43 protein-coding genes (1 of these 43 cut by a window edge) are annotated in these 57,671 nt (G+C 66.3%); 16 read left to right on the plus strand and 27 right to left on the minus strand.

The genetic code is table 11. The features are described from left to right. The first annotated feature begins 303 nt into the window (after positions 1 to 303). Complete coding sequence (locus ACYP5B_RS42920) at positions 304 to 1,029, plus strand: response regulator (protein WP_400092915.1); 726 nt, start codon at positions 304 to 306, stop codon at positions 1,027 to 1,029. Between the two features lie 315 nt (positions 1,030 to 1,344). Further along, the gene (locus tag ACYP5B_RS42925) at positions 1,345 to 2,205 is read left to right on the plus strand and encodes a transglutaminase-like domain-containing protein (RefSeq protein WP_318234450.1); all 861 of its coding nucleotides are present in this window, start codon (positions 1,345 to 1,347) and stop codon (positions 2,203 to 2,205) included. A gap of 15 nt (positions 2,206 to 2,220) precedes the next feature. On the opposite strand, the gene ACYP5B_RS42930 is transcribed toward ACYP5B_RS42925, so the two are convergent. The 19 genes from ACYP5B_RS42930 to ACYP5B_RS43020 all read right to left on the minus strand — a co-directional run bounded on the left by ACYP5B_RS42930 (position 2,221) and on the right by ACYP5B_RS43020 (position 29,107). After that, positions 2,221 to 3,162 carry a LysR substrate-binding domain-containing protein gene (locus tag ACYP5B_RS42930; RefSeq protein ID WP_459573650.1) on the minus strand — a complete coding sequence of 314 codons (942 nt, stop codon included), beginning with the start codon at positions 3,160 to 3,162 and terminating at the stop codon, positions 2,221 to 2,223. Positions 3,163 to 3,282: 120 nt separating this feature from the next. Beyond that, positions 3,283 to 5,748, minus strand: a complete 2,466-nt coding sequence (locus ACYP5B_RS42935) for a polysaccharide biosynthesis tyrosine autokinase (RefSeq protein ID WP_459573651.1) — start codon at positions 5,746 to 5,748, stop codon at positions 3,283 to 3,285. A 39-nt stretch (positions 5,749 to 5,787) separates the two neighbouring features. After that, entirely contained in the window at positions 5,788 to 6,573 is a 786-nt protein-coding gene (locus ACYP5B_RS42940; protein WP_400092920.1) for a Crp/Fnr family transcriptional regulator, read from the minus strand. 58 nt (positions 6,574 to 6,631) lie between these two features. Next, the gene (locus ACYP5B_RS42945) at positions 6,632 to 7,789 is read right to left on the minus strand and encodes a polysaccharide biosynthesis/export family protein (protein ID WP_318234446.1); all 1,158 of its coding nucleotides are present in this window, start codon (positions 7,787 to 7,789) and stop codon (positions 6,632 to 6,634) included. A 176-nt stretch (positions 7,790 to 7,965) separates the two neighbouring features. After that, positions 7,966 to 9,708 (minus strand): FAD-dependent oxidoreductase, encoded by a 1,743-nt coding sequence (locus tag ACYP5B_RS42950; protein ID WP_459573652.1) that lies wholly within the window; start codon positions 9,706 to 9,708, stop codon positions 7,966 to 7,968. 141 nt (positions 9,709 to 9,849) lie between these two features. After that, positions 9,850 to 11,058 (minus strand): glycosyltransferase, encoded by a 1,209-nt coding sequence (locus tag ACYP5B_RS42955; protein WP_459573653.1) that lies wholly within the window; start codon positions 11,056 to 11,058, stop codon positions 9,850 to 9,852. Continuing rightward, positions 11,055 to 12,569 carry a hypothetical protein gene (locus tag ACYP5B_RS42960; protein ID WP_459573654.1) on the minus strand — a complete coding sequence of 505 codons (1,515 nt, stop codon included), beginning with the start codon at positions 12,567 to 12,569 and terminating at the stop codon, positions 11,055 to 11,057. Before ACYP5B_RS42960 ends, ACYP5B_RS42955 begins: the two co-directional genes overlap by 4 nt. A gap of 13 nt (positions 12,570 to 12,582) precedes the next feature. Beyond that, complete coding sequence (locus tag ACYP5B_RS42965; protein ID WP_459573655.1) at positions 12,583 to 13,821, minus strand: acyltransferase family protein; 1,239 nt, start codon at positions 13,819 to 13,821, stop codon at positions 12,583 to 12,585. An 81-nt stretch (positions 13,822 to 13,902) separates the two neighbouring features. Beyond that, entirely contained in the window at positions 13,903 to 15,207 is a 1,305-nt protein-coding gene (locus tag ACYP5B_RS42970) for a WcaI family glycosyltransferase (RefSeq protein WP_459573656.1), read from the minus strand. Positions 15,208 to 15,398: 191 nt separating this feature from the next. Further along, positions 15,399 to 16,574 (minus strand): glycosyltransferase family 4 protein, encoded by a 1,176-nt coding sequence (locus ACYP5B_RS42975; protein ID WP_400092930.1) that lies wholly within the window; start codon positions 16,572 to 16,574, stop codon positions 15,399 to 15,401. Between the two features lie 19 nt (positions 16,575 to 16,593). Beyond that, positions 16,594 to 17,583 (minus strand): GDP-L-fucose synthase family protein, encoded by a 990-nt coding sequence (locus ACYP5B_RS42980; protein WP_459573657.1) that lies wholly within the window; start codon positions 17,581 to 17,583, stop codon positions 16,594 to 16,596. Positions 17,584 to 17,588: 5 nt separating this feature from the next. Beyond that, positions 17,589 to 18,707, minus strand: coding sequence for a GDP-mannose 4,6-dehydratase (gene gmd / locus ACYP5B_RS42985; RefSeq protein ID WP_400092933.1), 1,119 nt, complete (start codon positions 18,705 to 18,707; stop codon positions 17,589 to 17,591). A gap of 66 nt (positions 18,708 to 18,773) precedes the next feature. Further along, positions 18,774 to 21,005 carry a polysaccharide biosynthesis tyrosine autokinase gene (locus ACYP5B_RS42990; RefSeq protein WP_459573658.1) on the minus strand — a complete coding sequence of 744 codons (2,232 nt, stop codon included), beginning with the start codon at positions 21,003 to 21,005 and terminating at the stop codon, positions 18,774 to 18,776. Between the two features lie 76 nt (positions 21,006 to 21,081). Further along, positions 21,082 to 22,461 (minus strand): undecaprenyl-phosphate glucose phosphotransferase, encoded by a 1,380-nt coding sequence (locus ACYP5B_RS42995; RefSeq protein WP_459573659.1) that lies wholly within the window; start codon positions 22,459 to 22,461, stop codon positions 21,082 to 21,084. Positions 22,462 to 22,669: 208 nt separating this feature from the next. Further along, the gene (locus ACYP5B_RS43000) at positions 22,670 to 24,202 is read right to left on the minus strand and encodes a mannose-1-phosphate guanylyltransferase/mannose-6-phosphate isomerase (protein ID WP_459573660.1); all 1,533 of its coding nucleotides are present in this window, start codon (positions 24,200 to 24,202) and stop codon (positions 22,670 to 22,672) included. Positions 24,203 to 24,320: 118 nt separating this feature from the next. Further along, positions 24,321 to 25,307, minus strand: a complete 987-nt coding sequence (locus ACYP5B_RS43005; RefSeq protein ID WP_459573688.1) for a GlxA family transcriptional regulator — start codon at positions 25,305 to 25,307, stop codon at positions 24,321 to 24,323. Between the two features lie 741 nt (positions 25,308 to 26,048). Then, on the minus strand, positions 26,049 to 26,738 hold the full coding sequence (locus ACYP5B_RS43010; RefSeq protein WP_459573661.1) for a PIG-L deacetylase family protein: 690 nt from the start codon (positions 26,736 to 26,738) through the stop codon (positions 26,049 to 26,051). 48 nt (positions 26,739 to 26,786) lie between these two features. Then, complete coding sequence (locus tag ACYP5B_RS43015; RefSeq protein ID WP_318234433.1) at positions 26,787 to 27,851, minus strand: glycosyltransferase family 4 protein; 1,065 nt, start codon at positions 27,849 to 27,851, stop codon at positions 26,787 to 26,789. Next, positions 27,851 to 29,107 (minus strand): oligosaccharide flippase family protein, encoded by a 1,257-nt coding sequence (locus ACYP5B_RS43020; RefSeq protein ID WP_459573662.1) that lies wholly within the window; start codon positions 29,105 to 29,107, stop codon positions 27,851 to 27,853. The genes ACYP5B_RS43015 and ACYP5B_RS43020 overlap by 1 nt, the downstream gene beginning before the upstream one ends. A gap of 358 nt (positions 29,108 to 29,465) precedes the next feature. On the opposite strand from ACYP5B_RS43020, the gene ACYP5B_RS43025 reads away from it, so the two are divergent. The 5 genes from ACYP5B_RS43025 to ACYP5B_RS43045 all read left to right on the plus strand — a co-directional run bounded on the left by ACYP5B_RS43025 (position 29,466) and on the right by ACYP5B_RS43045 (position 34,701). Further along, positions 29,466 to 30,662 (plus strand): glycosyltransferase, encoded by a 1,197-nt coding sequence (locus ACYP5B_RS43025; RefSeq protein ID WP_400092940.1) that lies wholly within the window; start codon positions 29,466 to 29,468, stop codon positions 30,660 to 30,662. 143 nt (positions 30,663 to 30,805) lie between these two features. Next, positions 30,806 to 31,948 (plus strand): acyltransferase family protein, encoded by a 1,143-nt coding sequence (locus ACYP5B_RS43030; protein WP_459573663.1) that lies wholly within the window; start codon positions 30,806 to 30,808, stop codon positions 31,946 to 31,948. Between the two features lie 258 nt (positions 31,949 to 32,206). After that, complete coding sequence (locus tag ACYP5B_RS43035) at positions 32,207 to 32,929, plus strand: DapH/DapD/GlmU-related protein (protein ID WP_459573665.1); 723 nt, start codon at positions 32,207 to 32,209, stop codon at positions 32,927 to 32,929. A gap of 10 nt (positions 32,930 to 32,939) precedes the next feature. Beyond that, on the plus strand, positions 32,940 to 34,082 hold the full coding sequence (locus ACYP5B_RS43040) for an acyltransferase family protein (RefSeq protein WP_400092946.1): 1,143 nt from the start codon (positions 32,940 to 32,942) through the stop codon (positions 34,080 to 34,082). A gap of 145 nt (positions 34,083 to 34,227) precedes the next feature. After that, positions 34,228 to 34,701: a transposase gene (locus tag ACYP5B_RS43045; RefSeq protein WP_459573666.1), complete on the plus strand. Its 474-nt coding sequence runs from the start codon at positions 34,228 to 34,230 to the stop codon at positions 34,699 to 34,701. A gap of 1,111 nt (positions 34,702 to 35,812) precedes the next feature. Here ACYP5B_RS43045 and ACYP5B_RS43050 read toward each other — a convergent pair. Together ACYP5B_RS43050 and ACYP5B_RS43055 are read right to left on the minus strand one after the other, a co-directional pair. Beyond that, positions 35,813 to 38,254: a hypothetical protein gene (locus ACYP5B_RS43050; RefSeq protein ID WP_459573668.1), complete on the minus strand. Its 2,442-nt coding sequence runs from the start codon at positions 38,252 to 38,254 to the stop codon at positions 35,813 to 35,815. 489 nt (positions 38,255 to 38,743) lie between these two features. Next, positions 38,744 to 39,328: a phosphatase PAP2 family protein gene (locus tag ACYP5B_RS43055; RefSeq protein WP_459573669.1), complete on the minus strand. Its 585-nt coding sequence runs from the start codon at positions 39,326 to 39,328 to the stop codon at positions 38,744 to 38,746. Positions 39,329 to 39,633: 305 nt separating this feature from the next. Between ACYP5B_RS43055 and galU the strand changes: the two genes are divergently transcribed. Beyond that, positions 39,634 to 40,659 carry a UTP--glucose-1-phosphate uridylyltransferase GalU gene (galU, locus tag ACYP5B_RS43060; protein ID WP_400092952.1) on the plus strand — a complete coding sequence of 342 codons (1,026 nt, stop codon included), beginning with the start codon at positions 39,634 to 39,636 and terminating at the stop codon, positions 40,657 to 40,659. Between the two features lie 46 nt (positions 40,660 to 40,705). Here galU and ACYP5B_RS43065 read toward each other — a convergent pair whose 3' ends face one another. Then, positions 40,706 to 41,158: a GDP-mannose mannosyl hydrolase gene (locus ACYP5B_RS43065; protein WP_459573670.1), complete on the minus strand. Its 453-nt coding sequence runs from the start codon at positions 41,156 to 41,158 to the stop codon at positions 40,706 to 40,708. A 1,143-nt stretch (positions 41,159 to 42,301) separates the two neighbouring features. Here ACYP5B_RS43065 and ACYP5B_RS43070 point away from each other — a divergent pair. The 5 genes from ACYP5B_RS43070 (at position 42,302) to ACYP5B_RS43090 (ending at position 48,513) form a co-directional block, all read left to right on the plus strand. Further along, positions 42,302 to 43,201: a LysR family transcriptional regulator gene (locus ACYP5B_RS43070; RefSeq protein WP_459573671.1), complete on the plus strand. Its 900-nt coding sequence runs from the start codon at positions 42,302 to 42,304 to the stop codon at positions 43,199 to 43,201. 220 nt (positions 43,202 to 43,421) lie between these two features. Continuing rightward, on the plus strand, positions 43,422 to 44,033 hold the full coding sequence (locus ACYP5B_RS43075) for a glutathione S-transferase family protein (protein WP_459573672.1): 612 nt from the start codon (positions 43,422 to 43,424) through the stop codon (positions 44,031 to 44,033). A gap of 65 nt (positions 44,034 to 44,098) precedes the next feature. Continuing rightward, complete coding sequence (locus ACYP5B_RS43080; RefSeq protein WP_459573674.1) at positions 44,099 to 46,213, plus strand: 2Fe-2S iron-sulfur cluster-binding protein; 2,115 nt, start codon at positions 44,099 to 44,101, stop codon at positions 46,211 to 46,213. Between the two features lie 467 nt (positions 46,214 to 46,680). After that, positions 46,681 to 47,553 carry a fumarylacetoacetate hydrolase family protein gene (locus ACYP5B_RS43085; RefSeq protein ID WP_459573675.1) on the plus strand — a complete coding sequence of 291 codons (873 nt, stop codon included), beginning with the start codon at positions 46,681 to 46,683 and terminating at the stop codon, positions 47,551 to 47,553. 21 nt (positions 47,554 to 47,574) lie between these two features. Further along, positions 47,575 to 48,513, plus strand: a complete 939-nt coding sequence (locus tag ACYP5B_RS43090) for a VOC family protein (protein WP_459573677.1) — start codon at positions 47,575 to 47,577, stop codon at positions 48,511 to 48,513. 99 nt (positions 48,514 to 48,612) lie between these two features. Here the strand turns inward: ACYP5B_RS43090 and ACYP5B_RS43095 are convergent, their stop codons facing one another. The 4 genes from ACYP5B_RS43095 to ACYP5B_RS43110 all read right to left on the minus strand — a co-directional run bounded on the left by ACYP5B_RS43095 (position 48,613) and on the right by ACYP5B_RS43110 (position 53,504). Then, a complete protein-coding gene (locus ACYP5B_RS43095) occupies positions 48,613 to 49,395 on the minus strand; it encodes a GntR family transcriptional regulator (RefSeq protein ID WP_459573678.1) in 783 nt (260 codons plus the stop codon). Between the two features lie 96 nt (positions 49,396 to 49,491). After that, positions 49,492 to 50,583 carry a porin gene (locus ACYP5B_RS43100; protein ID WP_459573679.1) on the minus strand — a complete coding sequence of 364 codons (1,092 nt, stop codon included), beginning with the start codon at positions 50,581 to 50,583 and terminating at the stop codon, positions 49,492 to 49,494. A 229-nt stretch (positions 50,584 to 50,812) separates the two neighbouring features. After that, positions 50,813 to 52,504, minus strand: coding sequence for an FAD-dependent monooxygenase (locus tag ACYP5B_RS43105; RefSeq protein WP_459573680.1), 1,692 nt, complete (start codon positions 52,502 to 52,504; stop codon positions 50,813 to 50,815). Positions 52,505 to 52,529: 25 nt separating this feature from the next. Next, a complete protein-coding gene (locus tag ACYP5B_RS43110; RefSeq protein WP_459573681.1) occupies positions 52,530 to 53,504 on the minus strand; it encodes a Bug family tripartite tricarboxylate transporter substrate binding protein in 975 nt (324 codons plus the stop codon). A gap of 593 nt (positions 53,505 to 54,097) precedes the next feature. Here ACYP5B_RS43110 and ACYP5B_RS43115 point away from each other — a divergent pair. Then, a complete protein-coding gene (locus ACYP5B_RS43115; RefSeq protein WP_318234412.1) occupies positions 54,098 to 55,006 on the plus strand; it encodes a LysR substrate-binding domain-containing protein in 909 nt (302 codons plus the stop codon). Between the two features lie 22 nt (positions 55,007 to 55,028). On the opposite strand, the gene ACYP5B_RS43120 is transcribed toward ACYP5B_RS43115, so the two are convergent. Then, positions 55,029 to 56,075, minus strand: coding sequence for a type II asparaginase (locus ACYP5B_RS43120; protein WP_318234459.1), 1,047 nt, complete (start codon positions 56,073 to 56,075; stop codon positions 55,029 to 55,031). Between the two features lie 389 nt (positions 56,076 to 56,464). Between ACYP5B_RS43120 and ACYP5B_RS43125 the strand changes: the two genes are divergently transcribed. Together ACYP5B_RS43125 and ACYP5B_RS43130 are read left to right on the plus strand one after the other, a co-directional pair. Beyond that, positions 56,465 to 57,364, plus strand: coding sequence for a LysR substrate-binding domain-containing protein (locus ACYP5B_RS43125; protein WP_459573689.1), 900 nt, complete (start codon positions 56,465 to 56,467; stop codon positions 57,362 to 57,364). Positions 57,365 to 57,594: 230 nt separating this feature from the next. Further along, positions 57,595 to 57,671: the start of a dicarboxylate/amino acid:cation symporter gene (locus tag ACYP5B_RS43130; RefSeq protein WP_400098670.1), read on the plus strand. The gene runs 1,201 nt beyond the window's last position; only the first 77 of its 1,278 coding nucleotides appear in the window; the start codon lies at positions 57,595 to 57,597; its stop codon lies beyond the right edge, outside the window.

Consider the following 57,671-nt stretch of genomic DNA (forward strand, 5'->3'; position numbering starts at 1 on the left):
TTTTGCAGGGTTTTCGTAGTCTGCCGGAGGGATTCTTTCCTCAAGCAACGAAGGCTCTGAATCAAACTGCCTGCACGGGCGCGCCGAAATGAGGAAATTTCTCAAACCGGCGTGGCGTTCCCAGCGATACAGTCAGCAGTCACAAATTCAGGACTTTCCTCGGCGCGCCGCGCCGCCATCTCAAGAGCGCAAGGAACTCTGCCATGAGCGATGTCACCCCTGTTTGCCCGCGCCAGTCACCAGGGCCAATGGTGCGGCCCCCGCGATGCATGCACTTTCGCCATTCGTCGTGGATCGGTGCCCATGCCGGCTAACCGCTCGCTCGCCAAATCCCACATCGTCATCGCCGACGACCATCCCGTCATGCTGGTGGGCTTGAGGGGCCTGCTGGCGCAGTTCGAGGGCATAGAGATCGCTGGCATCGCGAGGAACTCGACCGAGATCCTCGCGGCGCTGAGCCGGCAGCCGTGCGACGTCCTGCTGACGGACTATGTGATGCCGGGCGGAGCCCATGGTGACGGCCTGCACATGATCGAGCTCGTGCGGCGCCGCTATCCCGCCCTGTCGATCCTGGTGGTCACCATGCTGGACAACCCCGCGCAGATCGGCAAGCTGGTCCGGTTCGAACGCTTGTCCGTGGTCAGCAAGCTAGACGATGCCTCGCAAATCGCGGTCGCCCTGGCGCAGGTGCTCGACGGCGTGCGCTACCTGTCGCCGACAATCCAGCGGCTGCTGGACAGTGTCGGCCCGCCCGTGGACGTGCGCGCCCGGTTCGGGCCGCTCAGCCCGCGCGAGGTCGACGTGATCCGGCTTTACCTGTCGGGCATGTCCGTCAGCCAGATCGCCGTCAACCTCGGGCGCAGCATCAAGACCATCAGCACGCAAAAGATGTCCGCCATGCGCAAGCTCGGGCTGCGCGGCGACCTGGATCTCTTCAGCTACGCCGCCTCCGTCGGCCTGCTCGGCCAGCCCCGCACGCTGGCCGCGGGCAAGCTGGCGGCATCGCCAAGGGACAGCGGCCCGCAATAGGGGAAGAACAGGCCACGGCCGATGCAAGTCCGGTGCCGATCGGGCTCGGCACCCTGAACAATCGCAGCCCGACGGCCGGGTCGGCCTGCGCGACGGACGTATGGATATTATCGCCGGGCACCGTGATGGGGCCGAGCAGGGATCGGGGACACCAGCAGGGCTTTCAACGGATTCACTGGACTTTCCCACGGGTGCCAGCGACCATGGACGGGCACGAGTCTGCGCTTGACGGCTGCCGTGGCGATCCGTTGAGCCCTGTCACGAACTATCCATCCAGCTAGCGCCTGTCATGCCGCGCGGGCAAGGGGGCATCAAATGAACCGTCTTCGATACTCGGTGGACCTGTCGTACGAGGTCCTGGATGCCGAGGCTGACTTCCTGTTCAACATCGAAGCCGCCCGTACCGCTCGCCAGAGCATCGTTTCCGAGCGCCTGACGGTGCCGCCCGTGCTGCGCATGGACCAGTACACCGATGCCGTGCTGTGCAACCGGCTGATCCGCCTGCGCGCCCCGAAAGGGCACCTGGCGATCCACTATGACGCCGTGGTCGATATCGACCACCGCCTCGACGATCCCTCGACCTTGCACGAAGTGCCGATCGCGCAACTGCCATTCGAGGTGCTGCCCTACCTGGCGCCCAGCCGCTACTGCGAATCCGACCGGCTGATGGAGTTTGCCCTGCGGGAGTTCGGCAGGGTGCCGTGGGGCTACTCGCGCATCGTGGCGATCCGGGAATGGGCACGCAACCATGTGCGTTTCCTGTCGACGTCGACCAATGAGCGCACCTCGGCCGTGGATACGATCGTCGAGCGTACCGGCGTGTGCCGGGATTTCGCGCACCTGATGATTGCCATCTGCCGGGCGCTGAGCATTCCCGCGCGCATCTCCAGCAGCCTGGACTACGGCGCGGATCCCGCGCTCGGGCCGCCGGATTTCCATGCCTTCGTGGAAGTCTTCCTGTCGGGCAGGTGGTATCTCGTCGACCCCTCTGGCACCTCGATTCCCACCGGCCTGCTGCGTATCGGCACGGGACGGGATGCGGGCGAGATTCCGTTCGCGGCGATCTTCGGCAAAGTGGAGTCCGAGCGGCCCTTCGTGCAGGTCCATGCGGTGACCGATGCGGCGCTCGGCCTGGAGATGCCGCTGTATACCGACTGGGGCATCTGCACCTGGTAAGCCGTGGCGGCCGGCCTATGCATTCCGTGCAGGCATCGGCGGTGGCATCTGGGGTGGCGTATCCGCCGCCACCTCCGCCAGCAGCCAGGAAACAAAGATCCGGACCAATGGGCTATGCCACTTGTCCTCAAGGCAAACAAAGTAATAGGACTTGGGCGAGACATAAGTGGCGTCCAGCAACCGCACCAGCCGCCCCGCCTTCAGGTCCTCCCTCGCCACGTAATCGGGCAAAAGGGCGACCCCCATGCCGCTGAGCGCCGCCTGCAACCCCATGGTCAGCGATGCATAGCGCGGCCCGCGCAGCGCCCTGGGCGCCGCCATGCCGATCACACCGAAGTAACCCGCCCACGCCTCCAGCGCCTCCGCCTGGTGCAACAGCGGCAGGTGTTCCAGCGCAGCCTGGGCGGACGCTGCCTGCGCCAGCAGTTCGGGCACGCACACCGCAAACAAGGCCAGCGGCATCACCTTGACGCCAGCATGCCCATCGGGCGGGCCTGTGCAGACCTGGATCGCGCCGTCCAGGCCAGACGCGCGCAGATCCACCGTGCCTGCCTTGGCGGTAACGTTGACCTGGATCTGGGGATGGGCCTTGGCAAACCCCGGCAGCCTCGGCAGCAACCAGATATTGCCCAGCGAAACCGGCACGCGCAGATCGAGCCGGCCGCCGCTGCCCCTGCTCGTCAGCACCTCCAGCGTGGCCTCCTCCAGTTCGGCAATCACCTTGCGCACCGCGCGCAGATATTGCTCGCCTGCCTGGGTGGGCAAGACCGCGCCCTTGCGGCGGGTCAGCATGGGCACGCCGAGGTATTCTTCGAGCTCTGTCAACTGCTTGCTGACCGCGCTCTGCGTGAGGCAAAGCTCGTCGGCCGCGCCGGTCACGCTGGCTAGCCTGACGGTAGCTTCTAGCGCCACCAGGTGGGACAGCGCGGGCAAGTGCCTGCCGTTCGTGCTTCTCATGAGGCCGGTCTGGTCGCAAAAGGGTGGAGAGGATGGCGGGCATGCTGCGAGCCCGCGCGGGCACACGGGCACGCGACGGCGCCCATGAGCGCTACGCGGACAAAAGTCAAAGACGGCGGGTCAGCCGATGCGCCAGGCCGGCGCCGTGCCATCCTCCGGCGCGCTCGCGCGCAGGTAGTCGCTGGTTTCGGCGCAGCGCTCCCGGTTGCTCCGGCGCACCTGCAAGCCATTGAGCACGCCGCCGATCACGTTGGCGTGGGCCCGGTCCAGGTACTTGAGCGCTTCCACCACCTTCTCCTGCGGCGTGTTGTCGGCACGCACGAACAGCAGCGTGGCGCCGGCAACGCGGCTGACCAGCGCGGCGTCGGCCACCGCGAGGATGGGGGGCGTATCCACGAGGACCAGGTCAAAGCCCGCAGCGCAGGTGAGCAGCACCTCGCGCAGGGCCGGCAGCATCAGCAGCTCGGATGGATTCGCCGGCCGCGTGCCGGCCGCGAGCAGCCACAGCCCGCCAACCGCGGTGGGCTGGATTGCATCGTGCAGCGTGAGGGACCCGCCCAGCAGGTCGGCCAGCCCCAGCGTGCCCTCCAGGCCGAATTGCCCGGCCACGCGGGCACGGCGCAGGTCGGCATCGACCACCAGCACGCGCATACCGGCCTCCGCCGCCAGCACGGCCAGGTTGACCGCGCCGAAGGTCTTGCCCGCGCCCGCGCAAGCGCTGGTGATGGCCACGATGTGGTTGGCCGCGCCGTCCATGGCGAAGTGCAGCGACGCGCGCAAGGTGCGCAGCCCCTCCACGGCCGGGGCATGCGGATACTGCCGCGCGAGCAGGTACCGGTCGTGCAGCACCGTGTCTTCATGCGCCGCGCTCGCGCGCACCGAGGCGGTGGACACGCAGCTGCGCAGGCTCGCCCGCGCCACGCCGTCCGTGCCGCAGGCGAGCCGTACCGCCTGGCCCGGCTCGCGCGCGGACAAGACCGGTGCGCGCAACGGGCACGGCAGCACCAGGCGGCTGCGCTCCAGCTCGAGCTGCTCGGGGCTGAACACGACCTCGCCCACCATCCGCAGCGCCAGGCTCCCCTCGATCGCGGCAGCGCTCTCCATGCCCCGGGACGCGCGGCTCTTGCGGGCCGCCAGCCCGGTGCCGGCCAACAGGCCCAGCAGCGCCGCCAAGCCCGTCACCAGCGCGCGATCCGGGCCGACCGGCAGCGTAGGTGCCACCGCAAGGTCCACGAGCCGTACATCGCTGCTCTGGTCGGAGTGCGCCAGCGCCAGCAGCTGCGCCTGCCTGCGCAAGGACATGTACATGTCCTCGGCCACCTTCACGTCGCGGCTCAGCGCCCCCGACTCGCGCTCCGCCTCGGACAACCCTTGACGCCGGCTATCCATGCTGCGCCTGTCGCCGCGCAGCTGCTCGATCTGCTCGTCGATCGCCCGCACTTCCTGGCTCTGCGGCATGAAATTGCGCAGCAGGCGCGCACGCTCGAGCCGCAGCCCCGATATCTGCCGCTGGTACTCGATGCTGCCGCTGAGGTAGGACTGGGACTCCTGGGAAGGCTGCAAGGACCCGGCGCGCGCGCGGTACCGGGCCAGGGCCGCCTCGGCCGCCTCCAGTTCGGCCTTCACGCGTGGAAGCTCGCTGGAGACGAAGTCCAGTTGCTGGTCGGCCTGCTCCCGCCGGTGGCCGACCTGCGTATCGACGATCGAGCGCGCCACGGCATTGACCACGGCCGCGGCATGCTCCCGGTCGGGGTCGCGCCAGACGATACGCACCGCGTCGGCGCTGGCGGCTGCACCAGCGGCCGCACCGGCCACCCCGCCATTCGGCCCGATTGCCGTGGCCGTGCCCCGCTGCGGCTCCAGCTTGAGTCCGCGGGCCAGCATGTCGACAGCCGTGACGGCGTCGCGGCGCATCACCACGAACTCGGTCCCCGCGCGCGCGGTGAGCTGCGCCAGCTTGAGCGATACGCCATTGCCCCGCGCAATATCGCCGACCTTGCCCGTCAGCAGCAACGCGCCGTCCTCGCCCAGCAGGCGAAAGCGCTGATCGCCCAGCGCCACCAGCGTCAGTGGCTGGTTGAGCAGCGCGTCGGGCACGTTGAGCGCGATCAGGCCGATCTGCTCACCGCCCCAGGCGTAGGCGGACAGGCTCTCCAGCGGCGCGGGTAGCGGCGCAGATAGCGGCCCGGCCTGCGCGCCACCGGCAAACCGCGCCCATAGCGCGCCGGCCACGGGCAGCGTACGCGGGGCCGCGACGATATCGAGCCGGGTTTCCCGCACCACCGGCGCCAGCACCGCGCGGCTGGTCAGGGCATCCGGGCGCAGTTCGTCGGCGGGCTGCCCCGGGTTGGCCGTGCCTTGCCCATTCAGCGCAAGCTGCCTGGCCGGCTCCGGGCGCACCAGTACATCCGCCTGGTACACGGCAGGCAGCGACCACGCGTAAAGCGCGCCGCACAGCGCGCCGCACAGCATGGCGGCAAGGATCCAGCCGGCATGGTCAAGGAGTGCCCGGGGCGCGCCCCAGCGCGCGCGGGAGCCCGGTTGCCGGGATGCCGGCGACAGGCCCATTTCGGTAAAGGTAATCACGGTCCGCTCCCCCCCATGCACGTCATGCCCTTCATGCGCTCAGTGCGCATGATGCGCACAGACAGCCAGCGCGCGCGCCTGGCCCACCCCTTCCGGCAAGGCCAGCCCGCCATCCCCGCTGGACAGCAGGCGCCCGTATTCGCGCCTGACGAGGCCGTAGCACTCGCAGACGTGCAGCTCCAGCCGGACCCGGTCGATCACCGTGATGTGGCCGCGGCTGTAGTGGATCAAGCCGAGATCCGCCAGTTTCCTGGCGGCCTCGGTCACGCCCTCGCGGCGCACGCCCAGCTTGGTGGCGATAACCTGCTGGGTAATGGCGATCTCGTTCGAGCAAAGCCGGTCAATGGCGAACAGCAGCCAGCGGCAAACCTGCTGGTTAAGCGAGTGATAGCGGTTGCACACCGCGGTCTGCGCGATCTGCGTGAGCAATGCCTGCAGGTACAGCAAGGTCAGCCGCAGGATTGCCGGCGAGCGCAGCAGTTCTTGCCGCAGCTTGTTCGCGGCGAGCCGGTATCCAAACCCGGGCGTGTGCACCTCCAGCCGATAGGGCATGGCATGGCCACCCGTCACCACCGGGATGCCGACCATGCCCTCGTTGCCTACCGTGGCGATCTCGACGGTGGTGGCGTCCTCCAGGAAGGACAGCATGGAGACGACTGCCGTGGTCGGGAAATACACATGGTTGGTATGCTGCCCGCAATCGGTCAGCAGTTGCCCGGGGCGCAGGCGCACCAGTTCGAGGTGGTTGGAGATGGCCTCCCAGTCGCCGCGCGGCAAGCCGCGCAAGAGGTGATTGACGTCCGGAGCTAATCGCTGGCTGTGCATCACGTGTTTCCCCTGCAAGACCCAAACTGCCCAACGTTTCCTGCCCACCAGCCCTGGTTTATTTTCCAAGTTGCTTGGTGAAGAACAGGGTCTGGATGGTCGGCGTAATCTGCTCGAGCACCCGGTTAAAGCGCACGGCATCCGACGTACCCACATACACCACGTCGAGCGGCTCCATGCGGAACTGCGTCGACAGCAGCAAAGCATCCACCTGCGTCATGTCAAGCCGGTACACGGCCGGCTGGGTCGGGCTTTCGCGCACGCCGCGGATCACGAATACCTGGCGCGGGTCGGCAGCGCGGATGTCGATGCTGTTGACGCCGGCAAGCGCGTCGGCCAGCGTGAGGCGGCCCTTGTTCATCAGCAGCGAGGTCGGCTTGACCACTTCGCCCATCACGAAGATCCGGCTGGCGAGCCGGTCAGGCACGTTGACGACGTCGCCGCCCTGCAAGAGGAAATCGCCAACGCCATTGCGCCGCTCGGTCAGCGTATCGAGATCCAGCTCGTAGACCTTGTCGCCGCGCGTCAGCCTGACCTTCTGCACGTCGGCGTCGGGCAGCGTGCCTCCCGTGCGCGCGATGGCGTTGATCATCGAGAGCGGCACATCGGTGACCTGCAGCGATCCCGGGTTCTTTACCAACCCGGTGACGTCGATCCGGCTGTTGCGGTACGACACCACGCGCACGTCGACCCGGGGGTCCCGGATCTCCTTGGACAGTGCCGTGGAGATCATGCTGCGCACCTGCTCCACGGTCTTTCCGCCAACCCGCAGCATGCCCACGGGCGGATAGTAGACTTCGCCATTCGCGCCCACGCGAAACCCGTTCTGCTCCAGCGGCCCCTGCTGTTGCGCGCCGTCGGCGCCGGGCGCCATCGGGATGGGCTGCATGTTCGCCGCGCTGGAACTCAGCTGCGGGTTGTACAGCACCGTGACGCCCAGCAGGTCCTGCGGGCCGATGCGGTACTCGTACTTCGCGATGCTCTCGGCAAGGTTCGCGCCCGTGGCGGGCGTCACCTGGCTGTTGGTCGTGGCGACCGCGTCAATCTGGCGAGAGATCACCGCCGAGTTGATCAGTTGCACCGGGTAGGCTTGCGTGCCAGTCTTGGCACCCATGTCGTCCTGCAGGCGACTCGAGTCGAGCGCCGGACCCGGCGCCCACGCACATCCGCCGAGAACGGCAACGAATGCAAGAGCGGGAAAGATCCTGGTTGCCATGGCAGCGTTTCCTTGTCGTGAACCGCATTCAAGTCGGTAGAGGGCGATCCGCCTGCAACGATCCATCTGGGGCTCCGCCCCCGGATAGCTGCAAGATTCACGCCAAAGCCTGGTCTTTATGTGTGATAGGCCACAGTCGCGCAGGCAAGCCTGCACCCAGGCGTGGCCCCCGAAAGTCACTCCTCCCGCAAGGGCATCAAGCCCTGCGTGGAAGCCGCCATGCCTGCACCCGCAAGCGTCATGGCTTGCTCCGGCTCGCGTGCAGGCGCCTTTCGCTGCGGCGTGCCGTCGCTGGTGTAGGTCGCGCACGGCATGCCCAGCTCCCGTGCGATGTGCCCGCCCAGGCGCAATGCCAGCGCAGCAATGGTGATGGTGGGGAAATTCGCGCCGACGGTCGGAAACACCGAGCTGCCGGCCACGTAGAGATTCGAGATGCCGTGGACGCGGCTATTGCGGTCCACCACTCCCATTGTTGGCGAATCATGCATGCGCGTGGTGCCCATGTGGTGCCAGGTACCTTCGAGTTCGGCGGGCCAGGGCTGGCCCTCCACGGGTGGATCCAGCGTAACTTGCGCCACGCCGCTGCTTTGCAGCTCTTGCGCCAGCAACGCGAAGGTGCGGTCGAAGGTACGCTGCACCAGGCTACCCACGCGCCAGTGCACGCGCACCCGCGGCACGCCGAGCCGGTCGCGATGTTCGGACAGCGTCACCCTGCTGTCCGGATCGGGATCGGCCTCCACGATGGCCTGCATCTTGACGTCGGTGATCAGCGAGCGGGGCTGCATCAGCCGTGTCAGCCCGAAGCCCACGGTATCGACAGGATGCGCGGCCATGGTCAGCAGGTCGCGGGTGAGGCTGTGGCCCGGCTGGTCCTTCTTCAGCAGTGCCTGCTTGGTGCGGAACAGCGCCTCCGCGCCCTTGCTGCCTTCGCCGTAGAACATCGAGAAGAACCACACCCGCGCATTGAGCAGGCCTTCGCGCTCCAGCACCGCCGGCTTGAGCGCGAACTGCGAGGAGACGTAGGTACCGTTGGCACTGACCGCCGCGTTCTGGTAGTGGTACTTGATGTCGTAGAGCTTGTTGCGCGCCCACCCCTTGTTGAAGCGGACACTGCCGGACATCAGCCGCGGATGGTCCATGAAATAGCGGCCGACCAGGTCCGCGCCATTGCCCAGGCCGGCGGGCTGCACCTTGTTCGATGCCAGCAGCAGGCGCGCGTTTTCGATGCCGCCCGTCGCCAGCACGAACAAGCGTGCCGCCACCTTGATGTGCCGCCCGCTGAGCGTGGCGACCGAGACCTCGGTCACCGATGTGGCATCGGCATTGGTCCCGATGTCGACCACGTTGGCGTAGAGGTACACCTTGACGCGATGCGACTGCTCCAGCGGCTCGCGGTACAGCTTGCCAAAGCGGGCCGGCGGGCTGAACTGCGAGATCGTGTCACGGATATGCTCGCCGATCAGCGGCAGGCGGCGCACGTCGGGACGGCGGATCGCAGCCTCCCAGTAAGCGGGATCGAAGTTGTTGGGCCCGAGCTTGAGCAGCGCATGGGTGCGCTCGTAGTATGGGGTGAGCTCATCGAGCCCGAACGGCCAGCCGCTGTGCGCCACCCAGCTGCGCTTTTCCAGGTCCCACGGATCCAGCGGGCGGCACCAGCCGCCCCAGCAGTTGCTGCTGCCGCCGAGAAAGCGGCTGCGGCTGCCATCAGCGAAGGTATAGGGAAGCCCGATGTTCTCGCCGCGATAGAGGTCGCGCGTCTCGTCATCGGCCTTGTAGCCGCCGCTCTCCAGCAAGCAGGCATCGATGCCAAGCCGCTGCATCTCAAGCGCGAGCGTGATGCCAGCCACGCCGGCACCGATGATGCAGACGGTGGAGTGCACCACTGAGTCTTCTTCGAGCTTTCTGGTATCGATAAACATCTACTGCTCCCCCTGTTCGCCGGTTTCAAGACGGATTGCCACTACCCTTCCCGCTTCAATCTTCGTACGACGCCGTCGCTCGCGTGCGCCAACATTGCGCCAACCGCGGCCAAGCACGCGCGTTGCCAGACGCACCGTGCATCAGGCATCGTGGCCCAACCACTCGGGCTCCATCACGGCCTGCGCCGGCTCGCCGGACTGCAGCACGTGCAGCAGGTCGCGGGCCATGCTTTCCACGGTGAAGCGCCGGTTGAACGTTGCCTTGGCGCAGACGCGCATCTGCGCGCGCTGGGCGTCGTCCATGGAGAGCCAGCGCCGCAGCAGCGCTTCGCATCCCTCGACGGTGTCGGGCGCGGCAAGGCCCGCGCCGTCACGCTCGATCTCGCGCCAGATATTGACCTTGTCGGAGATCAGCGCGGGCACGGCGCAGCCCAGCGCCTCGGCCACCGCGATGCCGAAGTTCTCCTGGTGCGAGGGCAACGCAAAGACGTCGCTTGCGTAGAACGCGCCCCACTTCATCTCGCCGCGCAGCATGCCGGGCCAGCTCACGCGTGCGCCGATGCCGCGCGCCTCGGCCTGCGATTGCAGCCGCGGTACCCATCCCGCGCTATCGGGGCCCGCGATCACGAGGTGCGCCTTCGGGTCCAGCTCCGCCACGCGGGCAAAGGCCTCGATCAGCAGGTCGCAGCCTTTCTTCTCGTGCACGCGGCCAAGAAACAGGACGATGCGCTTGCCTTGCAGCTCCGGGTATGCCGCCAGGAAACGCTCGCGCAACGCCACGCCGCCGGCGTCATGCTCCGGGGGGGGCGACTGCGTGCCGAGGCTCACGACGGATTCCCTGGCGCGGTACAGCCAGAAGGACTGGCTGGCCAGGCGCCGCTCTTCTTCCGCGGTAAACAACACGGCTCGCGCATCGCGCAACACGCGGTACTCGGCCCACGGCCAGTAGAGCCACTTCTTCAGGTGCTTGCGCGGGTAGGCGTGCTTGAACCAGGGATCGAGCATGCCGTGCGGGTAGACGTAGTACGGCACCTGCAGCTTGCGCAGCGCGCGCCATGCGCCAAAGCCATGGTATTGCCACAGGCCGTTGACGATGACCGCGTCGAACTCCTGCGCATGCTCGCGCAGCCAGGGCACCAGCCTGGGTGAGTAGTGGTAATAGCCGCGCGCGGGCCCCAGCACATGCAACGGCAAGGGGAAGTCGGCCAGGTAGGGCGCATCCGGGGGATCGAGCGACAGCACCTCCACGCGATGGCCCTGCGCGATGAGCTGGGCGCTGCCCTGGCGCACGCACTCCACCGGTCCGCCCTGCCTGGGATCGATCGATGAAAGCAAGTGAAGGATGTTCATCGGTCGACTCCTTGCGGGGAAAATCGGAGACGCTTGGGCGCGCGCTCGGGCTGGTCGTCGCCGGCCGCGTTCGCAGCCGGCACGTGGGCTGTCGCTGTCAGCATCGGCGGATAGGACGCGGGCCTGAGCGCGGGCGCCCCCGCCAGCGGGGCTCGCCTGGGCCTTCCCTGTCTTGCCTGTTGCGCCTGCCGCGCGCGTTCGGCCGCCGCCGCGCCCTGCGCGGCCAGCTTCGCAGCCGTCGAGCGGGCCAGCTGCGCATGCGTGGCCACCAGCAGGCCCAGCGCCACGCCGTACACCACGCCGGAGAAGCGCGGGCCCAGCGGATTGCCGCCGATCGACGTGGCCGGCAGCGCCGCCAGGACCAGCAAGGCGCGGCCCATCACGGCCAGGTTGGGCGCGTTCGGCACCACGCGCCGCCAGTGGCGATAGGCCATGCTGCCGCGATAGAGCGAGAACAGGACGATGGCGGGAAACGCAATGCCAAACAGCAAGCCGCCCGCGAACAACTGGTAGACCCAGAAGTTATGTCCCGCCGTCCACTCGTTGATGGCGTAGAACTCCTTCTCGCTCATCTGTCCGGAAAGTGCCTTCAGGTAAGCGGGCGAATAGCGATAGAAATGCCCGTAGCCTTTGCCGATCACGAGCGACGTCGTGTTCGACGTGACCTGGTCATACTGGTCCTTGAGCTCGGCGAGCCGGGTGGCGGTCGTCGGGTCGATGCCGGAAGCGGTTGCCTTGCCCGCCGCAATCCGCTGGGTCCAGTGCACGGCGACGCTCGGAAACAGCTCCGAGCCAATCAACGCGGTTCCGCCTACCAGCACCGTCGTGATGACGACCGCGCGCAGCACCGCCTTGAGCAGATGGCGCAGCGACGCCGCGCTCAACCACGTGGCAAAGCAGAACAGCAGTGCCGTGCCGACCAGCAAGCTGCGCGTGACGCTGAGCATTTCGATGGTCACGGTGCCGATGAACAGCAGCACGGTAAACTTGGTCACGCGCCTGGCAATGACGAACTCATGCAGCAGCACGCCCTGCGTGGCGAGGAATACCACCGAGACAATGCGAAAGCGCACCGTCTCCAGGCCGCCGCCAACCGCCATGCCGTAGGCAAAGCTGAACAGCAGCGACGTCACCATGGCGGCGAACATCGCCGACTCGAACTGCCTCAGGCGCTCTTGCGGCCACGGATGGCGCGCGGCCAGGTAGCCGATCAGGAACAGCATGAACGGCAACAACACGCGCAGGTAGTTGCCAAAATCGTTGCCCTGGATCAGCTGCGGGACGATGCTGCCCGGCACGGTCAGCAGCAACGCGGCCATGACCACCGAGCTCAGCCGGGTGCGCGTGACAAAGCGCGGCGCGATCAAGGCCAGGGCTATGCCCGCTGCGATCACCGGCAGGGTCAGCAGGATCTGCGTCAGGCGGCTGCCATTTTCATCGACGCTTTTGAAATCCACTGCCAGCGGGCATAGCATCAGCCATATCCAGATGGTCGCGAAGCGGTTGCGCATGGCGGGCCCTCCTTCATCCGTTGGAGGCTTGCACCGGCGTGGCCGGTGCCTGGGCCGCCGATGCGGGAAGCGCCACGCGCGCTCGCGCCAGCCGCCACCGCAACTGCCGGCGCATCGGTTCCTCGACATAGCGGTAGATGGCCAGGCTCAGCAAGATGGCCAACGCCACCGCCAGCCAGCCTGCCTGCTGGCGCCAGCCGGCCAGGTAAGCCATGCGCGCCAGCGGTACGTGAATCAGGTAGAGCGCGAAGCTGGCCTCGCCAAGCGACACCAGCCAGCGCCGGTGCAGCACGCCTGCCACCGGCCGCTCCAGCAAGGCGAGGCCGAGGATCAGCGCGCCAAAGAACGGCGCCTGCAGGTAGAAAGCGGGACTGAGCGGGCGCAGCACCGCCAGCGTGCCGACCGCGCAGACCCCAAGGGCCACCAGGCCCATGCCAAGCGCATGCCGGCTGCCGCCGGCGCCGCGCAGCCGCGCGTAGGCAATGCCCGCGCAGACGCCAAGCACGAACTCGAAGAGGTGGGTCAGCGGAAACTGCGCCACCAGGAAGCCATGCCTGGACGGCGGCAGCGCCGCCTGCAGCAGCGCGATCCACGCGCCTTGCACCAGCCACAGCGCCAGGCACAGCAGCGCCAGGGCGCCGCCGCCACGCTTGTCGAGCCGGCGTATCAGCAGCGGGAACAAGGCGTAGAAGAAGGCCTCGCAGGAGATGCTCCAGGCCGGCCCGTTCCAGGGCTGGTTGAGCGCAGAGAACGGCAGCCACGCGGTCAGCGCCAGCAACTGGGCCGCGAGGCTCGCTGCCAGCATCACGTAGTACGAACCCTTGAGCCCATACCACTCGCGCAGCAGCTCGCTGTCGCCCGTGTGCAAGAGCCACGCCGTCACCGGCAGCGACAACAACAGCGAGAGCACCAGCACCGGGTAGATCCTGGCGAAGCGCGCGGCGTAGAACGCGGCAGCGCCGCCCGGCAGGCCGATCTTGTCCCGGTAGGTGAAGGTCAGCACGAAGCCGGACAGCACGAAGAACAGCGAGACGGCCGGGCGCCCGCCGTCCGCCAGCTGCAGGAACCACGTCGGGCCGTCAAGCACGCCGATCTCGGTGAAGTGGCAGAGCACGACGGTCAAGGCCGCCAGGAAGCGGATGCTGGTGAGCGCCGGCAATGTCCCCGCGGTGTGGCTGGCCGTCGCCGTGCCGGCAGGCCGCGCTGCCGCGCTGCCTTGCAATGGCGCCGCTCTTTGTTGTGTCGCTGGCATTCCCCACCTCCCCTGTCCTTGTTTTTGCTTCTTGGCTCTGCTCTTGCCTTTTTCTCTTGTGATTGCCTTCGCGATCGCCATCTACTCCGCCTTCTCCGGCTGCAACACGTTGGGAGGCAACTCCTCCGTAACGCGAGACTCCCCCGCCGCGGGCCGCACCGCGCCTTCGTCGCACAAGGCGCGTAGCCTGGCGTCGAAGCGGGACAGCACGGCGGCGGCGGACAGCGTGGCCTCGGCGTAGGCGCGTGCCGCGGCCCCCAGCTCCGCACGCAGCGCGGGCGATGCCGCGAGCCGCTTGATGGCGCCCGCCAGGGCCTCGACGTCGTCCGGGGGCACCGTTACCCCGCGCGGCGATACCGCCGCAAACAACTCGGTCCCCGGCAGCGCCATGGCGACGATGGCGCGGCCGCTGGCAAACATGCCGGTGAGCTTGGAGGGCATGACCAGGTCGGCCGCATCGCCGCGTTGCGGCAGCACGTGGATGTCCGCCAGGTTCAACAGCTCGTTGAGCCGGTCGACGGGTTGCAGCGGCAGGAAGCGGCAGTTGTCCAGCCCGGCGCAGTGAGTTTCCAGCATGGCCCTGGCCGGGCCGTTGCCGCAGAAGACAAAGGTGATGCCGGCATTGCCGGCCAGGGCGGCAACTGCGCACACCAGGATTTCCAGGCCCTGCTTCTGGCCCATGTTGCCCGCATAGAGCACCACCTTCTGGTCCGGCGGGATGCCCAGCTCCTCGCGATAGGTGCTGGGCCGCTCCAGCGGGTAGATAGCGCTGGTGTCCACCCAGTTGGGCAGGCGGAACACGCGCGTGCTGGCTACGCCCTTGCGCACCGCATGCTCGGCCATCTTCTCCGAGATGGTGGACACGACGTCGAAGCGGCGCATCAGGAAGCGTTCCATGGCAAGTGCTGCGCGCCGCAGCCGGGCGCCTTTGAGCATGCCCAGCGCGAAGGCGGCATCGACTTCGTAGTCCTGCACGTGGAGCCAGGTTTTAGCGCCGGCCATGCGCGCAACCATCCAGGTCGCGGGCACGCTCATCAGGCTGGGCGCGATCGCCATCACGGCGTCCGGGCGCCACAGCATCTGCTTGAGCAAGGACGGCAGCGCGCCTAGCGCGAAGCTGGCGAGGTGCAGCAGCCGCGTGGCGCCGGACGGGCGCGCGGGCACCCACAACGGCGCGCGGTGCACCTGGACGCCGCCGCGCAGCTCGCGGGTGTAGCGCCACCCGGAATATCCTTCGCCCACGCGCCAGCCAGGGTAGTAAGGCGGCGCGCAGACCACGCGGACCTCATGCCCGCTGGCAGCCAGCGCTTCGGCCATCTCGGCGGTGTACTTGCCGATTCCGGTCAGCTCCGGCGCATAGTTCTGTCCGCAGATCAGGATTCTCACGAAACACTCTCCATTCGGTTCTGCGTCTGTCACTCCGGCAACGTGACGCCTTGCTCCCGGCCAGCCGGCCGACCGGGGATAAACGGCGTATGCGCCGAACGCGCGCAACCCTCCCTGCAATGGCCGCAGCGGCCATCGCAAGGTCAAGACACGCAGCAGTAAGAAAGGCCGCCCGGGGCCTCGGTCCTGGCTTAGGTCTGCACGCCCGTTCGCTGATGCACTTCCGGCTCGCTCAGCATCGCGGCGCAGCCCCGCGCGATATTCGACGCGGCGTTCGCAGGATCGAAGCGCCGGATCACGGTGAGGCACCGCTCGGCGGTGGCCTGCGTATCCGCGAATGCCGCCAGCGCGCGGGTCATGCCGGCTTGCAGCGCATCGACACTGCGCGCCGGCACCGCAAACCCGGTCTCGCCCTCGAGCACCAGCTCCGGCACGCAGCCGCAGTTCTCGCTGACCACCGTCGGGCAGCCGTGGGCAAGCGCCTCGTTGACCACCAGGCCCCAGGGCTCGCTATGGCTGGGCAGGACCATGCAGGCCGCCCGGTAGTACTCCTCGGACAGGCCTTCGTCCTGCAGGCTGCCGACCTGGCATACCGCGTTCTCAACGCCGAGTTCCGCCGCCATCTGGCGCAGGGTGCCTGCCATCGGCCCGGTGCCGACCAGGCGCAGCGTTACCGATGGCATCCTCTTGTGCAGGCCGGCGAAGGCTTCCAGCAGCGTGTCCAGCCCCTTTTCTTCCGACAGCCGGCCTACGTACAGGAACACCGGCGCGCTGTCGGCACGATGCTTCAGGCGCTCCTGCAAGGCTTGCTCGGGCTTGTAGGTGGCCGGCATGGCGGCCGCCTGGCAGGGCGTGAAGATCCGCTCCGGCTTGGCGCCGAGCGACATCAGGTACTCGCGGCTGCGCTCGCCAAAGCCGAAGTAACCGTGGCACAGCGAGAAGAACACGCGCTTGGGAATGGAGGTCAGCATGCGCCGCGGCCGGTCCCGCCCCGTGGAGTCGCAAAATACCGCGCGCCGCTTGCCGGTGACGATGCAGGCCAGCAGCATCGCCCAGTATTCCGGGCGGTGGTAGCCCGGCAGCACCACCAGCTCGCCCTTGGCCTTGAGCACTTCCCAGGTCAGGCGCGCGGTCATCTTCCAGCGCGGCACATCCTCATAGCAGCCAGCGTACAGCTGGTGCATGGGATAGTTGTGAAACGAGTAGTCGACGTCCGAGAAGCCGAGCCGGAAGTGCTCCGTCTCCGCAATCTGCACCATGTCGTAATGGATCGAGCTCGCCGCAGACTGGCTGTGCAACGCCGAGAACACCGCGCCCTTGTGGCGCGACCAGACTACGTTGTGGAATATCGTGACTGAGCCTGACATTGTTATCTCCTGTTTGCGGTCACTCGATAACGGCGCCGGAGAGCGCTGTTGCCCCTGCCTGCTCGACCCTGGGCAACCCCTCTTCCTTGCGCCGCGAATACTCCTGGTAGACGGCGGAAATCCCTTCATCAAGGCCGATCGCGGGCCGCCAGCCGATCTGCCCCAGTTTCGAAACGTCAAGCAGCTTGCAAGGCGTGCCGTCCGGCTTGGAGGTATCGAACGCGAGTTCGCCCTCGAAGCCGGAAATGCGGCATATCCGCTCCGCCAGCTCGCGTATCGGCAAGTCCCGGCCCGTGCCGACGTTGAATACGCCTTCCGGCACTTCGCGCTCCAGCAGGAACAGCGTGGCCGAGGCGAGGTCGTCCACATGCAGGAACTCGCGGCGCGGCTTGCCGGTGCCCCAGATGGTCATGCGGGGAGCCTCCTCCTGGGTCGCCGTGTAGGCCTTGCTGATCAGCGCCGGCAGCACGTGGCTGGTGGACAGGTCGTAGTTGTCGTTGGGGCCGTACAGGTTGGTCGGCATCACCGAGAGATAGCGTGTGCCGAACTGCCGGTTGTAGGCCTCGCAGAGTTTCAAGCCAGCGATCTTGGCGATCGCATAGGCCTCGTTGGTGGGCTCCAGCGCGCCCGTCAGCAGGTACTCCTCGCGGATCGGCTGCGCACAGTCACGTGGATAGATGCAGGAGGAGCCAAAGAACACCAGCCGGCTCACGCCTGCCTGGTACGCGGCATGGATCACGTTGGTCTCGATGACCAGGTTCTCGTACAGGAAGCTGGCCGGCCGCGTGGCATTGGCGAGGATGCCGCCGACGCGCGCCGCGGCAAGCAGCACCACCTCGATGCCCTCGTCGGCAAAGAAGCGGTGCACCGCGCCCTGGTCCGTCAGGTCCAGCTCGGCGCGATCCCGCGTCACCAGGTTGCGGTAGCCATCGGCCCGCAGCCGCCGCACCAGCGCGGAGCCCACCATGCCGTTGTGGCCTGCGATAAAGAAGACGGTGTTCTTGTCCATGGTGATTACTCGTGGTGTTCCAGCGCCTGGAAGCCGGCCAGCGTCACCAGCGCATCGCGCCGGGCAATCTGGAAATCGGCACGGACCATCTCCTTGACCAGCTTGGAGAACGGCGTACGCGGCGCCCAGCCCAGCTTGGCGTGGGCCTTGGACGGGTCGCCCAGCAAGGTCTCCACCTCGGTGGGCCGGAAGTACGCCGGATCCACACGCACGATCACCTTGCCCGGGGTGAGCTTGGTCTCCTTGCCCCTGACCGACTCCACGATCCCGACCTCATCCACGCCGCTGCCCTCGAAACGCACGGTCACGCCAAGCTCGGCAGCGGCGCACTGGACGAACTCGCGCACGCTGTACTGCTCGCCGCTGGCGATCACGAAGTCCTCCGGCTGGTCCTGCTGCAGCATCAGCCATTGCATCTCCACGTAGTCGCGGGCATGGCCCCAGTCGCGCAGCGCGGACAGGTTGCCCAGGTAGAACTCGTCCTGCAGCCCGACCGCGATGCGCGAGATCGCCCGCGTGATCTTGCGGGTGACGAAGGTCTCGCCGCGCACCGGCGACTCATGGTTGAAGAGGATGCCGTTGCAGGCGTACATGCCATAGGCTTCGCGGTAGTTGACCGTGATCCAATAGGCATAGAGCTTGGCCACCGCGTATGGGCTGCGCGGATAGAACGGCGTGGTTTCCTTCTGCGGGATCTCCTGCACCAGCCCGTACAGCTCGGAGGTGGAGGCCTGGTAGAAGCGCGTCTTCTTCTGCAGCCCGAGGATGCGGATTGCCTCCAGGATGCGCAGCGTGCCAAGGCCATCGGCATTGGCCGTGTACTCGGGTTCCTCGAACGAGACGGCCACATGGCTCTGGGCCGCCAGGTTGTAGATCTCGTCGGGCATCACCTGCTGGATGACGCGCAGCATGCTGGTGGCGTCCGTCAGGTCGCCGTGGTGCAGGAAGAAGTGCCGGTCGGGATCGTGCCGCTCCCGGTACAGGTGATCGATGCGGTCCGTGTTGAACAGGGAAGTGCGGCGCTTGATGCCGTGCACGTCGTATCCCTTGTCGAGCAGCAATTCAGCCAGATACGAACCGTCCTGCCCGGTAACGCCAGTGATCAGAGCAACCTTGCGCGTCATCATCTTTCTCCCGCCTTTCGTTGGTAATGCTTGGTATGGATTTCGAGTGAGCGGCCCCCCGCGGCCTTACTTCACCCGCCCTTCGTAGCCGTAGTACTCGGTGTAGCCCGTGCGCAGCAGCAGTGGCGGCTTGGGGACGTCGGTCAGCAGCACACCCTGCAGGGTCACGCCGCCGCTGTTCAGGCGCCGCGCGGTCTCGCTGACCTCGGCCGCGGAATGCCGGCCGTGGCGCACCACCAGCAAGGCGGTGCCCGCATGCCGCCCGAGCAGCGCGGCATCGGTGACCGCGAGCACCGGCGGCGTGTCGATGATGACCATGTCATAGCGTTGCTTGAACAAAGCCAGCATGGTGTGGAAGCGATCGCTCATCAGCAGCTCCGCCGGGTCGGGCGGCAGGCTGCCGCGGGTCAGCACGTCCAGGCCGGGCAGTACCCCGCGGATCACCACGGAGTCGATGTCGGTGCCCATCAGCGTGTCGGACAAGCCCGGCACCTGCGACAGGCCGAAGTGCACGTGAACCTCGCCGCGCCGCATGTCGCCATCGATCAGCAGCACGCGCTTGCGCCCTGACGCCACCAGCGCGGCCAGGTTGACGGACAGGAACGACTTGCCGGCATCCTGGCGCGAGCCGGTCAGCATCACCACATTGTTGCGGGCGGTTCGCAGTGCGTATTGCAGCGTGGTGCGCAAGGCGCGCACGCCTTCCACCGCGATGTCGTCCGGCGCGCGTGCCGCCAGGACCCCCAGCCCGCTGCTGCCGGAGGCGCGCAGCTCGCGCTGCAAGCGCAGCTGCGTCTGGCTACGCGGCACCACCGCGCAGACCGGCACGCCCAGCATCCGCTCGAGCTCTTCCGGATGCTCCACGCCGCCATACAGGGCCTTGCGCAGGAAGGCCAGCAAGGCCCCCAGCACCAGGCCGATGCCGCCGCTGATCAGCACCAGCATGGCGCGTTGCGGGCGGATCGGATCGTCCGCGGGTTCGGCAAAGTCCACCACGCGCACGTTGCCGACCTGGCCAGCCTTGACGATGCGCAGTTGCTGCGCGTTGTTGAGCAGGTTGGTATAGAGCTCGGTATCCACGCGCACGTCTCGCTCCAGCCGCAGGGCGGTCTGCTCGGTATCGGGCAGCACGGAGACGCTGCGGCGCAGCGTGCCCTGCTGCGCGCTCAGCGTTTCGATCTGTGCCATCAGCGCCACCACCGCGGGGTTGGCGTCGGTGTAGTGCGTGCGGATCTCGGCCAGCCGCGTCTGCAAGCGGGCCAGGTTGGTCTTGTTCTCCACGATCTGCTGCAGCAGCAGCCGGCCTTCCTCGCCGAGGTTGACGGTGCCCTGCCGATTGCGAAAGGAGTTGTAGCGCTCTTCCGCCAGGTCCAGCTCCTTGCGCAGCGCCGGCAGTTGCTGGTCCAGGAACGCCAGCGTGTGCTCGGCTTCGGCGGAGCGCCGGCCAATGTCCTGCTGCACGAACTGGCGCGCAACAGTGTTGACGATGTCCGCGGTGAGCTTGGCGTCCGGCCCTTCCAGGCTGGCGCGGATGATGCCGGACTGCAGGGCGGACTCGCCCACGGCGAGCGCGCGCTGGATACGTTCCACCGTGCCGATGGTCGATGCGCGCACCAGCTCGAACTGCGACCCGTTGCGCCCTACCAGCTCGTCCACGCGGATGCGCACCGGGCCCAGCGCGGTGGTGCCTGCGGCCTCCTCGCCAACCCGGCCCTGCAGCACCGACTTGCCTTCGGGATCCCGCAAGGTGTAGGTGTGCGCGCTGTCGGCGATCAGCGTGAACACCTTGCCGTAGTACTTCTGCGGCGTGTCGAACAGCGACATCGTGATGGATTCCGCGCCCCACGCGTACTGCGACAGGCCGAGCAGCTCCGTGGGCGGCGCCAGGCCGCTGTTGCGCGCCGCCAGCCACGCGCCGATCACCGGGAAGTAGCGCGGCCTGGCCGCGATATCCAGATGCAGCTTGCGCACCGCCTCCTCCACCACCAGGCGCGAGCGGATCAGCTCGATCTCGGCCGCCGTGGAGGAGTTGGGATCGAAGATCGACGACAGCGTTTGCAGCGACGATCCCTGGTTGGCATTGGCGTTGCCGCCCTTGCTTTCCTCCACCTGGATCATGGCGTCGGCGCGATAGACCGGCTTTTGCAGCAGTGCATAGACCGTGCCGAGCACCAGCGCCAGCAAGGTGATGGCCGCGATCATGCGCCAGTGGTCGACCAGCGTCACCAGGTAGTCGGACAGCCGAAGCTCGGTCGGGCCGGAGACATCGGTGTATTGGGTATCGAATGAGGTCGCCATATCGTGTTGACTTGCATCTAACCATCGCTTCCCGCCGGCTACGCTCTTCGCGCGTGCCGCGGCCCCGTCTTGTCGTTCAGTACGCGTTGCGATGCACCAGGCCCTTGACCACCGTGGCCGCGATGATCCGCATATCGAGCGCGAACGACCAGTTGCCCAGGTAGTACAGGTCGCAGGCAATGCGCCCTTCCATCTTCTCGATGCGATCCGTCTCGCCGCGGTAGCCATTTACCTGGGCCCAGCCGGTAATGCCGGGCTTGACGCGGTAGCGGTGGATATAGCCGCTGACCAGCTTCTGGTACTGGTCGTCATGTTCGATGGCATGCGGGCGCGGCCCCACCACCGACATGTCGCCGCGCAGCACGTTGAAGAACTGCGGCAGCTCATCCAGGCTGGTGCGCCGCAGGAACGCGCCCACGCGCGTGATGCGCGGGTCGTTGCGCTTGGCCTGGGTCACCACGCCGGCCGCCTCGGCATGCGTGCGCATGGAGCGGAACTTGTAGATGGTGAAGATGCGCCCGTCGGTGCTCTTGCGCTTTTGCTTGAACAGCACCGGCCCGCGCGACGACAGCTTGACGGCAATGGCGATGGCGATCAGCAGCGGCGACAGGCCGATCAGCGCCGCCGCGGCAAAGAGGCGGTCGAACACGTCCTTCTGGCGCAGCGCGGTGGCCGATAGCGGCGACGCCACCAGGTTGATTGCCGGCATGCCGATCAGTTCGATGGTGCCGCTGTCGAACAGCGCCAGGCTGTGCAGGTCGGGCATGAAGCGGACATTGACCAGCTCGTCGCGGAATTCCTCCACGAACTCAAGGATGGTCCGTTCCTGCGACAGCGGCAGCGCCAGCCACAGCTCGTGGATATCCTGCGAACGGATATAGCGGTGGAAGGCGGCGCGATCGTCGAACGTCGGCACCTTCGCGTTGAGGCTGCCGGCCTGCGGCGCCACGTTGAACGCCGCCACCACGCGAAAGCCGGAGGCAGGCGCAGCCACGCCGCGCCGGATGACCGCGCTGCAGTGCGCGCCGCAGCCAACCACGGCGACCTTATGCAAATTCATGCCCGCGCTGCGGACCTGGCCCAGCACGGCATGGGTCATGAGGCGCGACACGATCAGCATGGCGCCGGTGGAGCCCGTCCAGTAGACGAACCACAGGCGCGAGATGATGTCGATATGGTGCAACGAGAACAGCACCATGACGCCGCTGAACTGCACCAGCAGCCAGGCCAGCGCGATATGGCCGGCCAGCCCGATCTTGGAGCGTCCGCGCCAGGACTCATAGATGCCGAAGGCGGGGAACAAGGCCAGCGTGAACGCGACGGAGAGCGCGATGAACACGTCGTAGAACGTGCGCTGCGACATGTCGTTGAAGCGCATGTGCGAGGCAATCGCGGCACCGGCAAACACCAGCGCGACGTCCAGAAGGCGCGCCAGCAACCCTTCGATCTTGAGCATGTTCCTCTCCCCGTTCTTCCCAGCCCTTCGCGTTTCTTCACCACTCGTTGCGTTGCTTCACTTCCTTTGCTTCACTTCCTTTGCGTCACTTCCTTTGCGTCACTCCCCCGCGCGCCACGTCACGCTTTCCTGCCGCGCCGGCACGACCTCCCCATGGTCGCCTCCGGCGGCGCGCGCGTGGCCCGGCGCTCCTTGGCGCCTTGCTCCCTTATGTTTGTGGTCCCGGGCAGCGGCCGTAGGTATCGTCGACGCGCACGATGTCGTCCTCGCCCAGGTAGCCGCCGGACTGGATCTCGATGATTTCCAGCGGGAGCTTTCCCGGGTTTTCCAGGCGATGCAGCACGCCGAGCGGAATGAAGGTGGACTGGTTCTCGCTGAGCAGGAACTGCTCCTCGCCGCGCGTGACCATCGCCGTGCCGCTGACCACCACCCAGTGCTCGGCGCGGTGGTGGTGCAGCTGCAGCGACAGGCGCGCGCCCGGCTGGACCACGATGCGCTTGACCTGGAAGCGATCGCCATGCTCGATGGAGTCATAGAAGCCCCAGGGCCTGCGCACCTTGCGGTGCGCGTCGGCCTCCGGCGCGTGCAGGATCTTCATGCGCGCGACCACATCCTTGACGTCCTGCACGTGCGAGCGATCCACCACCAGCACCGCGTCGGCGGTCTCCACCACCACGATGTTGCTGGTCCCGACGCACGCCACCAGGCGCCCGTCGGAATGGACATAGCTGGAATGCGCGCCTTCGAACACCACGCGGCCGCGCCCGGCGTTGCCTTCGGCGTCCTTGTCCATGGCATCCCACACGGCGTCCCACGAGCCCAGGTCCGACCAGCCCGCCTCCAGCGGCACCACCACACCCCGGCACGGTGAGGCCGGGTGGTCCAGGCGCTCCATCACGGCGTAGTCGATCGAGTCCGACGGGCTCAGGAAGAACTGCCTCGACGCGGGCCGGAAGAACTGCCCCTCTTGCTTGCCCTCGGCCATGGACGCAACGCACATCTCGTGGATGGCCGGATGCAATGCCTCGATCGCCTTCATCCAGACCGTGGCGCGCACCACGAAGATGCCGCTGTTCCACCAGTAGTTGCCACTGGCCACGTACTGCGCGGCAAGCTCGATCGCCGGCTTCTCGACGAAGCGCTCCATATGGCGCACGTCGTCGGGCAGCAGCTCGCCAAGCTTGATGTAGCCATAGCCCGTGTCAGGCCGGGTGGGCGGCACGCCAAGGGTGACGATGGCCCCCTCGTCGGCATGCGCGGCCGCGATCGACAGCGCCCGGTGAAAGGCGCCGGTATCGGCAATCGCGTGGTCGGCCGGCATGACCACCAGGATTGCGTCCTGGCCGCCGGCCAGCGCCAGCGATGCGGCCAGCGTGAGCGCGGGCGCCGTATTGCGCCGGGCCGGTTCCACCACCAGCCGGCCTTGCATGCCGCTGGCCTGCAATTGTTCGCTGGTGATGAAGCGATGCTCGTCGCCGCAGACGATGATGGCGTTGGGCTCGATCTCGTGACCGGCGGAGAAGCCCTGCATGCGCAGCAGCGTGGACTGCAGCAGCGAGTCCTTGCCGACCAGGTCGATCAGTTGCTTGGGGAAATGTTCTCGCGACAGCGGCCACAGCCGCGTGCCGGCGCCGCCGGCCAGCACCACGGGCGCAATGCGCAAGCGCGCGGGCGTGTCCGGCGCCACCGCAACGGCGTCCCCGGTTTGCACGGCAACAGGCTTCAGCATCTTCTTCGACATGATCCAGCCCTCCCTGGTCGGGCGCCGCGCTCTCGCTCTCGCAAGCGGCCCGTGGCGCCAATCGTCTACGCGGGGCAATGCGCGGACCTGCGGACCCGCGCATTGCCCCGCATGCCTGTTACCCCACCTTGCTGACCTTGCTGCGCTGACGGTATTCCGTGGGGGAAATCGACATGCGCTTGCGGAAGATCTTGGCCAGCCTGTCGCCATTGCCCATGCCGCAGCGCCGTGCCACCTTGTCGACAGGCAGCTCCGTCTCGGCCAGGAAACTGCAAGCGGTATCCAGGCGGGCGTGCAGCAGGTAGTCGGACGGCGTCACGCCCATTTCCAGCTTGAAGCGGCGCAGGAAGTTGCGCTCGCTCATGGCCGCCACCTGCGCCGCATCGGACACCGAGATGGATTGCTCGCAGTGCTCATGCAGCCAGCGCGCGGCCGCCCGGATCTTGTCACCCGCGCTGGTCGCACCGGTATCGGCGAGCCGAGGCATCAGGCGGGCGGTCCAGGCGGGCATCACGCGGGTACCGACCGCGCGTGCCACGTCGAGGCCGAGATCGCGCTTGATCAGCGTCAGCGCACCCCTGACGAGTTCGTACTGCTCGCCGGACTCATCCGAGGCATGCAGCCCGAACACGGGATTGCGATGCTCGTCCTCCTGCGGCTTGAGGACCCCGGCTGCCGCCAGCACGGCCCGGCCTTCGGCGATGGGCCGCACCGTGGGAGTGCGGGGGGAGACGACGCGCAGCCAGCGCAGCAGCCGCTCGTCTGCCGCGGCGGTATGGGCGCCCGCGCCACCGGCGATGAAGAGCACATCGAAGCCGATGAACTGGCGCGGATCGAGGCCATCCGTCCAGACCCGTACGGACGCGGAGCAGGCAACGCTGCCCCCGTCGACCGAGAGAAGGCGGACGTCATAAGCGGATTCTTTAGCCGGATCGGACGCGGAACATTCATTAGCGGTCTGGAATAGCTCAGCCACCAAACCCGCGCCCAATAATGAAAAACCATCGAACAACAAAATGCCGACGCGCCGAGCGGCGCACTTTGAACGGTTAGTTGAGGCATGAAGCCAACTAACCGTTGTGGGTTCGAGTTGGGCGTACGGCATGATTTTCCCCAAAAAAATTGTTGATCCGTTCTTGCGCGAATTTATTGGTGTTGCAATGCATCCTAGCGATCCCAGATCCAGACGAATACGTCCGTGTCGGAAAGTAGCGAGATGTTGGCGGAAGGCATCCGCCGCTCCAAAATTCCATGCAAGCCGTTGTAAATACAGCCTTTTTGGGTAGCGACCTCACCTAAAATCGCCTGTCCCAGTGTGCTGTTCTGCAACCATGTCCTACTCTACGAGGAATGATGCGTTGCACCAAACGCTGCACCAATTGGTGCGTTACCTACCGAACATAAGTGTCGGAATAGGTGCACGAATGCGGGAATCCGACATTAATTCCACTATTTGGGGTGGAGCTTCGGCCACACTGAAACATAGATAAAATCATTACCAACATTGAAATTTATTACAAATTAATTAATGCCATGGACCAGCCATTCGGATATATCGCCCGATGGCCATCGCCGATCTTTTTTGTTGTTCCGGGGATGAATGAAAGATTTATGTCTCGCCGAGACGCAGGAGGGCTTTGCCGTCACAGGACGGACGGCTTGCTTGACCAGGGGGACTGAAAGCGTGGCGCGCGAGCGCTGGCGGCCGGTCGCTGAACCCGGCGCAACCCGGTGACGGGTGCAGTCGGCGCGAGCGCGCAGGACTAGTACCCTTGCGCAGCGTGCCGCGACACGGCCCGTAGTGCCCGGGCCTGTGCATACGCAAATTTGGGGCAGCAGGCCAGCCTCATCCCGGCCAGCGCGCGCGCATGATGTGCAGCACTTCCGCCAGCGCGAAGCCGGCTTCCGCGCCTCGCCACTGCGCCAGCGCCGTGACGCCTTCGATGCTGACCAGGTGCCCCGCTCCCTCATGCATTTGCGACCGGTGCCTGCGCAACGCTTCCACCTTGCGCGGCCAGGTGGCGCTCACATCGATATAGAGCGAGCCTCCCAGGGGATTGACGATGCCGCCGCCGCCCCAGCACGTGGCCGGATACTCATAGGCCGCTACCAGGTGGGGGGCATGCTTGGCGGGGTTCAGGCGCGTGGCGGCAACGCCGGTCTCCCAGCAATAGCGATGGTCCTGGTGCGAAGACGACAGCGGGATCAGCACCTCGTCCGGCTCGAAGCGGTTCTGCAGCGCGTCCAGCATGCCGACCATCTGCGCGCGCGGAAAGCTGTCCAGCACCCCATCGAGCCCCCGTGTCAGGACCTCGGTCGTCTGCACGCCAAGCACGCTCATCGATTCGGAGAACTCGTCGAGCCGTTCTTGCTCGGTCACCTCCCGGCCCAGGCATAGCGACCGGCTCTTCCCTACCGTTGCCAAGGCCACCATCACTTCGCCGCCGGCATCGATGACCCGGGCCAGGTATGCGCCCACGCCCAGCTCCGCATCGTCCGCGTGCGGGCTCAAGACGAGTACACGCTTGGGTTCCATATCTCCTCCGGTTCTTATCCCGTGACGCCAGGCGCCCCAGGGCACCCGTCACGCCGTGCTGATCAGCCTGCGCGCCAGCGCGCGGTATTGGTCGGCCGTGTCCTTGAGCGTCAGGCCATCAAGCGAGCGCGCGACCCGCGGCTGCGCCAGCGCCCTTGTCAGCGCCGCGCCATAGGCGGCGGCATCGCCGGTGTCCAGCAGTTGCACGCCCGCGAAGTCGCGGGCGAAAGCAAAGGCGGGAATGCCGCTCGCCACGACCGGCATGCCTGTCGCCAACGCTTCTAGAAAGGCAATGCTGTGCGCCTCCGATGCCGACGGCATGGCAAACACGGATGCGCCCGCCAGCAGGTCCGGGATGTTGGTCTGCGGCCCGTTGACCCGCACCTTGTCGGCCAGGCCCAGCTCTTCCACCAGGGCGCAGACCTTGACGTAGTAATCGGGATCCTCGATCACGCCATACATCTCCAGCCGCGCGTTCGGCACGCTCTTGAGCGCCTCGCGGAACGCCAGCACGGTATGCAGCTGGTTCTTGATCGCCGCATAGCGGCCCACCTGGATGACGAGCCGCGACGCCGCCTCGCGCTGGCCCGCGGGCCGCACAAAGAAGCGGCGGGTGTCCACGCCGTTGGGGATCACCGCCATCAGCGGGTGCGTGCCCACCGAGTTGATATAGTCGCGGATATTCCCCTGCGACACCCCGATCACCGCGCGGGCGCGCGTGGACAGCATCCGCTCGACGTAGCGGAACACGGTGCTCTCGAAATCGTTGGCGGCGGAGTGCATCACGTAGACCACCGGCACCCGCGACGGCAGGGCCCGCGCATAGAAGGCCGGGATGGTGGCGTGGGCGAAGATGATGTCCGGCTGGTAGTCGCGCAGCACGCCGCGCAGGTGCCAGAGCCGCCCGGCCAAGCGCCGGGGCTGGTCCGGAAACAGGCACAGCACGCCAGCCGCATCGAGCTGCGTGCGCAGCGCCGCGAAGTCCTCCTGCTGTGGCATCAGGGCCGACACGCAGACCGTGTCGCCGTGGGCCTGCTGGTAGATGGCCAGGTCTTTCGCCAGCATCTCCGCGCCTGACAGGCGCGGCGCCAGCACAAGATGGAGAATCCGCATCACACCCTCCTCATTTTCAGGATCTGGTAGAGCATCCATGCCGCCGCGACCGCCAGGCCCGCCGTCATCGACCAGGCAATGCCTTGCGCGCCCCAGTAGCGGGTGGCGGGCGGCACGGTGGCCAGCAACACGCAGACCTGCAGCACCGAGGCATGCGTGGCGGCCTTGGGGATGCCCACGGCGCGCAGGTAGGCGACCAGCACGGCAATCAGCCCGCCAATCGCCATATTGATGGTGAAGATGCGGAACAACGGCACCGCGCCGAGCCAGGCCGGCCCCAGCACCAGCAGGAACAGTGGCTCGGCCACCAGCCGCAGCAGCACCACCACGATCGCCAGCCCCAGGCCGCCGATCAGCACGAAGCGGCGCAGCAGCACCGCGTCGGAGCCATCCTGCTTGCGGAAACGGGCGGCAAAGGTGGGAAACAGGTATTGCGAGATCGCGATGCCGGCATCGGCGAGCAGCATCTGCGCGAACTTGGACGACATCTGGTAGGCGCCCAGCTGGGCCGGGCCGAGCAGCTTGCCAACGATGACCTTGTCGAACTGGTTCAGCAGCAGGTTGACCACGCTGCCCGCCCAGATCCAGCGGCTGAAGCCGACGTAGTGGCCGATGCCGGCCCACTGGAGGCGCAGCGGTGGCCGGGGGCTCATGCTCAGCCAGGTGAGCGCGGTCTTGACGGATTCGCCGGCCAGCAGCCCGATCAGGATCGACATGGCGCCCGCGCCCGCGAAAGCGCACGCCAGGCTGACGGCGCAGTCGGTGCCGGCGGCCGCCACCTCGATCCCGGCAATATGCTGGAAGCCCCGGTCGCGGGTCACCACAAAATAGGCCGGCGAGGCCAGGCCGCGAATCAGCGGCAGGGCGGCAGCCAGCTGCAGCAACAGCAAGGAGCCCGCGAGGTGGAACTGCGCCTCCAGCAGCGGCGCCAGCGCGACCAGCAGCAATGCCACCCCCGCGCCACGGCACGTCAGCGCGGTCCAGAGCGCACTGAGCTGGTCGGGGGTGGGCGTTTGCTTGTCCTGCACCACTGCCTGGGGCAAGCCGGTATCGCTGAGCGCCTCGGCAATCGCCACGGCCAGCAGCGCCACGGCGGCGATCCCGACCGCCGACGGGCCCAGGATGCGCCCGACCATCAGGAACTTGACGGCAACCAGCCCCCGCACCAGCACCTGCTGCCCCAGCACCCACGCGGCCGAACTAGCATGCAGGCCGGTCAGCGGCAGGAAAAAGGCATTCCTCAGGGATCTGGCCATATTGCCCCAACATTGGTTGAGCACCGATGCCAGGCACCGGTGCAGCCAGCACGGGCATCCGTGCCGGCCCGGCCGGCGCCGTGCGCCAGCCATGAAGCACAACTTACCGTAGGCGCGGCAACAGGAATCGCCATCGCCTAGCGTTAATCCGTCACATGCGTGCGGCGCCGGGGCGGGCTTGCGCAATCGGCTCTCGCTGGCCCTCGCTGTCCCTTGCTGGCCCTTGCCCGCCTCCGCCCGCCTTTATCCGCCAAGCCGGCCCGCAAATTGGCGTCCGGCGCAAAGACGGCGGTGTTAGTGTGGCAACATCCGCAACCCGCCGCACACCGGGCTCGCCCCACCGTGCATGAAAAACGCGATGTCCGAGCCAACCGCACTGATCATCGAGCACGATTTCACCGGCCACCGCTGGCGCTACGTCGAATGGGCGGTACAGGCCTACACGGAGGCCGGCTACCACTGCATGGTGGTGACCGACCCCGGCAACCAGGCGCATCCGCTCGCCCAGCGCATGCTGGCCGGGCAGAATCCCGCCGCCAGCATCGTCTTTACGCAGCCACCGCCCGCGGTGGGCAGCGGCCTGGGCAAGATCAGCTATGTCCGCTTCTGGCGCACTTTCCGCCATGCCTTCCAGGTCGCGGCCGGCCTGCGCGACATCTCGCTGGTGGTGGTGCCCTATGCCGACTACTTCCTCTATGTGCTCCCGTTGCTTGGCTCGCCGTTTGCCAAGGTGCCATGGGTCGGCATTACGATGCGCGCAAACTTCCATCACAGCAAGGTGGGCGTGAAGTCCCCGCACCAGCCGCTGGTGAACGCGGTCAAGACGTGGCTGTTCCGGCGTGCCGTGGAGTCCGGCGGCATGAAGACCCTGCTGTCGATCGACCCGACCCTTGCGCAGTGGTATCCGCGCGGCAACGGCCGCACCGCCCTCGCCTACCTGGCCGATCCCTGTCCCGACGCGCTCCCGGCCGATCCCGCGGCCGCCAGGCAGCGGCTGGGGCTGGGCCAAGGCCCGGGACGCAGCGCCGGCACCTGCCTGCTGGTGTACGGCGCAGTCACGGAACGCAAGGGCATTTGCGAACTGGTCGCCGCGCTGGCCGGCCACCCGCGCGCGCCCATGCTAGTGATTGCCGGCCAGCAGGACCCACAGACGCGCGCGTTCCTGCAGGCGGCCGCGTCCACGCTGTCACCGCCGCCCGTGATCTTTGACCGCTTCATCACCGACGAGGAGGAGGCGGACCTGTTCTCCGCCTGCGACGCCGTCTGGCTCGGCTACAAGGGCCATTACGGCATGAGCGGCGTACTGGTGCAGGCCTACCGCTTTGGCAAGCCCGTGATCGCCACCACCGACGGCCTGATCGGCTGGTTCTGCCAGGGGCAGGAGCTCGGGCCGGTGCTGGAGGACCTGTCCGGCCCCGCCATCCAGCGCGCGCTGGACCAGTTGTCCTGGCCCGTGGCGGCCACGGCGCCGTCGGCCGAATCCGCCAGGGCCCACCTGCTGGCCCGGCATACCTTGAACGAATTCAAACAAACGCTGCGCCGCGCGGCTGCCTGACGCTCGCTTGCGTGACAAGACACAAGCAGTACCCGTTCGGGGGTGCCGCTGCCCGCGCAGCCATGGCAACGCCATGGCCACGAACCTACATCGCCCAGGGTCACAGCATGCCGTGCGGATCGCACCGGCAGGAGGCCTTTTGCATGCATCGCACAGTAGACGCGTACGCGCGTTGCCACAGCCGCTTCGTCGAACTGGATTTCGTCAGGGGCCTGGCCATCATCGCCGTCATGGGCATTCACTTCCACACCGTCGACACCGGCAGCCGCCTGATCTGGCTGCTTGAATATCCGCTAAAGAACTTTGGGCGGGAAGGCGTCACGCTGTTCTTCACGCTCAGCGGATTCCTGGTGGGCGGGTTGCTGCTGCGGCAGTACGCGCAGACCGGCACCGTGGACGCGTGGCGCTTTTTCATTCGCCGGATCTTCAAGATCTGGCCGGCTTACTACCTGCTGATCCTGGTCCACGCGTTGTCTGGCCATCATGCACGCAACACCTTCTTGCTGCAGAACGCGACGCATCTGCAGAACTATCTCGGCAGCTCCATCGCGCAGACCTGGAGCCTGGCGGTGGAAGAACACTTCTACTTGCTGCTGCCCATTGCGCTGCTGCTGTGCGCGCGATTGCGCCTGACACCGGAACGGTTGCTATGGCTGCTCGCGGCGGCCTGCATGCTGGTCTTGCTGGCCCGCAGCGCGGCCGTCGCCGGCGGCGACATCCGGGGCGCCTACGTGTACACGCAGTATCGCGTCGACAGCATGCTGTTTGGCGTGATGCTGGCAGTCCTGTACTGGATGAAGCCCGGCATCTACTGCAAGCTGGCGGCACGGCGCGGCTGGCTGGCTGCCGCGGTGGCGGGGCTGCTGGCATGGCTGCTGTTCTGCCAGGCCGATATCGTCGTCGAGGAGAGCATCGGCTTCACCATCCAGTCCATCGGCTTCATTGCCCTGATCGTGCTGGTGCTGGAGCATTCCGGCCGCCTGCGCGACAGTGTCGCGTACCGGGCCGTCGCCTGGATCGGCGTGTATTCCTATGGCATCTACTTGTGGCACACGGTGGCGCGCACGCCCGGCGCCCTGATGATTCATGCGGCCTTGGCACATGGGCTGCCGCCGGCGCTGGTCTGGGTGCTGGCGCTCGTCATGCAGTTCACCATTGCCATTGCGGTGGGCTACCTGACCACCCGTGCCGTTGAATTGCCCTTCCTGCGGCTGCGCGACGCGCTCTTTCCGGCGGGCCCGCGCGGCGGCGCCGACGTGCTTGGCAAGGACAAGATCGGCGCTTGACGTCGCGGCCATGCCGCACCACGCTCCCGGCGTAGTGCGGAGCCGCCAAAACGCCCCTTGCGAAAGGCCAATCGCGCCAAATTGCGGGCCAGCCACGTTTTCACGTTCGATAATTTTCTCGACAGGAACGTAATGAATGAATTCGCGTTCCTGCGAATGCAAGATGCAGGATGCAGCGCGCAATACGATGGATTCTTCCGCGCGGCGATGCCCAGCATTGCCGAGAGCGCCGCGGGGCCACCCAGTGAGAGGCGGAACATGGATACCGAAGCATTTGCCGATTGTCTCGATGTCGTCGGCGATCCACGCGGGGCTGGCCGTGACACCAGTCGCGAAGCCAGTCGCGAAAGCAACCGCGATGCAAGCCGGGACAGCCTGGCCAGCCCGCCGGGACACCGCGTCATCGACCTCACCCGCGCCGGAAAGGGCAACTACGTGCGCCGCCGCAGCCGGCTGGTCGAGGCGGCCTGGTTCCTGGTCGAAGCCGGCATCATCAACAATAAACTGAATCCGTTCTCCGGGCTGCGTGTCGCCCTGCTGCGCCTGTTCGGTGCACGCATCGGCCAGCACTGCCGGCTGGTCCACCCGCTGCGCGTCAAGTCACCCTGGAACCTGGAAGTGGGCGATGGCTGCTGGTTCGGCGTGGATGTGTGGATCTACAACCAGGCCAGCATCCGCATCGGCTCCAACGTCTGCATCTCGCAAGGCAGCTTCCTGACGGCAGGCTCGCACGACGTGGACAGCAACATGGACTTGCAGGTCGCGCCGATCGTGATCGAGGACGGTGTGTGGATCACGTCCAAGTGCGTCATCCAGAAGGGCATCACCATCGGCCGCTCGGCGGTGGTCACGCCACTCTCGGTGGTGCATCACTCGCTGGAGGCCGAGGGTATCTACGGCGGCAATCCGTGCCGGTTCATCCGCAAGCGATTCGACCCGCCCGGGCACGCTGGCGTCACGACCCCGTCCGGCACCCTATAAGGAGAACAGCATGGATTACCAGGCAAGCCGCGACGTCAACCCTGCCAGCCGGTCCATCGAACTCGATTTTGTTCGCGGGCTGGCCATCATTGCCGTGATGGGAATGCACTTCCACACGGTCAGCACCGGCAGCCAGTGGGTCGCCCTGATCGAGTATCCGCTCAAGAACTTCGGGCGCGAAGGGGTCAACTTGTTCTTCACGCTGAGCGGCTTCCTGGTCGGGGGGCTGTTGCTGCGCCAGTACGCGCAGAGCGGCAGCGTGGATGCGCGGCGCTTTATCGTCCGCCGCATCTTCAAGATCTGGCCAGCCTACTACGCTCTGATCCTGTTCCATGTGCTGGCCGGCCGCCACCCCACCAGCACCTTCCTGTACCAGAATCTCACGCACATGCAGAACTACCTCGGCTCCTCCATTGCGCAGACCTGGAGCCTTGCCGTGGAAGAACACTTCTACCTGTTCCTGCCGGCGCTGGTGCTGCTGTTCGCGCGCTTGCGCGTGCGCGCCAACACCATCCTCTGGACGCTGGGCACCTTGTGCGTGGTGGTGCTGGTCGCGCGCTGCGCCGCGGTGGCCAGCGGCGAGCTGGAAGCGGCCTCCGCCTACACGCAATATCGCATCGACAGCCTGCTCGTCGGCGTCATGCTGGCCACGGTCTACTGGATGAAGCCGGAACTGTACCGCCGCATCGCCGGGCAAAGGCTGTTGCTGCTGGCCGTGGTGGCGGGCACGATTGTCTGGCTGGTATTCCTGCAGCGCAACCTCGTGCTGGAAGAGAGCATCGGCTACACCATCCAGGCCATCGGCTTTGCCGCGTTGATCGTGCTGGTGCTCGAATACTCCGGTGCGATACGCGGCGCCAAGCTGTACCGCGCGGTGGCGTGGATCGGCGTGTATTCCTACGGCATCTATTTGTGGCACTCCGTGGCGCTGGCCCCCGGCGATGTGTTTATTCGCAAGGCAAGCACGTTTGGCATCCCCGTCATGGTGGCGTGGGGGCTCGCCCTTGCGTTGCAGTTTGCGATTGCGATCGTCGTCGGCTACGCTGCCACGCGCGCGATCGAGTTCCCCTTCCTGCGCATCCGCGACGCGCTGTTCCCGGCCCGCCGCCGCAGTACGCCTGCCGCACAGCCGGCCGAGCAGCACGCCGCGTGAGCTGACCCGACGCCGTCCCCGCGGGCGTAAGCCACGTGCCGCGCGGGACTCGAGTTACCGACTGCCAACAGCCTGGGGCCATAGCCTTTCCCCTGGGGAGGAAGGCAGCAACCGAGCGGCAACTGAGGAATCAAGGTGAATCACAGTGGCTAGATATACACAGTCCTTCAAGGAACGCGCCGTCGCGCGGATGCTGCCTCCCGAGAACGCCAGTGTTGCGCAAGTGTCCGCCGAGACGGGGATATCGCCGGCAGCGCTGGAGCGCTGGCGCGCGGTAGCCCTCGCCCCACCACCGACCGACCCGCCCGGCGCCGGCGAAGCGCGCCTGGACGCCGTGCTTGCCACCGGCACCATGGGCGAGCTGCAGAAGACCGCCTGGTGCCGTGAGAATGCGGTCGACCCGACCGAGCTGGAATGCTGGCGGCAGAGCGCCGCGGCTGCGCTGGCGGACAACCGCGGGATTGGCGCGGTGCGCAGGCGGCATGAGCAGGATCAGAAGCGGATTCGGGAGTTGGAGAGGGAGTTGAGGAGGAAGGAGCAGGCGCTTGCCGAGACGGCGACGTTGTTGGTGTTGACTAAGAATGTGAGTTCGTTGTTTGCTGCGCCTGAGGATAGGTGATTGTGGTTTTGGTGAGTGTGATGGAGGTTGTTTTGGCGCTTCTAGCTGCTGTCGCGGTTCTGTACAGGGTTGACCGTTTTCCCGCTCTCGAGATTTAATCGCTCCTAGTCCCGCTGACGCGGGGGGTGTCTCTTGTGGGCGGGGTTTTGATGCTTTTAGCTGCTGTCGCGGCTGTACAGGGTTGGCCGTTTTTGTCCTCTATCGAGATTTATTCGCTTCTAGTCCCGCTGACGCGGTGGTGGCTCTCGTGGGTGGGGTTTTCATGCTTCTAGCTGCTGTCGCGGCTGTACGGTGTTGGCCGTTTTAGAACGTGTGAGATGTCACTTTTCTTTACTCGTAAAGAAAAGTAACCAAAAGAAAGCGATCCTTGCAGGAGGCTGGCGTGGCGTCATTGGGGACCCCAATGATTTCGTGGTCAGGCCCCGGGTTCTAATGACCTCGTGCCGTTACCAGTTTAGATCATCACGACGCTGCCGATGCCCAGGGTTTCGTGGTGGCCCCCACCGGTAGCCACCACCACGAATTTCAGGCCGTCTGTCGCTCGCGGCGCGGGCGGCCACGAAGTTGCAAGCGTCCCGTTTTCGTCGTGGGCGCGGTGGCACCGGATTGATGGGTCGAAGAATTTCCACCGCGCCCACCCCACCACGAAACCATCATGGCGTGATATATCGTGGCGCTTTGCGCCGGTACCGGCAGATGGGTGAATAGGCACGGATGCTGCTGCCGGGGGCCTCACCACGAAACCAGCGTCATTAAAAGGATCGTGGCCATTTAAACCGGTAACGGCACGAGTGAATTAAAACCCGGGGCCTGACGACGAAACCATTGGGCTGCGCAATCCCGATACGCCAGCCTCCTGCAAGGATCGCTTTCTTTTGGTTACTTTTCTTTACGAGCGAGTAAAGAAAAGTGACATCTCACACGTTCTAAAACGGCAACACCGCCCAGCCGCGACAGCAGCTAGAAGCATCAAAACCCCGCCCACAAAAGACACCCCCGCGTCAGCGGGGCTAGAAGCCTAGAAACGCCTCCATGCGCATAAACGACCAACTACGCACAGCCGCGTCAGCAGCCAAAGACCCTGGCAAAAGCTGAACACAAATATAACCCCTTACCTCCCCACATACCCCTCAGGCAAAGTCACATTCCCCTGCACCACAGCAGCATTAGCAGAAACCACATAGACCGGCGTCTCCGTCAAGGCCAGTGCAACCTGCCCATTCGAATAAGCCACGGAAGCCGCATTCCCCATCATATCCAGCACCGTCACCTGCCCGCTGGACCCAGGCGCATCCACCTGCAAGCTATAAGCAACGCTATACGTCACGCTAAACCCCGTATTTGCACTCCAGTTGGCATTGTCATGCGCCCACAATGCCGTCACCACGTTGCCATTGTTGAGCCGCTGGAATGCATACCCATAAACCCCGAACGGCAGCCCCTTGAGCGGCCCCAGCGTATTGGTGCCGTCGATCAGCCGGGTCATCGCCGCTACTACCATCGCCGCGGGCTTCGGACTGATCTTGGCGGGGCCGTAGGTGCCTTGCGGGTTGACCAGGTCGAAGAACAAGCCGTAGCCAGCAGGGTCGGTGGGGATGTCGGTGGCGTAGAACATATAGGTCACGTCCGCGCCCTCTCCCAGCAGTATCAGGTGCGTGCGGGCAATCACCGCGCCGTGCGCGTACAAGACGTTCTGCGTCGGGTAGTTGGCGCCATAAGCGGAACCGAGGTCGTAGCTGATCCCGGTCTCGGTGACGAACAGCCGCGCGCCGCGCTTGAGCTGGGTGGCAACAGCATGGCGCAGCTCGCGCATGGCGGCCGGCAGGGCGTTGGCGGCGTTGGAGGGATCGCTGTTGCCGACCAGGCGCTCTGGCGGATGCGATGGCGAAGTGCCTACGTCGTAGTAGCCGTGCGCCGTCACGCCGTCGAGATACTGGGCAAAGCCCAGCGGCGCCAGCCGGTTCAGCCAGACGGTGTTCTCGCGCACCATGGCGTTGGTGGTGCCCATGATCACCGCGCTCGGGTCGGTGCTGTGGATGCCCTGGAAGGTGGCCTTGTACATCGCGGTGAAGTTGGCATCGGTATCCAGCCACGGCAGGCCGCCGTTATAGTCGGGTTCCCAGGTCACCTGGTAGTAGTTGGCCGACTGCGCGGGGAAATACCGGGTCCGCACCGTGTTCGACTCCTGCCCCACCCGGCTCATGTAGTCCTGGTAGGCCGGCAAGGATTTCGGCGCGTAGCTGTGGGTAGCCACGCCGGTGGGGCTCGCCCAGGCGGGGATGCCGTCGAGCTGGATCAGCCGCATCAGGTCGCCGGGCTTGAAGTACGAGGCGAGGTGGTCCACCGCGGGGTTGAAGGTGTTGGGGCCGTTGGGCTCTTCTACGTACCAGTTGCGGTTGTCGTTGACCCACGACAAGCCGAGCGCGGGATAGAGCGGACGATAGCCGTCGCCATCGCAGCAGCCTTGCCCGGGCAGCAGGTAGGCCGCGCCTTGCCCGCCGAAGCGATGCAGGTCCTGGTTGGCGTAGCTGACCGCCGGCAGCACGGAAGAGACGTTGGGCAGCACGCCGAACGTCGCAATGCCGCTGGGCCGCGTGCCGCGTGCGAGCAGCGAGCCTGCGCCGGAGGCCAGGCTGGCCGATCCGGCAAAGTAGCCTGACACCGTGGACGTGCAGTTCAGCGTCGACACGATCGCGCCTGCGGCGACCGGGAACTGGCCGCTGGCACGTACCTTGTTCCAGGTGTCGGAGATCTGCCAGTTCACCGTGTCCGCGCTGCCGGCGCGGGTGGTCACGCTCAGCGGGAAGGTACTGCCCGAGGCGAACATCCGCGTGCCGTCGCCCCCCGGGGTATCCATCTCGATTGCATCGCCGCCGCCCGCCGCCGCTACGCTGCCGGCAGGCGCGGTGCAACTGAGCGTGCCGCTGCCTGTGGGCGTCACAGGCGTGGTCGGGGTGGTGGGTGTCGTGGGCGTTGTGGTGCCGGTGTCCTCATATGAACACGTCTTGCCGAAACCGGGCGCGGGGTCTCCGAACACGCCGTTGTTGCAGGCCACGCCATTGGTGAAGGTCAGGGTGACGTACTGCGTAGCGGTCCCGTAGCGGACCTGGCGCGTGCCGGTAAAGCTGCAGAAGCCGTTCTCCGAGCTGCAGGCAACCCAGGTGCTGGTGCCGGGGGGCGTCGTCGGACTACTCGTGCCGGAGTCGTACCAGCAACTCTTGGCAAACCCGGACGCGGGGTCTCCGAACACTCCGTTGTCGCAACTGGTGCCGCCGGTGAAGGTCTTGATGACGTACTGCGTATCGGTGCCGTACTTGACCTGGTGGGTGCCGGTGAAGGCGCAGGTCTGGTATTCCGAGGCGCACAGCGTCCAGGTGACGGCCGCTGGCTGCAGGGTTGCGGGGCTTGCGCTGGTCGCGCCGCCCCCGCTTTCGCCGCCACAGCCCGCGATGGCAAGCAACAGCAGCAACAAGATGCCGGCGCGCTGCAAGGCAACACGTATCCAAGGGCTCCCCGCAGCCGGGGCTGGGTTCGGGCTGGTAAGCGTCGACATGGCTTCCCCATCGTTTGGCCTGCGTCTGGTCAACGCGGGCGCAACAGTAACGCATGGACCCCGTAGGTCCCCGAATGAATGGAAAACTGGCGGGCGCTGTCCGCCGTTGCCGGCGAAGCGCCGGGCGGCGTCGGACGCGCCCTGCTTGTGCAGCCCCTGGCCGAGGCGTTTCATCGGTGATGCTCCTGGCGCGGCCAGCCAAAGGATGACGGCAACGCAAGGCATGTGGGACGCGCGGCCTGCAAAACTTGCCGCGGCGGGGTTGAGTGAGCCCTCCGGCATAGCTGGCAGGGTCCGGGCCGAACGAAGCCTGGCGCACCATTGTGGTGAGCGCGCCGGATACAAGTTTACCCGCACGCCCCTGGCTATGGCCGCCAAGATTTAGTGTTTATCGGACGAAGGCGGGGCCGCAGGCAAGGCCAGTTCGCGGCGCGTGGACGGCGCTCTCGCACCAGGCGGTGCGCCGGCGGCACCAGTGCCACTAGTGCACTAGCGGCAAATCACCGGGGCGTAATACGGCGAGTAGTGCCAGATGATCTGCTGGAATGGAGCATGGCGTCCGTAGGCCACCGTGCACAGCCCGAGCAGGGCAACGCCGGCGATCAGGCATTTGCCCAGCCGCTTCGGCGCGCCGTGGCAGGCGCGCAGCACCCAGAAGGCAACGCCGCCGCCCAGAAGCCACCCGGCAATGACCTCGGCCGGGGTATGCGCGCCCAGGCGCACGCGGCTAAAGCAGATCAAGGCCGCTAGCATCAAGCCGAGCACGAAGCCTGCCCGGCGCCATGACGCCCGGAAGCTGCGCAACAGCAACCCGAGGAACACGGACCACACCGCCGACGAGAGCATCGCGTGGCCGCTGATCACGCGCATGTCGAAACGCTCCAGCACCGTGCCGCAGCCGGTGTGCAGCAGCTTGCTGGCCAGCACCAGCGCCGCGGCCGCCGCCAGGCACAGGGCCCAGCGCAGCGCCACCCGCCACCCGGTGCTTTGCAGCAGCCACAGGCCGGTGGTGAGCGCCAGCGGTAGCGTCACGGCGGCATCGCCGAGGTCTGTGATCCGGTACCAGTTCATCATGTCTTTCGTCAGCTTGCATAAGTGTGCAGGCGAGCTCAAAGCGGATCTCGCCATCGATGATGCTTCCGACTTCCCATTGAATCCTGTTGGCCACAATGTATGCCCCTCGCGCGAGGCCAAGGCGGCGGGATGCATGCGCTGTCGGAATACAGCGAACTGTTGGCAGATGGCGCTCGCTGCGCAGCGATACGCTGGCTTCGCCAAGGCTGGCTCCGGGACCATGCCGTGCGGCAGGAGCTGCGCGCGCCAAGGCAACCGACCGGCAGGACTCCAAGCCTTTCAAACCAGACGACGGGGGTAGTTTCATGCTCAAGATCAGGAAAGCCGTATTCCCGGTGGCCGGCCTCGGCACGCGATTTCTGCCGGCGACCAAGGCCAGCCCGAAAGAGATGTTGCCGGTAGTCGACAAGCCGCTGATCCAGTACGCCGTGGAAGAAGCGATGGCCGCGGGAATTACCGAGCTGATCTTCGTGACGGGGCGCAGCAAGCGTGCCATCGAGGATCACTTCGACAAGTCCTATGAGGTCGAGGCCGAACTGATGGCGCGCGGCAAGCAGCAATTGCTGGACCTGGTGCGCAGCATCAAGCCCGCCCACGTGGATTGCTTCTATGTGCGGCAGGCAGAGCCCCTGGGACTTGGCCACGCGGTGCGCTGCGCCAGCAAGCTGATCGGGGACGAGCCCTTCGCCGTGATCCTCGCCGACGATCTGCTGGACGCGCGCACGCCCGTGCTCAAGCAGATGATCGAGGTGTTCGACCACTATCACAGCTCCGTCATCGGCGTGGAGGAGATCGAGCCGCAGGATTCACGCTCCTATGGCGTGATCGACGGCAAGCCTTGGGACGACCGCATCTTCAAGATGTCCGGCATCGTGGAGAAGCCCGCGCCGCAAGCCGCACCGTCCAACCTTGGCGTGGTGGGGCGCTACGTGCTGATGCCCAGCATCTTTGAGTTCCTGAACACGCTCAAGCCGGGCGCCGGCGGCGAGCTGCAGCTCACGGACGCCATCCAGGCGCTGCTGGCCCGCGAGCAGGCGCTGGCCTACCGCTATGAGGGACGCCGCTTCGATTGCGGCAGCAAGCTGGGCTACCTGAAGGCTACCGTGGAGTTCGCGCTGCGCCACGCTGAAGTCGGCGCGCCGTTCGCGGCGTACCTGCGCACCGAATGCGCCATCGTCGCGCAAGCCCTGGCGCACGGCAACGACCAACTGGCGGAGGCGGTGATCGTAACGCCCGAAGCGCAGACCGATGTGCAAGCCGACGTGCAAGCCGACGTGCAGGCCGAAGCGCAAACCGAGCGCGATGCGCGCTTGATTCCGCTGGCCGCCTGACCCACCCCGGCGCGCAGCACCGGGGCCGTCGCCAAGCCGGCCCCGGTCAGCGGAAATATGCCCTTGTGTTCTCGTGCACCTCGCCATGCGCCAGCAGCTCGGCCGGCGTCATCCAGCAGTACTCGCTGTGCTGGTCAGGTTGCCCGAGCGGCGCGCCGCCGGGCATGGTCCACGCATAGGCGAGCACCACGTAGTGCGTGGAGATGCCCGGCTCTGCGGCGAAGTTGTCCGGATAGTGATGTTCGAACACGCCGCGCGGCACGGCATCGCCACGCTCGACCCCGGTGAGGCCGAGCTCATCCGCCACGATGCGCCGGAACGCGGCATCCAGGCCCTCGTCCTTGCGGATACGCCCGCCTGGCACGAACCATGACCCTTTCGCCGGCCGGTTACGGCGCCGGCCAAGCAACACCCGGCCTTGCACATCGGTGACGAGCAGGTCGATCGAGACCAGGGGGGTGTTAGCAACCACAGAGAGGAAATCCGATCTGGCAAGCATTGCGCGCGACTCCAAAATCGAAAGACTACCATCTGCTTGAACCTGCTTGAATCTGCTTCGATCCGCGTCATCCCGTGGCAAGCGTGCTGCCCAAAAAAGAATAGCGCCGGCATGCATGTCGCGCGGAATCCGGGAACATGTCGTTCCGCCCGGGGGCTGGACCGAAACCCGTCGACACGACCCTGCCGGCGCAGAAAGACGCCTCGCCCACCGGGGGATAGGCGAGGCGCAAAGCACGGGCAAGTGGGTCAGACCTGTCCGCGACGTATGGAGCCTACCCGTGGCCGCGTGATTCGAAAGTGGGCTAGCGCACCAGGCGTTGCGCCCGGCGAACTAATGGCGGATGGCGACTGCCTGGCGCACCGGACGTCGGCAATGCCTTAAAAATCTGCCGCCGCTGCCGTTATTTCACTTGCGGCCAGCAATCACTGGCCACGCGCCAGACTGCGCCACCGCGCAACGATGCCCAGGAATTCCTATGCAATACGACCCGATACAGCTTGCCCAGCTCGGCTGCATCCTCATGGTAGTGCTGTGCACGGCACTTGCAATCCGGCACACCCGAAAGCAGACCCGCGTCGACCATCACATCTCCGAACTGGAGCGCCAGCTCCGCGAGCGCGCGCCAAAGCGCCACGACACGACACGACGGGTGAAGCGCACATCTTCGGGTAGCGCCATGGGTTGGGCGCACCGCCCGGCGGCATGCGCCCCCACGATGCACACCGCGCCGGAAATTGACGCGAGAACAGCGGGGGAAAATAGGGGCTTTTCCCCATACGATGTCTTATCGAGAATACGTATGATCCGTCGCGTGACAAGTCGCAGCGCATAAGTTCTTAAATCCGACAGCTGGACCACGAGCGGCTTTGCCGCCTGGTACGACTTGATTGCCGGTCTTCGCAGCGTGACTCCGGTTTGCCCACAACGGCCATAGAGCCAACGGGGCAGGAGCAACGTGGTGTGGATGTCGCGGGGTGTAAAAAGCCATTCTTCGGAATGGCTTTTTTTATGGGACTGCCGCATTGGCTTTGCACGGGCGTGATTGGCCCGCCACCCGGTGCCGTCCATTGTGCACATCGGCAGGCGTCCTTATATACTCCGCCAGATCATCAAGCGCCCGCACGGGCCGGGAGAGCTGGCGTGGATCGACTGCAGGCCATGAAGACCTTCGTCACCGTGGTGGAGACCGGCGGCTTCACCGCCGCCGCGCGCAAGCTGGACATCTCGCTATCGGTGGTCAGCCGCATCGTCAACGAGCTGGAAACGCACCTGGGCGTGCGCCTGCTGACCCGTACCACGCGGCTGGTCCGCATGACCGACACCGGCGCGGCCTACTTCGAGAACTGCCGCCGCCTGCTGGGCGAGATCGATGAAGCCGAGCTGGCAGCCTCTGGCGCTCATGCGGCGCCGCGCGGCCAGCTTGCCATCACGGCTTCCGTGCTGTTCGGCGCCGCCTACGTGATGCCGATCGTCACCGAATACCTGAACCGCTACCCGGAGGTCGACGCGACCTGCCTGTTCCTGGACCGGATCGTGAACCTGGTCGACGAAGGCATCGACGTAGGCATCCGCATCGGGCAGCTGCCGGATTCGTCGCTGCAAGCCGTGCGCGTGGGCCAGGTGCGGCGCGTGGTGTGCGCGGCGCCGTCTTACCTGGCCAGGCACGGCGTGCCGCAAACCCCGGACGACCTCGCCAGCCATGCCACCATCCTGCCCAATGGCGCAAACAATGCGGCAGAGTGGCGCTTCAACAGCGACGGTACTCCCGTCGTCACCCGGCTGCAACCGCGCCTGACAACCACCACCAATGACTCCGCGATTGCTGCCGCCGTGTCCGGCTTTGGCGTCGTGCGGCTGCTGTCGTACCAGGTGGCCAGGCAGCTGCGCGACGACTCGCTGCGCATCGTGCTGGCGGACGTGGAACCGCCGCCCCTGCCCATCAACGTGATCCACCGGGAGGGCCGCCATGCCACGCGCAAGGTCCGCGCCTTCCTGGACCTCGCCATCGAAACGCTGCGCGCGGACAGTACGCTGAACTGACCGGCCCGCTGACGGGGGCGCCAAGCGCCCCGATTCTTCTCGCAACGAGAATAGTCCCTTCTCGCCGGGGCCGTTTTTCGTGCCTCGGGACGCACCTATGATCCATCCAGGCACACGGACCGGACACGGCGCAGGCAGGCCTTCTCCCGAGAACCCTTCGGACAGTGTGCTAGCCGCCACCGGGCGGCGTCATTTCCCAAACACGCCGAGGATCACCGCCATGCAAGTCTATTTCCACCCCCTCTCCGGACACGCGCACCGCGTCCGCCTGTTCCTGTCGCTGATCGGCGCCAATGCCGAAGCGATCGAGGTCGATCTGGCCAAAGGCGCGCACAAGGCACCTGAATTCCTCAAGCTCAACCCGTTCGGCCAGGTGCCCGTGCTGGTGGACAACGACACCGTGATCACCGACTCCAACGCCATCCTGGTGTACCTGGCCAAGACGTTCGGCAAGACGGACTGGCTGCCCGAATCGCCCGCTGGTGCCGCCGCGGTACAGAAATGGCTGTCGGTCGCCGCCGGCGAGATCGCCTACGGCCCGGCAGCCGCGCGCCTCATCACCGTGTTTGGCGCCCCCTACAACGCCAAGGAAGTGCTTGCCCGCGCGCACGTCATCCTCAAGCGCGTTGACGACGTGCTTGCCAAGGGCAAGTGGCTGGCCGCCGCCCACCCCACGCTGGCCGACGTGGCGCTGTACAGCTACATCGCCCGAGCGCCCGAAGGTTTTGTCGACCTGTCGGACTACGCCAACGTCAAGGCCTGGCTGCAGCGCATCGAAGCCCTGCCGGGCTTTGTGGAGTTCAAGACGACGCCGGCCGGCCTCGCCGCCTGATCAGGACTCTGGCCTGGACCTGCCTAGGCCGGCCACCGAACGTCGTACAGGAAGGAGCACCCACCATGTCCGCCCAAGCCCGTCCATCCACGCAAGCCACCCATGCCCCCGCGCAGCCCTGGCACGCCGGCGAGCGTAGCCTCCAGGCACGCGCAGGCGTTGCCGGGCGCATGGAGGATGTCGGCCAGCGCGTGGTGCGCGACTACATGCCCGACCAGCACCGCGAGTTCTTCGCGCAACTGCCGATGGTGGTGCTGGGCGCGGTCGCGCCGGATGGCCGGGTGTGGGCGACGCTGCGCGCCGGGCAGCCGGGCTTCCTGCACTCGCCGGATGCCACCACGCTGAACATCGCCACGGCCCGCGACCCCGCCGACCCGGCGGATGCCGGCATGGAAGACGGCAGCGCCATTGGCCTGCTGGGTATCGACCTGCTGACACGCCGGCGCAACCGCATGAACGGTACAGCGCGGCGAGGCAGCGACGGCGTGCTGCGGATCGACGTGGGGCAGAGCTTCGGCAACTGCCCGCAGTACATCCAGAAGCGCGTGTTCGAATTCACGCGCACGCCCGGCACGTCTGGCATGCGCCCCCCGGCGGCACCGCACCACTTCACCGCGCTAGATGCGCGTGCGCGCGCGCTCATCGGTTCGGCGGATACGTTCTTCGTCGCGTCCTACGTGGACCTTGAAGATGGGGAGCGCCAGGTGGATGTGTCGCATCGCGGCGGCAAGCCCGGCTTTGTCCGGATCGATGCGGACGGCGGTCTGACCATTCCTGACTTTGCCGGCAACCTGTTCTTCAACACGCTCGGCAACTTCGTGGTCAACCCGATCGCCGGCCTCGTCTTTACAGACTTCAACACCGGCGAACTGCTCCAGCTCTGCGGCAAGGCCGAGGTCATCCTGGACTCGCCAGAGATCGCCGCCTTCCAGGGCGCGGAACGCCTGTGGCGCTTCATGCCCGAGCAGATCGTGCGCCGCGACGAGGCCCTGCCGCTGCGCTGGCTGCCACAAGCGCACGGCGCATCGCCGAACTCGCTGATGACCGGCAGCTGGGAACAAGCCGCCGACCGCCAGCGCGCCGCGGCGCTGGCCAACGCATGGCGGCCATTGCGCGTCGCGCGCATCGTCGATGAAAGCAGCGTGGTCCGGTCCTTCCACCTGGAACCCACTGACGGCGTCGGCCGCGTGGCGCACCTGGCCGGCCAGTTCCTGCCGATTCGGGTCACGCTGGCGGGCCATGCGCAGCCGGTGATGCGCACCTACACGCTGTCGGTGTCGCCGGCCGACGATGTGTACCGCATCAGCGTGAAGCGCGAAGGCACGGTGTCACGCCACCTGCACGACAATCTCAAGGTAGGCGACCTGGTCGAAGCCCGCGCGCCGGCCGGCGCCTTCACCATCGACGCCGCCGAGCGCAGGCCGGCCGTGCTGCTGGCCGCAGGCATCGGTGTCACGCCGATGCTCGCCATGCTCCGCCAGATCGTCTATGAAGGCCTGCGCAAGCGCCGGGTCCGCCCGACGTGGTTCTTCCACTCGGCTCGCACCTTGGCCGAGCGCGCCTTCAGCAAGGAGCTCGCCACGCTCACTGAGAGCGCCGGCGGCGCGGTGGAACTGGTGCGCCTGCTGAGCGACCCGAAGGACGCCACCCGGGTCAAGGACTATGACGTGTCCGGGCGCATCGACATCGACACGCTGCGCAGCCGCCTGCCCCTCGATGACTATGACTTCTACCTGTGCGGGCCAACCGCGTTCATGCAATCGCTCTACGATGGCCTGCGCGCGCTCAACGTCGCCGATTCACGCATCCATGCGGAAGCCTTTGGCGCGTCCTCGCTGGTGCGCAAGCGCGACGCCGGCAGCACGGCCGCACCCGCCGCCAAGCCCGCGGTGCAGCCCGTGCCTGTCACCTTCGTGCAATCGGGCAAGGAAGCTCGCTGGACGCCGGGCGGCGGCTCGCTGCTGGCGCTGGCCGAGCAGCGCGGCCTGGCGCCGGCCTTCGGTTGCCGCGGCGGCAGCTGCGGCTCGTGCAGCACGCGTGTGCTGCAGGGCACGGTGGCGTACGCCGAGGCGCCGGAGTTCAACGTGGCGCAAGGCGAGGCGCTGATCTGCTGCGCGGTCCCGGCGGCGGTGGATGCCGACGGCAACAATGCCATCGTGCCGCTGCAACTGGATCTTTGAGCGGTCAGCCCTGGGCGTTGCGCGGGGCATGCTGGAACCTTCCAGCGGCCTTTAGCATTTCAACCAAGCCTTCCGGCCACACGGTCTCGCTGGTGGAGGCCACGTCCGCCTCCGCCCCTCACCTGTGGTCCGCGATTGCCTGACTGTCGCGATCACCTTCAGCTACCTGCCCTGACCGGGCCGGCACGCTCGACCGATACCTCCCGGGCATCGGTCGAGCAATTCCGCCATCTTTCGCGGGCGGCCTGGTTTGACTACGCTCCAGGCATGGATGGCCGGGGACTGAGAAATGCCCGGCAGCCCTTGCCAGTACTGGCAGCGGGCCATGTGCGCAACAGCAAACAAAGCGGGCCGCCTCAACCCAAACAATCTACAAAAGTTGTTTTTGTATATATTTTCGCTTAGCATGGACCAACGATCGCGCAACAGCGATTGCCAATTCCAACCCTAGAGAGACAGGAAATCCGATGCGCTACGTCCGCTTTATCCTTGATGGCAAGAAACACCTGGGCGCCCGCGAAGGCGACAAGATCCGCATCCTGGGCGAGGCATCGCTCGAGTCGCTGCTGGCCGCCGGTGTGGACCTTGAGACCTACGCGTCGCAGCAGACCGGCGGCCGGTTGGTGTCGGAAGCCGACATCACGTTCCTGCCCGTGGTCGAGCATCCCGCCAAGATCTTCTGCATTGGCCTGAACTACGCCGACCACACCAAGGAAAGCAAGTACGAGCAGCCGAGCTATCCGACCATCTTCCCGCGCTACGACACCAGCCTGGTCGGGCACGACCAGCCCATCATCCGCCCGCGCGTGTCGGACTCGCTGGACTATGAAGGCGAACTGGCCGTGGTGCTGAAAAAAGGCGGCCGCCACATCGCCAAGGAAGACGCGCTCGACTGCATCGCCGGCTATGCGCTGTTCAACGACGGCTCGGTCCGCGAATACCAGTTCCTGTCGCCGCAATGGACAGTGGGCAAGAACTTCGATGCCACCGGCGCGTTCGGCCCGGAACTGGTGACCACCAGCGAAGTCCCGGCCGGCGCCAAGGGCCTGCTGCTGGAAACACGCCTGAACGGCGAGGTGGTGCAGTCCGCCACCACCGATACGATGGTCTTCGACATCGCCACGCTGATTTCCGTGATCAGCGAAGCCATCACGCTGGAGCCGAGCGACGTGATCGTGACCGGCACCCCCAGCGGCATCGGCTGGGCGCGCGAGCCCAAGCTGCTGATGCGCCCGGGCGACGTGTGCGAAGTGTCGGTGACCGGATTCGCGCCGCTGCGCAATACGATTGCCGACGAAGCCGAGGCAACCGGGAACGTCAAGGCAGCCCTCGCCGCCTGACGCGACCAGCGGAAGAGACAAATGGAACAAGACAATGAGGCCGCCCGGCGCGACCCCGCCGTGCATTCGCTCGACCACTACGCCCTGACGGTGCCGGACCTAGGCGTCGCGGAACATTTCCTCAGCGCGTTCGGGCTGACAGTCGTCAGGCAAGACGGCGAGCTGGAAGTGCTGGCACAGGACGAACGGGTCTGGGCCCGGATCTTCCCGGGCGAGCGCAAGGCCCTCGCCTACCTGAGCTTCAATTGCTTCGAGGGGGATCTCGAAGGCATCCGCGCGAAACTGCTCGCCGCCAACGTGACGTTTGCCAGCGACGCGGCTCACGCCACCGCGCAAGGGCTGTGGTTCTACGACGCCGATGGCAACCTGATCCAGGTCAAGGTCGGGCCCAAGACCTCGCCCAACTCGAAAAGCCCGCTCAAGAACATCCACGGCCCCGCGGACGTGCGGGGCGCGACCTTCCGCAACCGGGTCGGCAAGGTCCGCCCGCGGCGCCTGTCGCACGTGCTGCTGTTCACGCCGGACGTCTCCCGCGCGCTGGCGTTCTACAACGATGCGCTAGGCCTGCGCCTGTCCGACCGCTCCGGCGACGGCATCGCCTTCACCCACGCGCCGCACGGCTGCGACCATCACCTGCTGGCCTTCGCCAAAAGCTCGGCGCGCGGCTGGCACCATGCCGCATGGGATGTCGCCAGCGTCGATGAAGTCGGCCAGGGCGCGGGGCAGATGGCGGTCGCAGGTTATAAGGAGGGCTGGGGCACCGGGCGCCATGTGCTGGGCTCGAACTTCTTCCACTACGTGCGCGATCCCTGGGGCTCGTTCTGCGAGTACTCGGCGGACATCGACTACATCTCCGCCGGCCAGCAGTGGCCGGCCGGCGATTACCCGCCGGAAGACGCGCTGTACCAGTGGGGGCCGGACGTGCCGCCGTACTTTATTCATAACACCGAGGCCGAGTAGCAGCGCCAGTCGTGCCGCGAACACCATGACGGGCGGATCAGTCCGCCCGTCATGGTATTCCTCCTCTTGTCAGCCACCGTCCCCGCTATACCGCCCCCGCTATACCGCAGCCACCTTCCTGGCACCCGCCTTCCCAGCCCCCGCCGCCTTCTGCGCTGCCAAATACGCCATGACGAGATCCGTCGTCACCTGGAAATGCGCATGAAGCAAGCGGCACGCCGTGTCGGCGTCGCCCTTCACCGCAGCCTCGACGATGGCCTCGTGCTCCGCCATGACATCGCGCTTGCGGCCTGACTTCGGGATGTTCATCGACAGCAGCCGGTACCTGGCGGTCTGGTCGCGGAGCAAGGCGGAGAAGCGGCGCAGCCATGGCGACTCGCATCCCGCCACCAAGGCCGCATGGAAATCCGAATGGGCATCTTCCCAGTCCGGGTTCATCTGGCGCCCTTCGCCGGGCAGGTAAAGCGGAATCCGCTTGAGGCGGTGGTGGGCGGCAATGAGCTGCCCCTCCCACTCCACGTTGGCGCAGGCGATGGCGTCGCGCAGCGCTTGCGTCTCGATCTGCTGGCGCACGCGGGTGATGTCGAGCAGTTCGCTCTCGGAGAGCTCGGCAACGCGAAAGCCCTTCTGGTCGATGGCGACGACGAAGCCCGTGGCGCACAGGCGCGACAACGCCTCGCGCAGGGGGATCACGCCCGCCTGGTAGCGCTCGGAGAGTTCCTTGAGCCGCAGCTTGCTGCCGGCGGGCAGCTTGCCCTGGATGATCTCTTCCCGGACCGTGAGTTCGAGAATGGACGCCCACGTGCGCCCGCCCGTGTCCGTGGCGCCGGGTTCGGCGACGTCTGGCATTGCGGTGGTGTGCCCGTTGGTTGAGGTAGCCAAGTCAGCCCCGTTTCATAGATATTCTGCATTTTATCTATTTTTCAGGGCCGCCCGTGCGTGGGCGGCCCTGATGATGCACGGGAATAGCGGCTTCGGTCAGAAGATGTGCTTTATCCCAAGCATGGCGCCGAGCTGGTTGCCGCCCGGTGCGGCATTGCTGCCCGGCGAGCCGGAGCTGACGGACAAGCCGAGGTTGCCGCGGTTGTCGATAAAGCCGGCGGTGCCGTAGACGGAGGTGCGCTTGGAGAAGGCGTAGGTAGCGCGCGCGGCGTACAGCCAGGCCTTGTTGGCGCTGTTGTGATAGCGCAGGTAGAAGGCTTCGCCGTCCACGCTGAACGCAGGCGTGATCGCGTATGACGCACCGGCGTACCACAGGTCGCTGCGTGGCGTCGGGCTGCCGTCGTTGTCGCGCCGGATCAGGCCGCCGCCGATCTTGGCCTTGCCCACGTTGGCGTAGCCGTTGACGGACAAGCGGTCGTCCTTCAGGCCGCTGCTGGTCAGGCCGCCGAACGCACCCGGGCCGCCCCGGATGGAATCGTAGGCCGCGCCCACGCCCCAGGCGCCGGTGTCGTACTTCAGCAGCGCGGACCATTCGCGGCAGGCGCGCTTGTCAGCGGGATTCTCGCCGCCGCAGTTGGTGCCGGACGGGCTGGGGCCGGCATTGACTGCATCGCGCCCGAAGCTGTAGGTGCCGCCGATGGTCACGCCGCCGAACGTGCCCTTGTACGACACGGCATTGTCCGCCCGCGCATTCGGCAGGTAGCTGTCGAGCGTCGACGTGCCGAAGGTGTTCGGGCCGAGCATGTCCGCTTCCAGCGTCGACCAGAACAGCATCGTGTACTGCCGCCCGAACGCGACCTGGCCCCAGGCGCCCGACAGGCCGACCCATGCCTGCCGGCCAAACAGCCGGTTGCCCTGGTTCGACGTACCCGAGTCCGGGGCAAAGCCGGACTCCAGCGCGAACAGCGCCTTGAGCCCGTTGCCGAGATCCTCGGTGCCGCGCAAGCCCCAGCGCGACGGCACGGTGCCGGCCAGGCTGTTCATTCGCGTCACGCTGTCCTTGTTGGCGCCGATGTGGTTGACGTACTCGACGCCGGTATCGATGACGCCGTAGAGCGTCACGGATTGCGCCTGCGCGAGCGCGGGAATCGCGGCAACGCAAGCGGCCGCTAGCCATCCGGTTTTCATTGGTCTCCTCCGTTGGTTGATTTTCTTGTTTGATGCATCGGGCTTCGACGTGGCCTGATCCGCCAGCGGTTTGCTCCCCCTGAAATGGAAGAGCAACCAGGGGAGAGGGCGGGCGCTGGCTCGAAGTGCAGTGCCTCGCTCTTGCGAATGCCCGCCCTCTCCCCCACCCCTCTCCCGCGAGCGGGAGAGGGGAGTTACGCCTGTGGCAGGTTTTGATCGAGCGTCGTTGCTAGGCTGCTGGTGAGGCCTGCGCGCTATGCGCTGCTGCTGCCGCCTCGCTGCGGCCGGTGGCCAGCGCCAGCACCGGCCCGGCGCCCGCCGAGGCGTCGCCGCGCCATGCCACGTGATGATCCGGACGAATCAGCACGAGCTCCGCGCCATAGAGCGAGCGGGCCGCGTCGTCATCCACGCGAACCACGTCGAGTTGCATGCCGCTGCGCTGCGCGGCTTGCGTCCATGCGCCGGTATCGGACTGCGTGAATGCCAGCAGCGTGAAATCCCGGCCGAACAGGTCGAACAGCACCTTGCCGCCGACCACGGCGTGCGGCGCGCGGGCGCCCGGGTAGGCGCTGGGCACATAGCGATTGGGATCGTCAGGCGGCGGGGTGGCGGCATCGCTCGCCACGATCGGGCTGCCGGCGTAGCGCACGCCCAGTTGCAAACCCGGGATGTTGAACTCCTTGCTCACATGGCTGGCCAGCGCCTGGCCCAGCGCGGCGCGTGCGCTCTCGCCTGCAGGGCCTGCCGCGCTGACTTCCGCGCCGACCCGGATATTGCCGATGCTGTCTGCCATCCGCCGCGCAAAGGCTGTGTTGCGCAGTGCGATGGGCCGGCGCTCGGCGTCGTACGTGTCGAGCAACGCGGCCGGCGCGGCACCCTGTGTCACCGCGGCGAGCTTCCAGCCGAGGTTGACGGCGTCATCGATGGAGGTGTTGTAGCCCATGCCGCCGGTCGGCGTGAACAGGTGCGCGGCGTCGCCGGCCAGGAACATCCGGCCCGACGACATGCGGTCCGCCACCAGCGTGTAGCCGGCCACCCAGGGCATCATCGCGATCAGGTTGAAATCAAAGCTGGCGCCGACCACCGCGCGCGATACCGCAGCCGGGTCGATGTCCTGCGCATCGCGGCCGGCTTCGAGCTGGATGGCCAGCAGGAACGTCTCCACGCCATCGATCGCGATCAACAGGCCGCGCTGCTGCGCGTTCACGGCCCAGTACTGCCATGCGCGGTCCTTGCCCAGCGCCGCATAGAGATCCCTGGAGCGGAAGTAGATCGACAGCATCTGCCCGCCAAAGAAGTCGCGCTGCTCGCCGCCCTGCCCGGAGTACGCAATCCCCAGCGACTTGCGCACCAGGCTGCGCGGGCCATCGCAGCCCACCAGGAAGCCTGCCTTGACCTGCCAGCGCGCGCCGCCGTCGGCCGGCATCACGTCGACAGTGACACCGTCATCCGTTTGCGCGACCGCCATGGCCTGGTGGCCGAGATGCAGCTGCACGCTCCCGTAGCTAGCCGCCTGCTGGCGCAGCACCGGCTCTATATACATCTGCTGCGCGCGGTGCGGCAGCTCAGGCGTGGGCCAGGCAGCGTCGCCATAGTCGCCAACCGAGGCGCGGGACCGGGCCTGCTCGCGGGACGGGATCTTGAACCGGGCCAGCTCGACGCCGCAGAGCTGCGTGCGATAGACCACGTCCTGTGGATGCGCCGGGGGCAGGCCTAGCGCGCGGATGGCTTGGGCAAAGCCACGGCGGCGGTAATGCTCCATCGTGCGCGAAGACGTCGCGTTGGCCTTGGGAAAGGCGGGTGGATCCAGGTCATCTTCCAGCAGCACGCAACGCACGTTGCGGCATCCCAGTTCGATGGCCAGCATGAGCCCGGCCGGGCCGCCGCCGATGATGGCGACGTCGGTTTGCACTGTCTTCACGATGGGTCTTCCAATCAGTTTCCAATCAGTTGATGGTGGCGCCGGTGCGCTTGACCATGTCCGCGTAGCGCGGCGTGTCCTTGCGCATCCATTCGGAAACCTGTTCGCCGGTGCTGCCTGCCGGCACAAAGCCGAAGGTGGCCATCTTGGCCTTGACCTCGGGCGTATCCAGCGCCTCGCGAACCGCCTTGCCGATGGCGGATACGCGCTCCGGCGGCGTACCGGCAGGCGCCAGCAGCGCAACCCAGGTCGAGGCCTCGATGCCGCGCGGGCCGCCGGCCTCCTCGATCGTCGGCACCTCGGGCAAGGCGATGGAGCGCTTGTGGTCCGCCACCGCCAGCACGCGCAGCTTGCCCGCCTGGATCAGCGGGCCGGCCGTGGCGTACGAGCCCAGCGCCCAGGTCACCTCGCCATTGGCCACGGCGGTATAGAGCTGCGCGGTGTCCTTGAACGGCGCGTGCAGCATCTGCGTGCCAGTGGCGGCCTCAAGCTGGGCGGCGCCCAGGTGGCCGGGGCTGCCAACCGCCCATGAGCCATACGACACCACATTCGGGCCGGCCTTGGCGGCACTCAGGAGCGCGGGGATGGACTTGATGGGGCTGTGCGATGAGACCACAACGAAAAAGGCAGTCCGGTACAGCCCGGTGACGGGCACGTAGTCCTTCACCGGGTCGTAAGGCAGTTTCTTGAACAGGCTGGGATTGATGGCCAGGTGGCCTACGTCCGCGATGCCCAGCTCGTACCCGGTGGCGGGCGAGCGGCGGGTGGCCTCCATGGCGATGAAGCCGTTGCCGCCCGGGCGGGCGTCGACGATCACCGGCTGGTTCCAGTCCCGGCCGAGCCGGTCGCCAATCATGCGGGAGACCGCGTCCGGGCCGCTGCCTGCCGGGAACGGGCTGAGCAGGCGGACTGGCCTGGCAGGGAATGTCTCGGCGTGTGCCGGCAGCGCGCTGAGTATGCATGCAGCCGCGACAGCCGCCGCGAGGGGGCCTCGAATCATCTGTGTCTCCATTTGGTTTTATCTGGTTTTGATGTTTGTTTGACTGGATACTAGATGCGCCATGCGGATGCTGAAAGATGGCAAAATCACTCCGTCGATGCCTACTGGTTATCACCGTCAACTACCCCGGCCTAAAGGCCGGAGCTTGCAAAGGCAACTGAACAAGCTCGGGTTGACCAGGCAAAGCGGTAACCAACCCGCTACGTTGCGAATAGGTGCAAGGCCAACGTTGGGATGCTTCCTCAGTCCCAACCTCTTGAAGCTCCGGTTGCAGACAAGCGACAGGGTAAGCACGAAACGGATCGGGGCAGATCGCCGGTTCGCAACATTGCCGAGGGGAGACCTCCCAACGGGAGGCGTCACCAGGCCCGTAAGGGCAGCTTTTAGGAGAGATTGCCTTGGCAGTCTTTGTGTTAGACAGGAGCGGCAATCCGCTCATGCCCTGCAGTGAGAAGCGGGCGCGGCTGTTGCTGGCGCGGATATGGTTATTCACTCGTAGCGCAATCCACGAAGGAGAGCGGGCACAGGGGCGACGCTTCGCGTCGCGCGCTATCCCTCACCGGCCTGAAGGCCGATGTTTCCCGCGCGAACTGATGAAACTGCATCACCTGCGCGATTTCATCGCCATCGCGGAAACGCGAAGCGTCAGAGGCGCCGCCCGCAAGCTCGGGCTGTCCCAGCCCGCGCTGACTCGCAGCCTGCAAGAACTGGAAGGCGAACTCGGCACGCCCCTGCTGGAGCGGCACGCCAGGGGCGTCAGCCTTACCGCCATCGGGCAGGCGTTTTTCAGTCGCATGCACTCGGCGATGGAGGACATCAGGCGGGCGCAGGATGAGGTGGCGCAGCTGCTCGGGACGCAAACGGGCGCGGTCTGCGTTGGCCTGTCGAGCGCGGTGTGGCTGGGCATGGCGGCCGAAGTCCATACGGCCTTCCGCAAGCAATACCCTGGCATTCGCTTGCGCATGGTCGAAGGCTTCTTCTCCACGCTGGAAGCAAGGCTGCAGGATGGCACGCTGGATTTCTGCATCTGTCCGCGGCCGGTACGTGCCATCGGCGATGCGTACCAGATCCAGTTGCTCTTCCAGAACGAGCGCCTCGTGGTTTGCCGCAAAGGCCACCCCATGCGCGCAGCGAAGCGGCTCAAGGAACTGGTGGACGAAGAGTGGATCCTGACCGGCGTGCGCGAACGCGTCGAAGCCGAGTTCGAGGAACTGTTCAGCAGCCATGGCCTGAGGACACCCGTGGCCATGACGCAGGCGGAATCCATGGTCGGCGTGGCAGTGCTGCTCGGCTCGACCGACGCGCTGGCGGTGCTGCCCAGGCAATGGGTCAACTCGCCGTTGCTATCCCACGTGATCGAGGCGATCCCCATCAAGGAACGCATCGACGGCCCCGATATCGTCCAGATTTCGCGGGCCGGGGTCCCGCTCACGCCGGCCGCGCAGCACTTTGCCACGCTGTTCGAGCGGGCAGCGGGGCATTACGCTGCCCGCTCGAAGTAGCGGGTCTTCTGTCCTCTCCTGATCAATAAGTATTGAACATGCGCTGGAGCTCGCGCGGTTCGGAGGTCTTCGTCAAGCCCAGCATCAAGAGGATGCGCGCCTTCTGCGGATTGAGCGTGTCCGAGACGACGAAGCCCTGCTTGTCGTCATCCACCTCGCCGTTGCGGGCCACAATGCCCTGGCCCACGCGGGACGAGCGCACGATGGTGACGCCCTTGCCGTGCGCGGCAACGAGTGCCGGCAACATCTTGGTCGACACGCTGCCATCGCCGACGCCGGCATAGACCACGCCCTTGCTGCCTGCCCCGACGAATGCGTTGAGCGCCGAAGGCGTGACCTCCGCGTAGCTGTAGGCGATATCGACCCGCGGCAAAGCGGTGAGGTTCGTCACATCGAACTCCGAGTCAGCCGTGTTCTTGCGGGTGGACACATGATAGAACTCCGTCCTGCCCCCCTGAATATAGCCAAGCGAACCCAGTTCCGGCGCCTTGAAGGTGTCCACCGTAAAGGTATTCGTCTTGGTGACGTCCCTCGCCCCGAGGATGTGATCATTCATCACGACCAGCACGCCCTTGCCGACGGCGTTCGGACTCGCCGCCACGGAGACGGCGTTGTAGAGGTTCAGGGGACCGTCCGCGCTATGGGCGGTGGAAGGCCGCATCGAGCCAGTCAGCACGACCGGCTTGCGGCTCTTCACCGTGAGGTTGAGAAAGTACGCCGTCTCCTCCATCGTGTCGGTGCCGTGCGTGACCACCACACCCGCCACGTCGGGCTGCGCCAGTGCCGCATTCACTTTCTTGGCCAGGTTGAGCCAGTGATCGACATCCATGTCCGAGCTATCGATCTGGTAGACCTGCTCGCCGCTGATATTGGCCACCTTGCGCATTTCCGGCACCGCATCGACCAGCCGCTCGATTGCCACCTTGTTGGTCGAATAGCCAACGACCGTGGTCTTTTCCGCCCCTGTTTCCGCGATAGTGCCTCCCGTTGCGAGGATCACGACGTGCGGCAGCGACTTCGTCGCCGCGGGCATGGGTTGGGCCTGGGCTTGCGCCTGAGCACAGTGCATTGTCGAAAACGCGGCAATGACGACAAGCGACCGAATATGGAAAGCGGCTTTCATTTCTGTTCCCTGAATACGTGAATGTCTGAGCGGCTGGCCGGCCTCGCATCGAGTCGGGTCGAGTCGGCCATGGTGTTCTCCGCCACCATGCCTTGCGGCACCCGGAGAACACCGGTGAGGATCGACTGACAGCAGCCACGCTGATCCAGGCTCGGGGAATGCGCCAAGCGGATGCCAGCAGTCTTGAGCGGATAGTAGGAGGCGCAAAAAAGGACGTGATGCTGGTACCGCATGCCGTCATGCGGATAAGGCATAGATAGGGTAAACGCTAGCCACTGCGCAGGATCGGAGCGGATAGCCTTCCGTGCAGTCGCATCACCGCCGGAGGCATGGACATGGAAGTCAAATGGATCGAGGACTTCATTGCCCTCACGCAGTACCAGAGCTTTTCACGCGCGGCGGAGATCCGCAACGTCACCCAGTCGGGCTTCAGCAGACGCATCCAGGCGCTCGAGCAATGGGTGGGCGCCGACCTTGTCGACCGGAGCACTTACCCCCCCACCCTCACGCCCGCCGGGCGCCTGTTCGAGGAAGCGGCGGACGACGTCCTGAGCAAACTGGTCGATACGCGCGCCATTATCCGGTCCGAACATCGCATGCCAGGACCCGGCCTTCAGATCGCGGCCGGACACACGATATCCCTGAACTTCCTGCCGGGCTGGTTCAACGCCGTGCGCAGGCATGTCGGCGACCTGCGCGCGCGCGTGATTCCCACCAATGTGCATGATTCCGTGCTCACCCTGGTCAATGGCAATTGCGACCTGATGTTTGCTTACGACCACCCGGGCCTGCCCTTGCACCTGGACCCGGTCAGGTACCCGTATCTGACCGTGGGACAGGATACGTTCATGCCCGTCAGCAAGCCCAACCAGCGGCTGGGGCCCTTGCATCGGCTGCCGGGTACGCCCGGCCATCCCTTGCCATTGATCTCCTATACCAGCACGAGCTATTTCGGCCGTTGCCTCGCCCTGTTGTTGAGCCGTGCCGACAAGCAGCCCGTGCTCCGCCTCGACTATGAGTCGGATATGGCGGAGGTGCTCAAAAAGATGCTGACGGCGGGAGAAGGCATTGCCTGGCTACCGAAAAGCTCGATCGAGGCAGAGCTGGCCTCCGGGGCCCTGGTCCCCGCCGGCGGCCCGTCCTGGTCCATCGACCTGGATCTTCGCGTGTACCGGAACCAATACAACCGCAACGAACTCCTCGATGCGCTCTGGCGCTATCTCAGCACGCTCTGAGCGCGCAGGAGCGGGGCGCACGCTCGTTTACCCGAACTATGCGCCGCTGGCATGAGGGCTTGCGGGACTCGCATCACGGGGCCCGCTCCCTTTCGTAGTATCCGTCCATGCACTGACCGCACCGGCCTCCCAAGCCAGGCCCAGGTTTCACCGGAGGGCCGGCGCCGTGCAACAGGCCACGGATTCAGCCCCGGTTGATTCCGGCATGAGACCTCACTGGACGGAGCAAAATGAAAAACCGCCTCACCGCTTATATCCTCGCCGGCATGGTGCTCGGCATCGCCGTCGGCTACGCCTGCCACAAAAT

This window comes from Cupriavidus sp. 8B (assembly GCF_054589115.1).

Coding starts and splice junctions, on each gene's coding strand:
- ACYP5B_RS43085 (WP_459573675.1), top strand. CDS start 46,681: ATGCGCTACGTCCGCTTTATCCTTGATGGCAAGAAACACCTGGGCGCC.
- ACYP5B_RS43030 (WP_459573663.1), top strand. CDS start 30,806: ATGCATCGCACAGTAGACGCGTACGCGCGTTGCCACAGCCGCTTCGTC.
- ACYP5B_RS42940 (WP_400092920.1), bottom strand. CDS start 6,573: ATGCACAGCCAGCGATTAGCTCCGGACGTCAATCACCTCTTGCGCGGC.
- ACYP5B_RS42965 (WP_459573655.1), bottom strand. CDS start 13,821: ATGCCAGCGACACAACAAAGAGCGGCGCCATTGCAAGGCAGCGCGGCA.
- ACYP5B_RS43125 (WP_459573689.1), top strand. CDS start 56,465: ATGGAAGTCAAATGGATCGAGGACTTCATTGCCCTCACGCAGTACCAG.
- ACYP5B_RS43110 (WP_459573681.1), bottom strand. CDS start 53,504: ATGATTCGAGGCCCCCTCGCGGCGGCTGTCGCGGCTGCATGCATACTC.
- ACYP5B_RS43025 (WP_400092940.1), top strand. CDS start 29,466: ATGTCCGAGCCAACCGCACTGATCATCGAGCACGATTTCACCGGCCAC.
- ACYP5B_RS43115 (WP_318234412.1), top strand. CDS start 54,098: ATGAAACTGCATCACCTGCGCGATTTCATCGCCATCGCGGAAACGCGA.
- ACYP5B_RS43080 (WP_459573674.1), top strand. CDS start 44,099: ATGTCCGCCCAAGCCCGTCCATCCACGCAAGCCACCCATGCCCCCGCG.
- ACYP5B_RS43065 (WP_459573670.1), bottom strand. CDS start 41,158: ATGCTTGCCAGATCGGATTTCCTCTCTGTGGTTGCTAACACCCCCCTG.
- ACYP5B_RS42945 (WP_318234446.1), bottom strand. CDS start 7,789: ATGGCAACCAGGATCTTTCCCGCTCTTGCATTCGTTGCCGTTCTCGGC.
- ACYP5B_RS43015 (WP_318234433.1), bottom strand. CDS start 27,851: ATGCGGATTCTCCATCTTGTGCTGGCGCCGCGCCTGTCAGGCGCGGAG.
- ACYP5B_RS43075 (WP_459573672.1), top strand. CDS start 43,422: ATGCAAGTCTATTTCCACCCCCTCTCCGGACACGCGCACCGCGTCCGC.
- ACYP5B_RS43100 (WP_459573679.1), bottom strand. CDS start 50,583: ATGAAAACCGGATGGCTAGCGGCCGCTTGCGTTGCCGCGATTCCCGCG.
- ACYP5B_RS43000 (WP_459573660.1), bottom strand. CDS start 24,202: ATGTCGAAGAAGATGCTGAAGCCTGTTGCCGTGCAAACCGGGGACGCC.
- ACYP5B_RS42990 (WP_459573658.1), bottom strand. CDS start 21,005: ATGGCGACCTCATTCGATACCCAATACACCGATGTCTCCGGCCCGACC.
- ACYP5B_RS42995 (WP_459573659.1), bottom strand. CDS start 22,461: ATGCTCAAGATCGAAGGGTTGCTGGCGCGCCTTCTGGACGTCGCGCTG.
- ACYP5B_RS42960 (WP_459573654.1), bottom strand. CDS start 12,569: ATGCGCAACCGCTTCGCGACCATCTGGATATGGCTGATGCTATGCCCG.
- ACYP5B_RS43090 (WP_459573677.1), top strand. CDS start 47,575: ATGGAACAAGACAATGAGGCCGCCCGGCGCGACCCCGCCGTGCATTCG.
- ACYP5B_RS43035 (WP_459573665.1), top strand. CDS start 32,207: ATGGATACCGAAGCATTTGCCGATTGTCTCGATGTCGTCGGCGATCCA.
- ACYP5B_RS42975 (WP_400092930.1), bottom strand. CDS start 16,574: ATGTCAGGCTCAGTCACGATATTCCACAACGTAGTCTGGTCGCGCCAC.
- ACYP5B_RS43005 (WP_459573688.1), bottom strand. CDS start 25,307: ATGCCGTACGCCCAACTCGAACCCACAACGGTTAGTTGGCTTCATGCC.
- galU (WP_400092952.1), top strand. CDS start 39,634: ATGCTCAAGATCAGGAAAGCCGTATTCCCGGTGGCCGGCCTCGGCACG.
- ACYP5B_RS42930 (WP_459573650.1), bottom strand. CDS start 3,162: ATGAGAAGCACGAACGGCAGGCACTTGCCCGCGCTGTCCCACCTGGTG.
- gmd (WP_400092933.1), bottom strand. CDS start 18,707: ATGACGCGCAAGGTTGCTCTGATCACTGGCGTTACCGGGCAGGACGGT.
- ACYP5B_RS42980 (WP_459573657.1), bottom strand. CDS start 17,583: ATGGACAAGAACACCGTCTTCTTTATCGCAGGCCACAACGGCATGGTG.
- ACYP5B_RS43040 (WP_400092946.1), top strand. CDS start 32,940: ATGGATTACCAGGCAAGCCGCGACGTCAACCCTGCCAGCCGGTCCATC.
- ACYP5B_RS43010 (WP_459573661.1), bottom strand. CDS start 26,738: ATGGAACCCAAGCGTGTACTCGTCTTGAGCCCGCACGCGGACGATGCG.
- ACYP5B_RS42955 (WP_459573653.1), bottom strand. CDS start 11,058: ATGAACATCCTTCACTTGCTTTCATCGATCGATCCCAGGCAGGGCGGA.
- ACYP5B_RS42925 (WP_318234450.1), top strand. CDS start 1,345: ATGAACCGTCTTCGATACTCGGTGGACCTGTCGTACGAGGTCCTGGAT.
- ACYP5B_RS43020 (WP_459573662.1), bottom strand. CDS start 29,107: ATGGCCAGATCCCTGAGGAATGCCTTTTTCCTGCCGCTGACCGGCCTG.
- ACYP5B_RS42950 (WP_459573652.1), bottom strand. CDS start 9,708: ATGTTTATCGATACCAGAAAGCTCGAAGAAGACTCAGTGGTGCACTCC.
- ACYP5B_RS43050 (WP_459573668.1), bottom strand. CDS start 38,254: ATGTCGACGCTTACCAGCCCGAACCCAGCCCCGGCTGCGGGGAGCCCT.
- ACYP5B_RS42920 (WP_400092915.1), top strand. CDS start 304: ATGCCGGCTAACCGCTCGCTCGCCAAATCCCACATCGTCATCGCCGAC.
- ACYP5B_RS43055 (WP_459573669.1), bottom strand. CDS start 39,328: ATGATGAACTGGTACCGGATCACAGACCTCGGCGATGCCGCCGTGACG.
- ACYP5B_RS43120 (WP_318234459.1), bottom strand. CDS start 56,075: ATGCACTGTGCTCAGGCGCAAGCCCAGGCCCAACCCATGCCCGCGGCG.